Raw genomic sequence first — 57,671 nt, 5'->3', positions numbered from 1 at the left:
TCTGAAGGTTGTTCATTTCCTTTTCCGCTTCGTTGGAGTTGTAGTCTTTAAGTTCTATTTGTAGCCTTAGCCGTTTATAGTTGTAGTCCATCCAGTATTCCGACTCCGTTCCTCCAGCGTTTTCGTATAGTAACAGCAGTTGCGCTACCATATCGGCATTGTTGGGAATGGTGTAAAATTGTTGCTTGTTTCCGTTTAGAGTGCAATTCATGTCTTTCACAATGTCAGTGATGGAGTTGTGGCGTTTAGTTAGCTTGTAACCATCAGCAATTTTTGATAATAGGTCGAGCTTCTGTAAATTTTCTGGTTTCTTGGCATCGTTGTCGTGCGGCAGCGTAATCATCAAATCGTAGGCATACATGGAGCCGAGTTCCGTTTCGCAAAGATTGAGGAATTTGTTGACGTAAGGCACTTTTCTACCCATTGTCTTCTCAATGTCGAACGCTGGTTCTATGAAGAATAGCCCGATACCACAGAAAATAGTCAGCACCACCGACAAAGCGACAATGCATCGATGATTGCGTATGACAAAGCTCCCGAATCGCTCAAACCGATTGCCAATATAGCCCTCAAAACTTTTCGACATGTTGGCGGCTGGTCTTCTATCCTTGCCAAACGATAGCAGAATGGGAGTGATGAAGAGGCAGGTAATTAATACAGCGAGCAGACAGATTGATGTATTGAGGCCAATAGCCTGCATGGGTACGATGTTCATAGAAAGGAAAGTCATCATGGCAGCTACGGTGGTGAGTGCCGAGAGCGATACGCCCCAACCAGTCTCTCCCATAGCATCGATGATGGATAGCCTGCGCTTACCTGTTTCTACGAAGCGAGTCTTGAAGAAGTTGTATAGGTGTATGTTGTATGCAATGGAGCAAGCAAAGGTGAGAATGACGGCTATCATCATGGTTGTCATGTCTATGTAGATGCCTGTCCAGCCGATGATGCCAAAGCTGATGAGCAGTCCTAAGATAGATGTTAGCAATGGTGCTATTACTCCGCGTAGCGAACGAGTTACGATGAGCATTACCACAATAGAGATGATAAATGCGAAGAGGAACAATCGTCCCATTTCGCCCTTGAGATAGACCACCTTTTCATAGCTCAGATAAGGCATTCCTGCGGCAGCGGGCGATAGTTCTGCATATTTTTCCTTGCCTATGATATGTCCAGTTTCCCTGCCAGTAACCATGTCGGGAGCCATGTCGCTTGTCTTTTTCCAAACACTGTCTGCTGGAAAGGGACGCAGCTTTACCATTATCCATGTCATTGTTCCATCTGTCGATACCATTTTCTTCGCCAGATAGGGTTTGCTGTAAGCCTTTTGCTTGATTTTTTTCAGTCCAGCTGCATCCGATGGAATCTGCTCTGGTACAATCTGCTCTATGGTCATACCTTCTTCTGTACCAGAGGCAAACTCAATATCGGTGAGCGATGTTACCTTGTCGGCATACGATAAGCTATCTTTCAGTTCGTTGCTCAGCTCACGAATGAGTGTTAGACTGTGTTTGGAGAAGATATCCTTGTTCTTCACAAGCACTGCTACATAGTAGTCGTTACCAAAAATAGACTTGAACTCGTTGGTCTTTAGCAGCATGGGGTCGTCGCTTAGGAAATAGTCGTCGAACGAGGTTTTCATTACGATGCGCTTCGCTCCAACGAGCGAAAAGGCGATGACCACTACAGACAGCGCACCCACAACAAGCCGATGGCTCAAAATCCAGCTGGCCAACAGCCTGAAAAGGTTGTTGATTTTTTCTATTTTCATGATTTATTCCTTTTACGTTGTTTCTACTTTTGTTTATGATTAGATGTTTGTAGAAGTAGTATCTTGTTGCATTTTTACCATTTTGCAGAATACTCCACTTTGTGCCATTAGTTCGTCGGGTGTGCCCTGTTCTACGACTTTTCCGCCAGATAGCACTACTACATGATCGGCATTTCTGACGGTGCGCATACGGTGGGCAATGATGATGACGGTCTTGTTACGTACAAGTTCGGATATTCCTGCTTGTATTTTTGTTTCGTTTTCGGCATCTAAACTTGCAGTTGCTTCGTCTAAAAGTATTATAGGAGCGTTTTTCAGTAAGGCTCGTGCTATTGATATGCGTTGCCGTTCACCTCCAGAGAGCGTTTCTCCGTTTTCGCCTATTATGGTGTTATAACCTTGTGGCATACGACTTATAAATTCATCGCACTGTGCTAACTGAGCGGCGTGCTTTATTTCTTCATCTGTGGCGTTGCGTTTTCCTATGCGTATGTTGTCGGCAACGGAGGCATTAAATAGCATAACGTCTTGAAACACTACGGCATAGTTTTTAAGCAACGTCTCTGGTTCAATACCAGAGATGTCGTGTCCGCCCAGTGTTATCTTACCACTATTTGTGTCCCAAAAGCGTGCAGCGAGCTTGGCAGCAGTGCTTTTTCCTCCTCCAGATGATCCTACAAGTGCTGTTATTTCTCCTTGTCGTGCTGTGAACGAAACGTTTTGTAATACTTGTTTGTTACTTTCGTATGCAAAACATACATTGTGAAACTCAATGTCATAATTGGTAATGCTTACATCTTTCTTTCCCTCTTGTGTGGGCATAGCATTTATTTCTTTCATGCGTTTGATGCGAACATCTAAAAAGTTGAGTGTAACAATATTGGTACATACCTCCATTATGGGGTTGTACACCATAGCCGAGGCGATGAGGAAAGCAAAGTAGTGGAATATAGATACTTCTCCATGTTGTAAAAGCCATGCTCCCACAAGTATAACTGATGGCATACCTAACTTTATTAGTACAAAAGAAAAGTTTACTATAACACCTGCTATCGACTCATGTTTAATTAAATTTTTCTCATATTCTTTCAGTCTTTCGTCAAAACTATTGTTATATGCTTCCTCTCCATTGTATGATTTTATTTCTTGTACACATTCTAAGCCCTCTTGTATTTGTTCTGTTACACCTCTTTTAATATGATATAACTTGTCATAGGCTTTCTCTAATCTTTGGCGTGCAAAAAATAATGTTACAATACTTAACGGAACTACATAGAATAGGGTAATGGCTAATCGCCAGTCGTAACAGAATAAGCCTATAGCTATGAGTGTTATGCTCGCCACGGAAGCAAATATCTGTGGAATGGAGTGTGAAAAGATTTGTTCCAGCATGGTGCAGTCTTCCATTACCGTAGAGGTTAGATCTGACAAGTTACGTTCTCCAAAGAAGGCCAAAGGTAGGCGGCGTAGCTTTTCAGCCATGCTTATGCGTCTTCGTGCGCTTTCAGCATAAATGGTGGTGTAGGTACTATCGTATTGCCATCTTGTAATAATAAACATTATTACAGCTAAGACAATAGCTAATATCAGGTAGAATACCAGTTGATGATGTTGTGATAGCGAATTATTGTCGATGCGTTCTGTTAGGAAGAAAAACAAGTAGCATGGTGGCAGCATTAAAGCAAAGTTGAGCAATGTAGAAAATATGATGCCTCGTATCATGTCTTTTGCTCCTTTATTGGTAAGAGCAAAGCGTTGTTGAAGATATTTTATCATAGTGATATATGTTTTTTAGTGATGGGTTATAATTTCCAAGTAACTGACTTTTTGTATTCATTCCACATGTTGTAATATAGCGTTTTTTTAGCTATAAGGTCGCTGTGTGTACCTTGCTCGGCTATTTTTCCGTTATCTATTACGACAATGTTGTCGGCTTCTTGCACGGTGGTTAGTCTATGTGCTATCATTAATACTGTTTTGCCATGTGTAAGATGTGATAGTGCTTTACGAATGAGATGTTCGTTTTCAGGGTCGGCAAAGGCAGTAGCCTCGTCGAGCACTATGATAGGTGCGTCTTTAAGTATGGCTCGGGCAAGTGTTATGCGCTGTTGTTCTCCTCCTGAGAGATAAGTACCCTCGCTACCTATTATAGTGTTTATGCCTTGTGGCAGATTGTTAATAATTTCGCGGCTCTGTGATAAGTCAATGGCTCGGTTAATATCATCTGTTGTAGCATTTGGATTACCGTATCGTATGTTTTCTAATATAGATGTTTTGAATAGTCGTATGTTTTGGAATACGAACGACACGTTGCGCATAAGCTCGTCCTTGCTCATATTTCTTACATCTATGCCGCCTATGGTAACGCTGCCATGACATACGTCCCAAAAGCGGGGTATCAATCTTGCTATGGTGGTCTTTCCGCTACCCGACGCTCCTACAAGCGCAACGGTTTTTCCTTCGGGAATGGTAAGATTGATGTGGCTCACTGCGTCTTTGTTAGCTCCTTCATAACGGAAAGATACATCGTGCAGACTAATGTCAAACTTTTTAGATTTTTGTGCTTTTGTGCTTTCTGAAAGTGGTTTTACACATACAAGCCCTTCCAGTCTGCTTAATGCTTCTTTAGCCATAAAGAGATGTTGTCCGAGATACATTGCTCGCATTATGTTTAACGCTATGACAGGTGATATGAGGACATATAATATAATATCCGATATTACTATCCCTGCTTGTTTTCCATGCCCTATGAGTATGATTCCAATGGGTATAAGAAAGAATGCCAAAGCGTTTATAATGGTGGTGTAAGCAGACATTGGTGTGCGCCACATAAGAACAAATTTGGTGCTAAGGTCGCGGTAGCTAATAATGCTGTTGTAGAATTTTTTGAAAGAGAATACGGTTTGTTGAAATACTTTTACTACAGGAATACCTCTTACATATTCCACAGCCTCTGCACTCATCTTTTCTTGTGCGTCGAGATATTGTCGCTGGAATTGGTAGTTTTTGCCGCCCATCATAAATCCCATTATGCCAAATGCGCATACTATGGGCACCATTGACGCTAATCCAAGTTGCCAGTCTATTACGAGAAGAAGTATTATTACTCCAATGGGGGCTACTATGGAGCTTGCTACGTCTGGCAATATGTGTGCTACAAACTGGTGGGTCTGTGCAGAATCTTCATCTATGATTTTGCGCATACGCCCCGTGTTTTGAGTATCGAAGAAGCCTATAGGAGCTTTTAAAAGCTGTTCCATGCCCTTACGTCTCATGTTGGTTTCCACACGAAAGGCAGCTAAGTGTGAGAACATCAGGGCAATGAAATATAGCAACACGTTTGCCACCGATATGAGGAAAGCCCATAAGGCATAGTCTACAAGAGGTGTGCTTGAGAGGTTGCCTTTAGCTGTTAGTAGTGTGCGTACTATTATCCATAACAGGATAAATGGAATTAGGGATAGCAGTCCGTTTACTGCTGATAGTCCTACGGAGCATGGCAGCAAGTATTTGCGCCCTCCCATGTAAGCTCCTAAACGTTTTAGTGTTGTTATCATATATACTTGTTTAAAAAAAATAGTTTTATGGTTTCAGTAATGCTTTCCACCCTGCCATGCTAAAGTCCATGTACTGCTCCATGGCAACTTTGATATCCTCGTCGCTGTAATCTTCGTGTTCTACTATCTCGCAGAAAACTGTTATCCACGTAGAACAAGTGATGTGAATTAGCAGCGGTGATATGTTGCTGTTAAGATGTGGATAGCGTTCCTTCATTAAGCGTATGTATTCTATACCCCCTTGCATTTGTTTATCTATCATTTTTTCTTTATACCCTTGTAATGATGTTCCTTCCGATTTGAATAGAAGTAGGCGTAGCTCTGGACGAAAATCCTTTATAATGGATAACATGTTTAAGATATAATCTATTTGTCGTTGCCTCATACTGAAAACATCTATTGAGAGGAATTTTTCATCATTATGTGATAGTATGTGTTTGTTAAGTACTTTTATAAGAGGAGAAAGCACTTCACAAAACAATTTGTCTTTACTACGAAAGTAATTGTATATGTTGCCAACGGCAATACCTGCCTTTCGTGCCACTGTGCGAATGGAAGTATCTCTTACGCCGTGTGCAAGAAACTCTTCTCGAGCAATGTTTAAAATGCGTTGCTTTATGTCGTTTTTTAATATCTGCATAATCTATAATAAAAGCTATGAGTAGTATTGGGAAAGTAATTGTTTGTTAATAATGAACAATGTTTCGTTATGTTCATAAAAAAAGCGCACCGTTTTTTTGAACGGTGCGCCTGGTTTAAAGAGATTCTATTTTCCAGTGATATGTAATGTTTACTTTTTATCATCAGCATGGATAATTAATTCGATGCAAAGATAATAATGGATTTATAATGTAACAATACCAAAAAATAGGTATTTTGCTGTTTTTGAGAAATAACTTTTTATAAGTGAATTGTAAATATTAAAAGTCTTATTTTTTATTCTGTCTTTATTTCATAACTTTTACTTTCATAAAAAATAACATAATATTAGCTAAACTGTTGATGTATAATAAGTTTATTAGTGCTTAAAGAATAGTTTTGTAGACAAAAAAATGGTGTTTGTAGAGATAAAAGACAATGTATAAGAATGAAAAATAAGTTATTTTTTGAGTGTTTTTAATTTATTTTTCCATTAAAAATAACCTATTTTTGTTTTTCAAATATATCTTGTTTTTACATTAAATATTACTTATTATTGTGTAATAGCTTAGTTTTAGTAAGTTGAAACCGTGTTTTCTTCCTTGTTTAAATATCATTATTATAAGGTATATGATTATAATTTGTTTTTTTTGATGGAGAAAATATCTTTAAAAATAAATAGTTTGTCGGAAATTATTTGTATTTTTGCCATACGAGTTGTTGAGTTTGCTGTTATTTTTTTTAGATACTACGCTAAGTAAAATTCACGACTTGTTAAGATTATGAGCAATTATATAGTTGTTCAGGCACTTATTCTGCTGAAAATTAATTTATTACGGTATACAAAATAACTTATGTATTAAAATGAAACATAATTTTGATTTTCTTGTTATCGGTAGTGGAATAGCAGGAATGAGTTTTGCACTTAAAGCTGCAAACAGTGGTAAAGGGAAAGTTGCCTTAATATGTAAGACATCACTTGAAGAATCTAACACGTCTAAAGCGCAAGGAGGTATAGCTTCTGTAACAAATTTTAAGGTGGACGACTTTGAAAAGCATATAGAAGATACCATGATAGCTGGCGACTTTATTTCAGACAGAAAGGCCGTAGAGAACGTTGTTCGTAATGCTCCTGAAGCTATAAAAGATTTAGTAGAGTGGGGAGTAAATTTCGACAAAACTCCTCAAGGAAACTATGATTTGCATAAAGAAGGTGGTCATAGCGAGTTTCGTATTCTTCATCATGCTGATGATACAGGTAACGAAATTCAGAAAAAACTATTGGAAGCAGTAAAGCAAAATAAGAATATAACAGTTTTTGAACACTATTATGCTGTAGAAATAATTACTCAACACCATTTAGGAGTAAAAGTAACTCGTAAGACACCAGACATAGAATGTTTTGGAGCGTATGTGCTAAATCCTGAAACAAATAAGGTGGACACATTCCTTAGTAAAGTAACGGTTATGGCTACAGGAGGAGTAGGTGCTATATATGCTACAACATCTAATCCTAATATAGCCACAGGTGATGGTATCGCTATGGTTTATAGAGCTAAAGGCACAGTTAAAGATATGGAGTTTGTGCAATTTCACCCAACAGTATTATTTAATCCAGCAGAAACTCACCCCGCATATCTTATTACAGAAGCAATGAGAGGCTATGGGGCTATTTTACGTTTACCTACGGGAGAGGAGTTTATGCATAAATACGACCCACGTTTATCGTTAGCACCAAGAGATATCGTTGCAAGAGCCATTGATAGAGAGATGAAAATACATGGGCTTAATCATGTATGTTTAGATGTAACGCATAAAGATGCAAATGAAACACGTAAGCATTTCCCTAATATATATGAAAAATGTTTATCAATAGGTATTGATATTACAAAACAATATATTCCTGTTTGTCCAAGTGCACATTATATGTGCGGAGGAATTAAGGTAGATTTAAACGGGGAAAGCTCTATAAAGAGATTATATGCCATTGGAGAATGTTCTTGCACAGGGTTACATGGCGGTAACAGATTGGCGAGCAACTCTTTAATAGAGGCTGTAGTATATGCTAAGTCAGCCTTTAACCATGTTATGAAAGTAATAGACGGTTATAGTATAAACGATTCTGTTCCTCTTTGGAATGATGATGGTACTATGACTAATGAGGAGAAAGTTTTGATAGCTCAAGATGAGCGAGAGGTGGGGCAAATAATGTCGAACTATGTAGGTATAGTGCGTAGCAACCTTCGTTTGCAAAGAGCTTTAAAACGTCTTGATTTGTTATATGAAGAAACGGAAGAATTGTTTAAGCGTGTAAAACCAACAAAAGACATTTGTGAATTAAGAAATATGATAAATGTTGGTTATCTTATAGCACGTCAAGCTATAGAGCGTAAAGAGAGTAGAGGGCTTCATTATACAATAGATTATCCGAGGCATGATTAAAATAAAATAACGCCGTAAGAATAAGAAAAAAGTTATGATAAAACAGGAATGGATAGATAAAGGTTTTATCGATGAGCCTATACCTGATAAAGCAAACATTAAAAGCGAAATACGCAAGCTGTGTAAAGAAAAAGATGCTATCATCATGGCTCATTATTATACGGAGAGTATAATACAAGAAGTAGCTGATTTTGTAGGAGATAGTCTTGCTTTGGCTCAAAAAGCAGCAGCTACTGACGCTAAAATAATAGTTATGTGTGGTGTGCATTTTATGGGAGAAACAAATAAAATACTTTGTCCGGACAAAGTAGTTCTTGTTCCAGATTTGAATGCATCTTGCTCTTTGGCAGAAAGCTGCCCAGCTGATGAATTTAAAAAGTTTGTAAAAGCCCATCCTCATCATGTTGTTATTAGTTATGTTAATACTACTGCAGCAACTAAAGCTGTTACTGATGTTGTTGTAACAAGTAGTAATGCAAGGCAAATAGTAGAGTCGTTTCCTAAAGATACACCTATAATCTTTGGGCCTGATGAAAACTTGGGCAGTTATATTAACAAGCTAACAGGTAGAAATATGTTACTTTGGAACGGAGCATGTCATGTACATGAAAAATTTTCTGTAGAGAGAATATTAGAATTAAAAAAGGATTTTCCAAAGGCTAAGATACTGGCACACCCGGAATGTAAAGGTCCTATATTAAGATTAGCTGATAAAGTTGGTAGTACAGCAGCATTATTGAAGTTTAGTATTACTGATAGTGCTAAAGAATTTATTGTTGCAACAGAAAGTGGAATATTACATGAAATGCAGAAATCGGCACCGCAAAAAACATTTATACCAGCCCCGCCAGATGATAGTACTTGTGCATGTAATGAGTGTAATTTTATGAAATTGATAACTATAGAAAAGTTATATAATTGCTTGAAGTACGAGTGGCCTAATATAGAGGTAGATAAAGATATAGCCGAAAAAGCTATAAGACCTATAAATAAGATGTTAGAAATATCAAAAAGATTAAGATTATAAGAATATAGGAGTATAATATATGTTTTCAAAAAAAGAATGTAATAGGAGATTATTAGAACTTGCTTTTAACGAGGATATAGGTGATGGAGATCATACCACCCTTTGTTGTATAGACAAAGATGCTATAGGTGAAAGCAAGTTGTTAATAAAAGAAGAAGGAATATTTGCAGGTATAAACATTGCAAAAGAAATATTTCACATGTTTGATCCAGAGCTTGAGGTAGTAGTCTTTATTAACGATGGCGAAAAAGTTAAGCCGGGCGATATTGTACTATCTGTAAAAGGTAAAGTTCAAAGTATATTGCAAACGGAAAGACTTCTTTTAAATGTTCTTCAAAGAATGAGTGGTATTGCAACAATGACGCATAAGTATCAACAAGCTTTGATAGATGCAGGAACAAAGACACGAGTTCTGGATACAAGGAAGACTACACCGGGCATGAGAATGTTAGAGAAGGAAGCTGTAAAAATAGGTGGAGGAATGAATCACCGAATAGGCTTATTTGATATGATCTTATTAAAAGACAATCATATAGACTTCTGTGGAGGTGTACATAACGCTATATCAAAAGCAAAGAAATATTGCAAAGATAAAGGGAAAGACTTAAAGATAGAGTGTGAAGTTCGTGATTTTAAAGAATTAGAAGAGGCTCTATTGGAAGGGTGTGATAGGATAATGTTTGACAATTTCACACCAGAAGAAACTGCAAAAGCGGTAAAGATAGTAAATGGAAGATGTGAAACAGAGTCGAGTGGAGGTATAACTTATGAAAATATGATACCATATGCTAAGGCTGGAGTTGATTTCATTTCCTTTGGAGCATTAACGCATAGCGTAAAGTGCTTAGACATGAGCCTGAAAGCAACAGGAAGCAGTAAGCTGAAAATATAGAAACAATAAGAGCTTTATTAAAAGATCATTATGAAAGCTATGTTTATATGATAGTCTTAATGTAAGTAAGCATATTATTATATTATAGTTATAATAGTATAGCTTACTTTCTAATGAATACTATTTCTTTAGGTATTTTTAGCCATTTATTGTTTACTACTATCTTTATAGTACTGCCAGAAAGCTGCTTTAGAGAGTATGTGCCATTCTTGTTAATACGTAATTCGGCTGTTAAATCTTCTGAACCATAATCGTTTATGATGATAAGTTTGGCTGTATTTCCCTTTATTGTGGCTTCTGAAATTATCCATTTGCGTGTATCACGCTTTGCACCAAAATATCCAGGTAGGTTTCCTAATATCTCCTGACCAGGTATTTTGATGCTGTTTTTTATAAAATCAATATCCAGCCATACCTGATATTCATCGTTTACCAAATGAGCTTTAAAAGGATTTACTCCAGTAGTAAGTGCTGATGATTGGTTGTTTTGTTTATTATCTACCGTTTGTGCTTTTATCGTTAATGATAAAGAGATGAGTGTTATTATAGATATTATTTTTGCTTTTTTCATAACTTTTTCGCTTATTTTTTGCAAAGATACTATTTTAAATCAAGTAATTATATAAGGTTTCACAAAATAAAAGGTTTAAAATTGCGCTTTCTTTTTATTTATGGTATCTTTGTACCCCAAAGTATTTAGTAATAATATAGGTTATAAAAATGTTATTTCCGGATTTTATCTTTGAAACTAGTTGGGAAGTATGTAATAAAGTAGGCGGTATTTATACTGTTCTTTCAACACGTTCTAAGACGTTGCAAGAAAGATTAAAAGATAATTTGATATTTATAGGTCCTGATTTTAGTGGAGGAGATAATTCATTATATTTTAAAGAAGATAATACTCTTTATGGTTCTTGGCAGAAGAAAGCTAAGGAAGAAGGGCTTAAAGTAAAGGTTGGACGTTGGGATATTCCAGGTCGTCCAGTTGCTTTTTTGGTAGCTTATAATCATTTAAATAGTATAAAAAACGATTTTTTTACCCAGTTATGGAATACATATCAGGTAGATAGTCTGCATGCTTATGGCGATTATGACGAATCGGCACTGTTTTCTTTGGCAGTATCTCAGGTAGTAGAAAGCTTCTATCGTTTTTATTTATCTAAAGAAAATAAGGTGGTTTTTCATGCTAATGAGTGGCAAACGGGTTTTGCTGCTCTATTACTTCAGCAGTCTCTACCCGAAGTAGCGACCATCTTTACAACTCATGCTACTTGTATTGGGCGTAGTATTGCAGGTAATAATAAGCCTCTTTATGATTATCTTTGGGCTTATAATGGCGACCAAATGGCTCGTGAATTGAATATGGAAAGTAAGCATTCCATTGAAAAAAGTACAGCTCATAATGTAGATTGTTTTACAACAGTGAGCGATATTACTGCAAAGGAATGTGCAGAGTTGCTTGATAAACCTGTAGATGTGGTACTACCAAATGGGTTTGAAGATGGGTTTGTACCAAAGGGAAGTGCTTTTTTAAAGCATCGTTCTTTAGCACGGAAGAGGTTATTGGAAGTTGCAAATGCTCTTTTAGGAACTCGTCTTGGAAATGATACGCTTATAATATCTACATCGGGTAGGTATGAGTTTCGTAATAAAGGAATAGATGTTTTTATAGATGCTCTCAACAGTCTTAGTAAAGATTCTTATTTCGATAGAGAAGTTGTGGCTTTTATAGAAGTGCCTGCTTGGGTTAATAGTCCTCGACAAGATCTAATAGAAAGGTTGCAAAGTGGAAACAAATATACCAATCCTTTAGATGCTCCTTATATTACCCATTGGCTGAATAATGGAGAAGAAGATAGTATATTAAACAAGTTTCGTTCTCTGAATATATCTAATGGAGGAGATAGTAAGGTAAAGATTATCTTTATACCGTGTTATCTAACAGGTAATGATGGCGTATTTAATATGGATTATTACGACCTTATTATAGGCAATGATCTTTGTGTATATCCATCTTATTATGAGCCGTGGGGATATACACCGTTAGAGTCTGTTGCTTTTAAAGTGCCTTGTATAACCACTAATCTCGCAGGTTTTGGCTTATGGGCAAATAAGGAGAATAATGGTAAAAGTACGATAGAAGACGGTGTAGAGGTAGTGTATCGTACTGATTATAACTATAATGAAGTTATAGAGGAGATTAAATCAGCGATAGTTAAATATGCTGCAATGGATAGTAAAGAGGCTAATAAATGCAGAACTGCAGCTTATAAATTGTCGAAAAAAGCTCTTTGGAGCAAATTTATAAAGTATTACGATGTAGCTTATGATTATGCTTTGCGTAAGGCACACGATCGTTTGGCAGCATTAGAAATAATAGAATAATAAAATAATAAACAAAAACTAAAATGAAGATTAAGTCAGATTACACTAACGAACCTCAGTGGACTGAGTTAAACGTTAAATCAACTCTTCCCAAAGAGTTAGTATGTCTTAATGAAATTGCTCATAATATGTGGTGGGCATGGACATATCAGGCACGTAATTTATTTAAGAGTCTTGATGAGGACTTGTATGAGCAGGTTGGACATAATCCTGTTTTGCTCCTTGAACGTTTAAGTCTTGAGCGTTTGGAAGCTATTGTTAAGGATAAGACATTGATGAAACACGTAGATGAAGTGTATAAGATGTTTCGTGCATATATGGATGTTAAGCCTAATGCTAAGCGTGCTTCAGTGGCTTATTTCTCTATGGAATATGGGCTTAATCAGGTGTTGAAAATTTATTCTGGTGGTCTTGGAATGTTAGCAGGTGATTACTTAAAGGAAGCATCTGATTCTAATGTAGACCTCTGCGCTGTAGGTTTTCTTTATCGTTATGGATATTTCCGTCAGAGCTTATCTATGGATGGTCAGCAGATAGCTAAGTATGATGCTCAGCAGTTCAATTCTTTACCTATAGAGCGAGAGTACGATAAGGATGGAAATCAGCTTGTAGTAGAGGTTCCTTATCGTGATTATATAGTAAAAGCTCTTGTTTGGCGTGTTAATGTAGGTCGTATAAAGCTTTATCTTTTAGATACAGATAATGATTATAATTCGGAGTATGATCGTCCTATAACTCATGCATTATATGGTGGTGATTGGGAAAATCGTCTAAAACAGGAGATTCTTCTTGGTATAGGTGGTATGCTTACATTGAAGAAATTAGGTATAAAGAAAGATGTTTACCATTGTAATGAAGGTCATGCCGCACTTTGTAATTTGCAACGTTTATGTGATTATCGTGAAGAAGGTTTGAGCTTTAATGAAGCAATGGAGCTTGTACGTGCATCAGGTTTATACACAGTTCACACTCCAGTACCAGCAGGTCACGACTATTTCGATGAAGAACTTTTTGGAAAGTATATGGGTTCATATGCTAATAAGTTAGGTATATCATGGGACGAGTTTATAGGAATGGGACGTACCAATCCTGATGATCACTCAGAACGTTTTTGTATGAGTACTTTTGCATGTAACACTTGCCAGGAAATAAATGGTGTATCTAAACTGCATGGCTGGGTAAGTCAGAAAATGTTTGCCCCACTTTGGAAGGGTTATTTTGCTGAAGAGAACAGTGTAGGTTATGTTACTAATGGTGTACATCTTCCTACATGGACGGCTACAGAGTGGCGTAAGCTATATGATAAGTATTATGATAAGAGCTTTATGAGCGACCAAAGTAACGAAGACATTTGGCATGCTATATATAATGTGCCAGATGCAGAGATTTGGGAAACACGTATGGCTTTGAAAGTAAAGCTTATAAAGTATATAAAAGATAAGTTTACTCAACAATGGTTGCGTAACCAAGGCGATCCAGCAAAGGTGGTACAGGTATTAGAAAAGATTAATCCTAATGCTTTGATGATAGGTTTCTGTCGCCGTTTTGCTACTTATAAGCGTGCTCATTTATTATTTACAGACTTAGAGCGTCTTGACAAGATAGTTAATAACCCTGAACGTCCTGTGTTATTTTTCTTCTCAGGTAAAGCTCATCCAGCTGATGGTGCTGGTCAAGGACTTATTAAGAAGATTTTTGAAATATCAAGAATGCCACAATTCTTGGGTAAGATAATCTTCTTGGAAGATTACGATATGCAGTTGGCTCGTCGTTTGGTTTCGGGTGTAGATATATGGATGAATACTCCTACACGTCCACTTGAGGCAAGTGGAACATCAGGTGAAAAGGCAGAGCTGAATGGTGTAGTTAATCTTTCTGTGCTTGATGGCTGGTATGTAGAGGGTTATCGTAAAGGTGCAGGTTGGGCTTTACCAGAGAAGCGCACCTATAAAGATCAGAATTATCAGGATCAGCTTGATGCTGCTACAATATATAGTTTGCTTGAAAACGAGATAGCTCCACTTTTCTTTAATAAGGACGCTAAGACAGGTTATTCAAAGGAGTGGATACAAGTAGTAAAGAATTCTATAGCAACAATAGCTCCTCATTATACTATGAAGCGTCAATTAGACGATTACTTTGATAAGTTTTATAACCGTCAGGCTAAACGTTTTGCAGAGTTATGCTCTAAGGATAATAAACTTGCAAAGGAGCTTGCTGCATGGAAAGAGCAGGTAGCTGAGAAGTGGGACGCAATAAATGTTGTAGCTAAGAATGTTGATGCTCTACATGATGTTACTACAGGAAAGAAGGCAAAGTTAAGCTTTACTATTGATGAGCAAGGCTTAAAGAACGCTGTTGGGTTAGAGTTAGTTATATTATATAACACTCCTGTTGATGATGTTAATGTATTCGAGGTAGTACCATTTAAGATGGTGAAGTCAGAAGGGAATTGTTATACCTTTGAAGTGGAATATAATCCTAACGTTGCAGGGTCTTATAAGTATGGTGTTCGTATGTATCCTAAGAATAGTAAATTACCACATCGTCAAGACTTTGCGTATGTTAAATGGATAGGATAATATCTATAAACTGAAATAAGAAGAATTATTTACATAAGAAAGCCCCTTTCTTTATGCTTTTATGTATAAAGGAAGGGGCTTACTTTTATGATAAAACAAAATTTAATATTTACGAGATTAAATTTTAGTTATGTCTGTATAACAAAGTAAGATTAACTATTCTTTGATAAGTTTCTTGCTCATGTGTCTTACAGGATACCATACTGCTACCCACCCAACTATAATAACAGTAAAGAAAATGATAACTATATCAGTGGGGTGTACACTGACAGGGTAAGCATTAACAACGAAGTTGCTATTTGCATCACCTAACTTTACTATTCCATAAACTTGTTGTAGCCAGCATAGTAATAGCCCTATAGATATACCTATTATAGCTCCAAAGAGTGAAATCATACGTCCTTCAAAAAGGAAAATACGAACTATAAGCTTTTCAGAAGCTCCCAGACATCGAAGTGTTTGCACATCATTTTTCTTATCTATCATTAACATAGACAGTGAACCGATGATGTTAAAACAAGCTACCATTAATATGAAACTTAAGAAAATATATGCAAATAGCTTTTCTATCTTCATGATATTAAAGGTATCAGCTTGTTGTTCATATCTGTTTTTTACTGTGTATTTTGACCCAACAATAGATTTAATTTTTTCTTGTATTTTATTGATGTCTACCCCCTCTTTCATTCTAAGCTCTAGTGATGTTATTTGTCCTTGTCTATTGAACAATCGTCTAGCAAAGTTAAGTGAGGTTATAATGTATCCACCATCATATTTATTTTGTTTTACTTGGAAAACTAATCCAGGTGATATCAGAGAGTCTTTTACAAAACTTTGTGTGGGGTCAGTAGGATCGTATTGTCCTTCACGTTGTGGGGCATATATATATAGGTAGTCGCGCCAAAACACTCCAGTACCTAAGTCTTGAGCTACACGAACACCCAAGAGCCCATATTGCAGATTGGCTGTTTCTAAGTTTAGGTCGCCATCACCATAGCATATATTGCTAATGTGTGTTAGCGAGTCGAGGTTAGCTTCCATTCCTTTTATCATTATCATTTTTTGATTACCGTGATAGACAGCTAAAGCCTGATCTTCTACACATTCTGTGGATACAGCAACTTCTTTAAGATGCTTTACTTTCTTTAGCAAAGGATCGTCTGCAGGCATGGCTTTACCTGTGGCTGCCTCTATTTTTATTTGAGGATCAAACCCTGTAAAGAAAGAAGCTACTAAGTCTGCAAAACCATTAAAGCCACTCATGACTACTACCAAAGCCATTGTTGCCACTGCTACACCAATTACAGAGATAAGGCTGATGACGTTAATAGCATGAGTACTCTTTTTAGAGAATATATAACGGCGTGCTATGTAAAAGGAAAAATTCATTTTTTATCTTTCAATAGATGCTCAATGTGTTCAAGATAATCTAAAGAATCATCTACAAAGAATCTCAATTCTGGAATGATACGTAGCTGGTTATGTGTACGTTTACCTAATTCATATCGGATTGTTTTCTCATTTTTATTGATATTTTTAATTAGTTCTTCTGTTTTCTCAGATGGGAAAATACTTAAATAAGCAGTACATATACTAAGGTCTGGACTTATTCTTACACGTGTAACACTAACCAAAACGCCATGCAAAAGGCGTGTTTGCGACTGGAATATGCTTGCCAACTCCTTTTGGAGCAAGCGTGATATGCGGTTTTGTCTTGTTTCTTGCATTTTTTAAAAGGTTGTTTATAATAAAGATGTTCCTTTTCTATTATTTATATTAGTGTGGAACTCATTATTGCAAAGTTACTTAATTATTATTTATTTTAGAAATTATTTCTTTCTTATCACTGTTAATCCATCTCTTATTGGTAGGATAACCTTTTCTATACGTTCATCTTTTGCTATCATATCGTTAAATTCTCGTATACCTATAGTTTGCTTATCGTGATCGTAGGCATGGTCAATGACATGTCCATTCCATAGAGTATTATCAGCAATGATATATCCACCACTATTTATTATAGGGAATAGTGCACGATATGTTTCTATATAAGTGCGTTTATCTCCATCAATAAAAGCCATATCAAACATTACGCCTAATAGAGGAGCTTCTGCTATTGCATTTCCTATTCTGAAGTCTATTTTATCAGCATAGGCAGAATTTTCTATCCATGGACGCGTAAAATCCTCCATTTCGTCGTTTATTTCAAATGTTATAATCTTGCTTCCTTCTTCTAAACCTTCTGCCATGCAGAGGGCAGAGTAGCCGCTGAAAGTTCCCACTTCTATGATTCTCTTAGGGCGAATCATGCGTACAAGTAGCTTTAATAGTCTTCCTTGCAGATGCCCGCTTGCCATACGTCCATGCAGTGTGTGTATGTTTGTAGCACGGTAAAGACGATGTAGGTAATCGCCCTCAGCGTCTATATGCCTATTAATGTATTTGTCTAAAGCGTCTATCATCTTTATTTTAATAATGCTTCTATGGCTAATCGGTAACTATCTAAGCCAAATCCTTGTATAGTGCCTTTACACGATGGTGCTATCATAGATAATCTGCGATACTCTTCTCGGCTGTTTATATTACTTATATGCACTTCTATTACAGGGGTGGTAATGGCTTTAATACAGTCGGATAGAGCTATACTTGTATGTGTATAAGCTCCGGCATTAAGTATTATTCCGTCAAAAGAAAAGCCTACTTCTTGTAATTTGTCAATAAGTTTGCCCTCTATATTGCTTTGATAATAGTATAGATCCACTTCTGGAAACCTCTTCTGTAGTCGTGGAAGGAAATCTTCCATCGACTCTTTGCCATATATATCAGGCTCGCGTTTGCTTAGTAAGTTAAGGTTAGGACCGTTTATTATAATTATTTGCATATTGTTTTATATAAATCTTTCTTATTGATAATAGTTTTATAAAAGTATTTTTTCTTCTTATACATATATATATGAGTAATCTCTTTAGTAGATATTATTGAGAAAGGACAGATATAAGTTGTGTTAAGAAATAGAAGAAACCTTTATTTAAAGTAGTTTTTGGCATTTTAATAGTATCTTTGTATGTACTAATAATTAGCATCTTTTGCAAAAATAGTAATTAAAATGGATATCAACAAAAAAAAGATAAGCAATATTGCCAGCAAGTTTCGTCGCTATTTAAAATTGGAAAAGGGATATTCTGAACATACTATTGATGCTTATATGCGAGATATTGAAAAGCTATCTTCTTTCCTTGAAGCAGAAAAAATAGACGTATTAGATGTAAGGTTAGAAGACTTGGAGCGTTTTACAGCATGTATGTCTGAGTTAGGTATAGGGGCAAGGTCGTTATCACGTGTGCTTAGTGGAATACGCCACTTCTATCGTTTCCTTATTTTAGATGGATATTTAGAGATAGATCCTACAGAATTGCTTGAGTCTCCCAAACAGCCAAAACATCTTCCTGAGGTGCTTTCTACGGCGGAAGTAGATATTATTCTAAATAGTATAGATTTAACTAAGTGGGAAGGGCAGCGTAATAAAGCTATTATAGAAGTGTTGTTTTCGTGCGGATTGCGTGTATCGGAACTAACATCTTTAAAAATCTCTAATTTATATTTTCAAGAGCAGTATGTCAGGATAATGGGAAAGGGCTCTAAAGAGCGGTTGGTTCCAATATCTCCTCGTGCAATAGAAGAACTTAATTATTGGTTTTTAGACCGAAGTCAGATGAAAATAAAGGAAGGAGAAGATGATTATGTTTTTCTAAATAGGCGCGGTAGCCACCTTACACGCACAATGATTCTTATAATGTTAAAGCGTTATGCTTGTGCTGCTGGCATAAAAAAAACAATATCTCCTCACACTCTTCGTCATTCTTTCGCTACTGCATTACTGGAAGGAGGGGCAGATCTTCGTTCTATTCAAGCCATGTTAGGTCATGAAAGTATTGTTACTACAGAGCTTTATACTCACCTTGATACTACTTCCTTACGACAAGAAATACTTAATCATCACCCGCGTAATATCCGCTATAGAGAGGAGCATGGCTTATAGCTGGGTTATCTTTTTTTTAAGTAAAGCTATGCTTTATAGTAGGAGTGGGTTATTGTTTATATATAAATAAGTAACAGAATAGTTTGAAAAATAGTCTATTTTTATAGCAAAAATAGATTAAAAATAAAACAAAAATAATCTATTTTTTAAAACAAGAACTTATGTATAAATGTATAAATTGCTATGTTATACTGTGTTAGATGTCGTTTTTTGCTATTAAACAAGCAGTGTTTAGTCTTGTAACAGTTTTCTTAATTTTATATATTTATTTATCTGTGGCAATAGTGTTTGTGGCGGTGTTAAGGTAAGAAAATGGTAGTTTTTTATATACTAAGTGTTGTAGAGTTTTAAGACTAATAGTTAATTAATTATAAAAAATAGGAGGATTGGTGCTGTAGTTGTGTTTTCACATCATTTAAATTAGTACCTTTGTAGTCCGATTATTATGGGGATTTTCTTAGAATCCCGTACGTAACATGTTAATAGCATGGTTTTTGGCCGAGCTGTGTGGTTAGGTAAAGCATGTGCGTGAGTTAATAAAAACGTTTTTTAGTAGTAAATTTAATTAAAAAAATGAACACTTTAAGTTACAAGACTATTTCCGTGAATAAGGAAACAGCTAAGAAAGAGTGGGTTGTAGTAGATGCTACCGATCAGGTAGTAGGTCGCCTTTGCTCTAAGGTAGCTAAATTGCTTCGCGGTAAGTACAAGCCCACTTTTACTCCTCATGTAGATTGTGGAGACAATGTTATTATCATTAATGCAGAGAAGGTGGTTTTCACTGGTAAGAAGGAAACCGACAAGGTTTACACACGTTACACTGGTTATCCAGGTGGTCAGCGTTTTAATACTCCTGAGCAGCTTCGTAAGCGTGATAACGGTATTGATAAGATTCTCCGTCATGCAGTGAAGGGTATGCTTCCTAAGGGTATTTTAGGTCGCCACTTGCTTAACAATCTTTATGTTATCAAGGGTACTGAATTAAACGGTTTAGAGGCTCAGAAGCCTAAGGCTATCGATATTAACCAGTATAAATAATATAGGAGAAAGATGGACGTAATAAACGCAATTGGTCGCCGTAAGAGTGCAGTAGCTCGAGTTTACCTTTCAGAAGGTACCGGTAAGATCACAATTAATAAGAAAGATATAACAGAGTTCTTCCCATCAGCTATTTTGCAGTATGTAGTAAAGCAGCCATTGGCATTGCTTGGTGTTGAGGGGCAGTATGATATTAAAGTAAACCTTAACGGTGGTGGCTTTACAGGTCAGAGTCAAGCTCTTCGCCTTGCTATTGCTCGTGCTTTAGTAAAGGTAAATGCAGAGGATAAGAAGGCATTGAAAGATCAGGGCTTCCTAACTCGTGATAGCCGTGAGGTAGAACGTAAGAAGCCAGGTCAGCCAAAGGCTCGTGCTCACTTCCAGTTCAGCAAGCGTTAATATTTTACAGGCTTTTAGTCTGTTAATAAAAACGTTTAGGTTTAGTATCTAAATCGATGCGATTCCTTTTTTAAGCGACTACCCATCGATTGATTCTAACAAAGCTTGGTAAAGCTTATTTACCACGAAAGAATTAAACAGAATGTAAACAAAGAAATAAAAAGAAACATGTCAAGAACAAATTTTGACCAACTATTGCAGGCAGGTTGTCATTTCGGGCACCTTCGTCGTAAGTGGAATCCAGCTATGGCTCCTTATATATTTATGGAGCGTAACGGTATTCATATTATAGATCTTCATAAGACTGTAGCTAAAATAGATGAAGCTGCAGAAGCTCTAAAAGGTATTGCTAAGAGCGGTAAGAAGATTTTATTCGTCGCTACTAAAAAACAATCTAAAGAGGTAGTAGCAGATAAAGCAGCATCTGTTAATATGCCATACGTTAATGAGCGTTGGGCTGGCGGTATGCTAACTAATTTCCCTACTATTCGTAAGGCCGTAAAGAAAATGACGAATATCGACAAGTTGATGAACGATGGAACCTTCTCTAATTTGTCAAAACGCGAGCTTTTGCAGATTTCACGTCAGCGTGCTAAGCTTGAAAAGAACTTAGGTTCTATATCAGATTTAACTCGTTTACCTGCTGCATTATTCGTTATTGATGTAATGAAAGAGCACATTGCTGTTAAGGAAGCTAATCGTCTTGGTATCCCTGTGTTTGCTATTGTAGACACAAATTCTGATCCTAAGAACATCGATTATGTTATCCCTGCTAATGATGACGCTAAAGATTCTGTAGACGTTATCTTAACAGCTTGCTGTAGCGCTATAGCAGAAGGGCTTGAAGAGCGTAAGGCTGAGAAGGCTGATGAGAAAGCTGCTGCAGAGCAAGCTGAGCTTGCTGCAGAGGCAAAGCCAAAACGTGCTGCTCGTAAGATAAAAGAAGAAGAAGCACCAGCTGCAGAATAATAATAATATATATATGGGTACTGGTGAGTGCTTTACAGTAAGTATTATAGCTGTATTATCATTCACCAATGCCCATTTTTGTAAAATATAAAAAAGGAGAAAATACAAAATGGCAGTATCTATTGATGATATTAAGAAGCTCCGTGCAATGACAGGAGCTGGTCTTGCTGATGTAAAAAAGGCATTAACAGAGGCAGAAGGCGATTTTGATAAGGCTAAGGAGTTACTTCGTGAGCGTGGTTTAGCTATAGCAGCTAAGCGTTCTGATCGCGAAACATCTAACGGTTGTGTGCTTGTTAAGCAAGATGGCGATTTCGCAGCAATGGTAGCCGTTAAGTGTGAAACTGATTTTGTTGCTAATGGAGCTGACTTTGTAGCACTTGTACAAGAAATACTTGATGCTGCAGTAGCTGCAAAAGCTAAGAGCCTTGATGAAGTGAAAGCTCTAAAACTTGCTAATGGCGAAGATGCAGCAACTGCTGTTCAGCAGCGTTCTGGTGTAACAGGAGAGAAGATGGAGCTTGATGGTTATAACTATATGGAAGGTGCTAATGTGTCTATTTATGACCATATGAACAAGCATACTCTTGCCACTATGGTACAGCTAAATGACGCTAATGAAGAGGCTGGGCACAAGGTTGCTATGCAGGTAGCTGCAATGAAACCAGTAGCACTTGATGAGGCTTCTGTTTCGCAGGCACAAAAAGACGAGGAATATCGTATTGCTGTAGAGAAAACTAAGGAAGAGCAGGTAGAAAAAGCTGTAGTAGCTGCTATTAAGAAAGCTGGTATTAATGCTAACTTGGTAGATAGTGATGATCACATTGAGTCAAATATAAATAAAGGCTGGTTAACACGTGAAGAGGCTGACAAGGCAATAGAAATTCGTAAGACAGTAGGAGCAGAAAAAGCAGCTAACCTTAATGCTACGATGATAGAAAATATTGCTAAGGGGCGTTTAGCTAAGTTCTTTAAAGAAAACTGTTTGGTAGATCAGGAGTTTCAGTTTGCTGAAGGTGATAAGATCAGCGTAGGCAATTGGCTTGAAGCACAAGCTAAGGGCTTGAAGATCTTAGGATATAAACGTTTCTCTCTTGCTGCTGATTAATTTTTAATATAGCATAAATAACGTAACAGAATCTCTGTTGAGATTGAAAAATACGGAGTTATAGGACGTTATCGAAGGTTCCTATAGCTCCTTTTTTGTTTATTATTACTTTAAGGTATGAAGATTTTTGCAGTCGAAGATAATTATTTACATAATAATAATATATCGCATGATGATATAATAAAGGTAGATAGTCCTGTTATTTTTTTTAAAGCCGACTCGTCTTTATTAAAGGATAATAAGCCTTTTTTTATCCCAGATAATCTTGGAAGCATAGAATATGAGGCTGAATTGGTTGTACGAATAAATAAGTTAGGTAAGACTATACCTGAACGTTTTTCACCTCGCTATTATGATGCGGTAACTCTTGGTGTTGATTTTACAGCCAGAGAACTGCACGAAAAATTAAAGAGCAAAGGATTACCATGGGAGCTTTCTAAGAGTTTTGATGGTGCTACAGTAATAGGTGAATGGATACCAAAGGATAAGTTTCTTGATGTTCAACGACTTCATTTCCATTTAGATGTTAATGGTAAAACTATTTATGAAGGAAGTACTAATGAAATGTTATATAAAATAGATGCATTAATAAGTTATATTAGTAGGTATTTTACACTTAAAACGGGAGATATTCTCTTTACAGGTAGTCCGTCAACAGGAAGAGTAGCTATTATTAATGACCATTTAGAAGGGTATATAGAAGATAATAAGGTATTAGATTTCAATTGTAAATAAATAATCTTTTTTGGTATTTATAACTAATAAAAAATATTATAATATTACTGTATATGATAAGGGTAGGAATGGGATATGATGTCCATCGTTTAGTAGAGGGACGCAAACTTTTCTTAGGAGGAATACAAATAGACCATAGCTTAGGTTTATTAGGTCATAGCGATGCTGATGTTTTAATACATGCTATCTGTGATGCTTTGCTTGGTGCTGCCAATTTACGTGACATAGGATATCATTTTCCAGATACATCTGATGCAACTCTTGATATGGATTCAAAGATTATCCTTAATAAAACCATTAGTTTACTTCATCAACATGGATACCGTTTGGGTAATATAGATGCTACTATTTGTGCTGAGCGACCTAAGATTAATCCGTATATTCCTGCAATGAAAGAATGTATGGCTTCTGTAATAGGTTGCGATATTGATGTTATATCCATTAAAGCTACTACTTCAGAAAAGATGGGTTTTGTAGGAAGAGAAGAAGGTATTGCTGCTTATGCTGTGTGCTTAATAGAGAAGTAAAGCTGTAAGAATATTTAAGAAGTTATTCTTTATATAAGCAGTTATCAGTATTTATCCCTAAGAATAATATGTCTTTAGTAAAAAAAGAACTTCTTTTTCATATAATGAAGGTTGTCTTTATAATATCAAAAGACAACCTTATTATGTTTTTATTTATATTAAGTGGTTTAAGTTTTATATGCAACCAAAACTTAATGTAACAGTTTGACTTGTTTGAACAGGTCTTCCTCCTATAGTCGCTGGTTCCCAATTAGGCATTTGAGAAAGTGGTTTTTGCTTTATATTGATATATAATTGTGATTTTGTACTCATAAATCTAACAGCTTCAGCCTTATATTTCGCTATCTTTTTTTGTATAAATTCCTGCTGTTTTGCTATCGACATTTTTTCGTATTTTGGACCGTTTGCTTTAATATTATTTACTTCTATAACATGCGCACCTATTACTTGACCGTCAAACATCACTGTAAATTGTACCACAACATCAGCCCTTACATTTGCATTTTTATTGCTATGCACGCCTATAAGATTTTTCTTTATAAAGTCTTCAAAGGCTTTTTGCCCACCTTTAAATTGTGCTTTTGGTGTGTTAGTGTTAAGTCTTTTAGAGGGATTGATACTTTCTAATGCTTCTTTTAGATGGTTTATATCAGTAGTAGCGAAAACAATCTTCCCATGAGGGTCAATTAGGTACATTGTCGGGATCCACTTTACATTATAAAGTTTATCAATATGTGTATTCTTTTTCCATTTCTTTAGTTCGCTTACTTGTGTCCATGGCATCTGGTAAGTGTTCCAATATGTCTTTGCCCACTGCTCTTTATCAGTATCAAAAGATATTCCAAGAAAGTCTACTCCTTGCGTGGAATATTTATTGTAAAGCTCTTTTATAGCAGCTATATCTTTCCTACAGTCAGAACACCAGCTAGCCCAAAAGTCTATAACAAGGTATCTTCCTCTAAAGTCGCTTAATCTTATAGTGCGATTATCGTATGTTTTTAAGCTAAAATTTGGAGCCATTGTGCCTACTTTAAGTAGGTCTTTTGTATAAATAGCATCAGTTTTTGTATGTTGTATATTAGTATTGGTTTGTGCATTTGTTCTCCCAAAACATAATATAAGAATACTTACTATGGCTAATAAACTTTGTTTCATATTGTTAAATCTTTGTTTTCGTTTTATAATATGTATATAATAATTTGAAAATCATATTGTTTGCAAATATACTATCTTATTCCCAATAAAACAAGAGGCGTCTTTATATTTTCTCAATAGTAAGTGTTTGATCACAATAATCTACTACTGCAAGTCGGTGAGTAATAAAAATTATCGTTTTATTGTGATTAGTTAGAATGTTTTTAAGTAGCTGTTGTTCGGTTTCTGGGTCAAGAGCTGATGTTGCTTCATCAAAAATCATAATGCTTTTGTTCCTTAATAATGACCTTGCTATAGCTATTCGTTGTGCTTGTCCTTCACTTAATCCACCACCATGTTCGGAGCATACGGTGTCAATACCTTTAGGTAGATCGAAAACAAAGTCTGCGCAACTTGTTTTTAATGCATATATAATTTCTTCTTCTGTTGCATTTTCTTTGCCCAATTTAAGGTTTTCACGAATTGTTCCGCTCATAAGTGTGTTGCCTTGAGGCACATATACAAAATTAGTGCGCATTAATGGGCTAAGTTGTAAGCATTCTTTTTTATTATATAGTTCTATTGAGCCTTCGGTAGGGGTTAGTAGAGCTAAAAGCATTCTTGTGAGTGTAGTCTTTCCTGCTCCTGTTTCTCCTAATATGGCAGTACAAGAACATGGTTTAAAATCGAAAGAAAGTTCTTTTATAACAGGTGTATCAGCATCGAAGAATTGATATGAGATATTGTTAAGTCTTATACCGCAAGGGGCTTTTAGCTCAATACTATTACCTTGTTTTTCAAGAGGTACTTCTTCTAACTCTATTAAACGTTCAGCAGCAGTTAGCACAGAAACAAAAGAAGGTATAAGGCGCATAAGTTGTCTTGCAGGAGATTGTATTTTGTTTACTAACTGTAAGAATGCTGTCATGCCACCAAAAGTGAGTGTACCTTCATACAAACGTAAGGCTGCACATGCAAAAGCAAAGAGATAACCTAATACAAAACCAAATTGTAGAATTGTGCTAGAGAATATTGAAAACTTTGTTTTTTTTATAACTTTATTGCGTAATTCGCTTTGTGTAGTTTCTAAGCGATTGATAATAAAATCATCTCCTTCTAATGTTTTTATCAATATTCGATTTTGAACACTTTCTTGTAAAACGCTTTGAACCTTAGAGTCGGATATTCTAACATCGCTCACTAAGAGTCGCATCTGTCTTACATATATCCTACTAAGTAAAACAAATAATGGTATCATAAACACTATAGTGCTTGCTAAACGCCAGTCCATAAGTGCTAAATATATAAAAGCTCCGATAAAAAGTGTTAGTGTGGATAAAGAATTAGGTATAGTTTCAGTAAGAAATGTAACGACGTTAGTTACATCAAATTCTAACCTATTTAGCACATCTCCACTATGATGACAGTCTTTTCCTTTCCATTCTGATCGCAACATTCTATCTAATAACTGTTGCTGCATTTTGTTTTGTGCTTTTATACCTAATAGGTTTCTTACCCAAAGTGATGCTATGTTTAATCCGAAATTAGATAAAAAGAGTAGTCCTAAGGTAATAACAGCTAAAGCTATGCTACCTTTTTTTACATGCGAAGATACGTCTATAGCGTGTTGCATAGCCCAAACTATAGATAGTGATATTATAACTTCTGATAATCCTATTGCTGCATTTATAATAGCTTGCTTGCGGTTTCCTTTCCAAGCAACCCACAACCATGCGTAAATATCTTTGGTAGAATATTTTGTTTTTGGTATTTTAAACAAACTTTTTATCTTTTCTTTCATCTTGGAGGAATATGTGCGATACTATTTTAGTTAATGAAACGTAGTTCAATCATTAATATTTTTTTCTTTTAAAGATTTACTGTATAATTGTCTTGTATCAGCTCCCCACATTAGTTTTTCACGTAAAGTATTAAAGAAAGTATTGTTTTCGGTCTTAATTATTTTTACTTTATGGTTAGCTTTCTGTATGGTTAGCGTTGTTCCTTCTTTCATTTTAACAGATCGTCCATCAATAGCTACCAAAAAGTTATGACTTCTGCTTTCTACATCTAATCTTATTTTCGATTCATCACTAACTACTATAGGACGCATATTTAAGCTATGTGGTGCTACGGGAGTTATGCTTAGCGTGTTAGTTTGTGGTACCATGATAGGTCCACCTATAGATAGTGAGTAAGCTGTAGATCCTGTAGGGGTGCTAATTACTAATCCATCAGCGAGGTAAGATGTAAGAAATTCTCCATTTATTTCTACATGAATAGATATCATAGAAGCTATATCGCGTTTTAATATAGCTATGTCGTTTAATGCAAAAGGATTAAAGATGACGTCTTTTTCATTGCATTTTAGTCTTATTACAGACCGTTCTTCTATTATAAAGTTGTTAGCGTAAATACTGTCAATAGTGCTGTTTAGCTTTTCTTGTGATATGTTAGCAAGAAACCCTAAGCGTCCCATATTTACTCCAATTATAGGTATTTGAAGGTTTCCTACGCGTCCAGCAGCTTTTAAGAAGGTTCCGTCACCACCTAAAGATATTATAAAATCAGCTTTAAAGTTAATTAAGTCGAAAGGTGTAACCTTATTCTTTATTTTTGTATTTAAGCTGTAATCAATGAAGTTAAGGTATTGCTTTTCAATGTATATGATAGCATTATAGGAAATGAGCTTCTCTATCAACTGATTTATCCTTGTAGGATTAGAAGCTCCAGACTTGCTGCCGAATATAGCGAAAGTAAGTTTTTTATCTGTCATAAAAAGCTGTTATTTTATAAATCTTTAGACTTGCTAATACCCCTAAATCATGAATATTTAGTATATTTGCAAGAGATATTACATACAAAAGTATAATTTTTTATTGAAAGTTTAATATTAAAAAATAAATATTATGGCAAAAGTTTATGAGTTTTTAGCAACAGGCTTCGAAGAAATGGAAGCTATTGTGCCTGTAGATGTTTTCCGTCGTAGTGGTGTTGAGATATCTATGGTAAGTGTTACAGGTAGTAAGGTGGTAAAATCTGCACGTGGTGTAGGTATTGAGGCAGATGTTTTGTTAGAGGAAATAGCGAGCTTTGATGATGCTGACATGTTGCTTTTGCCTGGTGGTGTTTTAGGTGCTAACAACTTAAAAGAGCATAAGGAGGTACGTAAAATATTGCTTAAGCAGTTTGAAAGTGGAAGATTTTTAGGTGCAGTATGTGCAGCTCCTTTAGTATTTGCTTCTATTGGCATATTAAAAGGTAAGAAGGCAACAATCTTCCCAGGTATGGAAGATAGTCTTATTAATGGTGCAGAGCCAACGAGAACATTGGTTCAGGTAGATGGAAATGTTATAACAGGGGCTGGTCCTGTAGCTGTTTTACCTTATACTTATGAGCTGTTGAGCCATCTTTTACCAAAAGAAGAGGTGGAAAAGGTTAAGAAAGCTATGTTATACGACAGAGTGTTAGCTGGCACAAAATAGCTTTTATGGAAAAATATGCTATTATAGTAGCAGGTGGGAAAGGTCTGCGCATGGGTATGGAAGTGCCAAAGCAATTTCTGCCCGTGGCAGGTTTACCTGTTTTAATGCGTACTATACGGTGTTTTCGCGAATATGATCCACAAATAAAGGTAATCCTTGTCTTGCCCAAAGAGCAGCAAGAATATTGGCATGACTTATGTTTGAAATATAATTTTTCAGATTATTACGAATTAGCTACAGGTGGATCTACTCGTTTTCAGTCGTCTAAGAATGGTTTAGATCTTATCCCTGATGCTGCTAAAGGCTATGTAGCTATTCATGATGGGGTGCGTCCTTTTGTTTCTAAAGAAACTATTTTGAGATGTTTTAAAGCAGCCCTTACTTATAAAGCAGTTATTCCTGTGTTGAAAGTTACAGATACTTTACGATATGTTTCGGTAGATGGTAGTTCGGAAACAGTGCCAAGAAGTAGCTATTGTTTGGTGCAGACACCACAGGTTTTTGATATATCTGTTATTAAGAAAGCCTATTGTCAAGATGAAGATAGCAGGTTTACTGACGATGCAAGCGTAGTGGAAAGTATTGGGCAAAGGGTTAAAATGGTAGAAGGAAATAGGGAGAATATTAAGCTAACTACACCTTTTGATCTTAAGATTGCTGAAAAGCTTTGCTGCGATAAATAATATATATATAAAAGTAGTATAAATATTTTGTTAGACATACTCGATCAAGACATTATGTATTTGCCCGGTGTAGGGCCTCGGCGAAAGGATATACTAAGTAAAGAACTTGGTATAAATACTTATCGTGATTTGTTAGAATATTACCCATATAAGTATATTGACCGTACAAAGGTATATCTTACTTCGGAGTTGTCGTTAGATATGCCTTTTGTGCAGCTTAGAGGTAAGATTCTTAGTTTTGAAGAGTATGATATGGGAAAACGAAAGAAACGCATAGTAGCACACTTTTCTGATGGTCATGGTGTTTGCGATTTGGTATGGTTTAATGGCATACAGTATATATATAAAAATTATAAAATAGGCAAAGAGTATGTAGTTTTTGGTAAGCCAGGGTTTTATAATGGTCGTTTTCAGTTTACACATCCTGACATTGATGATGCATCACAATTGCAGTTAAACGATATGGGTATGCAGCCTTTTTATGTTACAACAGAGAAAATGAAGAATGCTTCGCTTAGTTCGCGAGCTATAGAAAAGCTAACCAAAACACTTATTTCTAAGCTTGTTTCTCCGTTAGAAGAAACCTTACCTCCTTTTATTATAAGCCATCTTAACCTTATATCTCGTGATGAGGCTTTTAGAAAAATACATTATCCAAAGACAGTAAACGATACGCAACGTGCAAGAATGCGTCTTAAGTTTGAAGAGTTGTTTTATGTACAGCTTAATATTATGCGCTATGCCAGTGAGCATCGTCGTAAATATAGGGGATATGAATTTAGGCGAATAGGCGAGCAGTTTAATTGGTTTTATCATAACAACTTACCCTTTGCATTAACCAATGCACAAAAAAGAGTTATTAAAGAGATTCGTTCCGATATGGGAAGTGGTAGGCAGATGAATCGTCTTCTACAGGGAGATGTTGGCTCTGGTAAAACGCTTGTAGCTTTTATGTCAATGCTTATAGGTATAGATAATGGTTTTCAGGCTTGTTTTGTGGCTCCTACAGAGATATTAGCAGAGCAACATTTACAGACTATACGTGAGTTTTTACATGATATGAATCTTAATGTGGAGCTGCTCACAGGTATTGTAAAGGGTAAGAGGCGTAAGTCGGTCTTAGAGGGGTTAGTAAACGGAACTATAAATATACTTGTAGGAACGCATGCTATCTTTGAGGATAATGTACATTTTCAGAAATTAGGAATAGCTGTTATTGATGAGCAGCACCGCTTTGGAGTGGCACAGCGTGCGCAGCTTTGGGCAAAGAGCAAACAGCCTCCTCACATATTAGTGATGACAGCTACCCCTATACCACGTACATTGGCTATGACTATTTATGGAGATTTAGATGTTAGTGTTATTGACGAATTACCCCCTGGACGTAAACCTATAGAAACTATTCATAGATATGATGACCAAATGACAAGTCTTTATCATGGCATAAGGCAGCAGGTTAGTAAAGGCAGGCAGGTGTATATAGTGTTTCCTCTTATTAAGGAAAGTGAGAAGAGCGATCTTAAAAACTTAGAAGAAGGCTTTAATACTTTGCTTGAAGTGTTTCCTGATTACCACCTAAGCAAGATACATGGCAAGATGAAAGATAAAGAGAAGGAGGAGGAGATGCAAAAGTTTGTTCTTGGACAGACTCAGATTCTTGTAGCAACTACCGTGATAGAAGTGGGTGTAAATGTGCCTAATGCAAGTGTTATGATAATCCTTGATGCGCAGCGTTTTGGGCTTTCACAGTTACATCAGTTGCGTGGAAGAGTAGGGCGTGGTGCCGATCAAAGCTATTGTGTTCTTGTTACTAATCGTAAGCTGACTAAGGAAACCAAGAAGCGCATTAATGTTATTTGCGATACTAATGATGGGTTTGCTATATCTGAAGCCGATTTAAAGCTCAGAGGACCTGGCGATTTGGAAGGTACTCAGCAAAGTGGCATTGCCTTTGATCTCAAAATAGCTGACATTGCTCGTGATGGACAGCTTGTGCAGCTGGCACGTGATGAGGCGCAGAAAATAATAGAATCAGACCCTGAATGCTCTAAAGAAGAGTATAAGATGTTGTGGGATAGATTAAAAATGTTAAGGAAAAATAATATCAACTGGGCTGCAATATCTTAGTAAATATAGGTTCTTTTCTTGTGAAATGCTTTTAATACCTATGTTTGTATATGTTTTTAAGATGTTTATAATGTGTTGGTAGTGTGTTAAAAGCATCATAAAAACTGTTAAGCTGTAAGAGAATCCACTCATTTTTTTTATCTTTGCAAAGCTGACTTTTACAAGGTAATGTCTTATATAGGTGTGTTTTTTATATTAACCTTATAACTTTACTGAATGATCAGTACCCTTTGATAAATAAAAATAGTATTTTAACTAAGCAATTTTTATGAAGATAAAGAATATTATCAAGTCCACATCCTTGTGCTTTTTATTGGTTTTTTCGAGCCAATCAATAAAGGCACAAGATAAATTAGCAATGCAAGCACCTATAGATCGTCGCGTAAACCCACTTGACACACTTGTTATAAACCGTTTAAAGGAAACAGAAGAATTTGATGCACCAGCTTCTGATCTTTATGATAGTTGGAATAATACCTATGCACATCGTCCTACTACTCTGCCTGAAGTCTATAAGATAGATCTTAGAGGTTTTGTAATGCCTACTCCAAGCCGTGTTATTACAAGTAACTTTGGTCGTCGATGGGGTCGTAATCATAGAGGTTTAGATATAAAGGTCTATATTGGCGATACTATCCGTTCTGCTTTTTCTGGGCGTGTTCGTATGGTAAAATATAATGCTAATGGTTATGGTAAGTATGTAGTTATTCGTCATAATAACGGTTTAGAAACTATTTATGGACACCTTTCGCGCCAGTTGGTACGTGAAGACCAGTATGTGCAAGCTGGTCAGCCTATTGGTTTAGGAGGGAATACGGGGCGTTCCACAGGTTCTCATTTACACTTTGAAACACGTCTTTGTGGTGTAGCTTTAAACCCAGCTTTGTTTTTCGATTTTGCAAATCAAGATGTAACGGGAGATTATTATGTGTTCCGTCGTGGCAACATGTCAAGTGAGTCTGCTCGTGCCACTGCTTTACGTGGTACTAATTCCAGCTTACCTTATAGCAGACAGAACATTCAAGGCAATGGTAATTATCGCACTCGTCCAAAGGCTTATGCCAAAACGAAAGCAGAGGAGTATAATACAGATTATGCCAGCAGAACCCCGCAGGCTACTTATAGCAACGCAAGCGAGCGCTTGTTTTATCATAAGGTAGCAGAAGGAGAAACTTTAGCTTCTATAGCTGAGCTACATGGAGTTTCAGTGGAGCAGATTCGCCGTGCTAATGGTTTGAAAAAGTTTACTCATATCGCTGTAGGTGAGTTGCTAAAGATTAGTAAATAAGAAGCCTTATTTATATAAGAGAGATAGTGTGTAAAGCTTTTTGTTATGCTATTTACCCACTCTCCATTTAGTGATACTTTTTTAATATAGCCTGTAATAGTAGTTGGTAAGAATTTAAAAGTATAGCTTTTTATTGTTTGAAGAAGGTATTTTGTTTAGTAAAAGATAAGACATAAGGACTAAAAATAAGTTATTTTTAGTCCTTTTTTAATCTATTTTTATATCAAAAATAAGTTATTTTTAGTATGTTGGCACTATATATTTTCACCTAAAATATTATTTTTTTATATAGTGTAGTGTGCTTTTTATAGTATAGAAGATTATTCTTATTTGTGTAAATAGGTTACTAACAATTGTATTGTTTTCGTTAAGTTTGGTGTCATTTATAATAAAAAAATGTGGGATAACCTGTTTTAAAGGCTATCCCACAAGGTGTTTTCTCTATTTTAATTTTAGTTGATAGTGATAGTAAAATATTTTATTTTGTTTTGATACTATCTTCCTTAAAGGAGTCTGAAATGCTTTTTCCTAATTTTTTAAAGAACATTTTCCCTCCTTTTTTTATTTCTTTCCCAGCTTTGCTTGCATCTTTCCACTCGCTTTTAGCTATTTTACCTATACCTTTCCCAAACTCTTTTAGTCCGCGTTTTATTTGTTGCTTTCCTGTATTAATATCTTTATACTTAGCTGTTTTTGCCGACTTTGGTGTAGATAATCTTTTTGTGCATACTGTTTTGTATGTAGTAGTAGTTGTGTTTGTTACTTTTTTTGCAGATTTTGTAGTACTGTTATTGTTTTTTGCTATTTGTGTGGCATTGCTTTTAGCACTATTGTTTTGGCTTTGTGCATAAGTATACATACTTATGGTAGTTAGAGCTATGATGAGGGAAGTCTTTAATATGTTCATGTTTTTTTTATTATTTTATTGTGTATATTTTTTATATTTATGTGTATCTATTTGTTTTTATTTATTTTATAAAATGATGTATTAAGAATCTAAGATGGTGTAATGATGTTTTAAAAGTGCCATAGTGTTTGCACATTATTTTATATCGTTCTATTAATGATGCTCTATGGTGTAATGTTGTTTGTCCTTCTTTTAGATAATTAGCTACCACAGTATGTACGTTTTTTATCAATAAGCCGCGGCGCTCTCCTTCTTTCATAACATTAATACACCAATCAATATCTGCAGAATAATGATATTTAGTATTATAGGGCAGGGCTTTGGCAATATCTGTTCGTGCATAAAAGGCTTGATGACAAACAAGCATACCTTCTTTAAACGATTTCCATGTAAGGTTTTCTGGTGGTTCTTTCTGACGATGATACAGAAAGATGCCATCTTTATCAATGATGTCCGTATTGCCATATAATACTGCAGGCATCTCTTCACCATCTCCCGGCTCAGCAATTATAGCCACTTTTTTAAGTGTCTCCACTTTAGGAAATCTATCGCCAGCGTTTAGGAATATGATATAATCGCCTGTAGCTTTTTGCAGTCCTTTATTCATAGCATCATAAAGTCCTTTATCTGGTTCGCTCTGTATTATTATGGTGTGTCCATTGTCGGCCTTGTTAGAAAGTTTTTGATAGTTGAGTGCTATTTGTAAGGTATTATCCTTAGAAGCACCATCTATGATGATATGTTCTATGTGTGAATAGTTTTGCATAAGAACACTGTCTAAAGTAGGTTGCAAAACTTTCTCAGCATTATATGTTATGGTTACAACAGAGAATGTTATCATAATTTATAATTTTTATAAGCTAAAGCTTCGTAATATAGGTTGATATACTGTTCTGCTACATTACGTTCCGAATAGGTATGTATAACCTTTTCTATTGCAGCAGTAGAGAGATGTGTGTAATTAGCATTGTTAAGCACCCACTTAATGCCTTGTGCAAGATCTTGAGGGTTATGTTCCTTTGCTACATAACCATTATGTAAATGGTCTATCATTTCAGGTATTCCACCCACTTTAAAGCTTACACATGGCACACCACACGCCATAGCTTCCATTATAGTGTTAGGCAGGTTGTCTTCTCGTGTAGGTAGCACAAAGACACTTGCAGCATTGTAAACGTCTCTAATATTTTCTTTGTCTGATACATACCCAAGCGGATATGTTGGCAAGCTAAGTTGGCTGGCTATCTCTTCAGCGTGTCCACCAAGTATAGCTATGCAGCTGTTTTTTTTAATTTCCGGATACTCTTTAGCTATGTGGTTTATAGCTTCTATAAAAAGATCCATGCCTTTTCTGTTATCAGTAACACGTTGTGATACAAATAGAATAATATTTTTGTCGTTAGGCAGGTTTAGTTTCTTTCGTGCTTCATGCTTATCTAATGGTTTGAAAAAATGGGTGTCAATGGGGTTAGGTATGCTTTGTATAGTATGTTCTTTTAGCAGACTGCTATGCTTAGCCTCTTTACATAGCCACTTGCTACAGGTTACAAAGTATATGTGCCCTGAATTGTACACTTTGTTTTTTTTTGCCCAAATCTTTGCAGAAAGATCCTTTTCCGACCCGTTAGCTGGCAGTATAGGGCAATGTTGGCAGCTACTTTCGTAGCGTTTACACCTCTTAGGGTAGTGGCAAATAGAGGTAGCAGGCCAGAGGTCGTGCATTGTCCATACGACAGCTTTATCCGAAGTTATGATTTTTTTTATGCTATTTAGCGATAACATTCCCTGATTTATCCAAGCCAAGTGTATTACATCGGATTTTTTAAATATAGAAAGGGAAGTAATATCATTACCTGAATTGGCTATATCTATTTCGAAAAGATGTTTTTTTCTAAAATGTAGGTTAAAGAAGATACAAAGTCGTTCAAAAAGAAAGTAGATTTTTTGTAGGTAGTGTTTGTGAAGTTTTATCACGTATGCATTATCGGTTTCTTTTTCTCTTACAAGCATTTTTGCTTCCACACCCATCTTGTTTAAGGCTTTGAGAAGGCGGTTAGATGCTACAGCGGCACCACCTGTTTGTTCGCTTGTGTTTACAATAAGAATGCGCATAATGCTATATAGTTTTAATTGATGTAGCTATTGTCTGTTAATATGTTTTTATAATTAGGTGCAAACTTACATAAAAAGAGCGAACCTAACAAAGTTATTATATGTGTTTAATGTAAAAAAGACATTTTTGTTAGGCTGTTTATCTTAATTTTTAGAAAGAATAGAGGAGGTAGTGCTTACAATGTTTAAAGATAATAATCATAAAAAAGAGGCAGCATAGGGTAAAAAGCTCTTAAAAACGTTAATAATCGTTTCCAAAACAATGAATATAGTTAAAAAAAAAAAAAAAAACAATACTATAAAAATGTTTTCTTTATATTGGTTGTTTTAAATTTGCAAAAGAAACAAATTTATTTAAATATTACTTAATAAAACCCTATAGTAATGAAAGTAAAGGATATTTTATTTTTGATACTTTTTGTAGTATTTTTTAATGCCTGTACACCCAAAAATATTTATTATAGTACATTTTCCACTACAGCCATAGCTAATAGGGGAATGGGGAAGTATGTTTTACGTGTGCAAGGTATTGGGCAAACATATTATCAAGCTAAGGAAGACGCCATGCGCAAGGCTGTGTACGACGTCATTTTCAAGAACGTCAGCAGCTCGTATGGTGAACATAAAATGATACACCCCATTATTTCTAATCCATTGATAGAGCAGCAGTATTCTGACTTTTTTGATGCTTTTTTCTCTACTGGTGGCGATTATTTGAAATTTGTACACAGGTTACGGTTAGAAAAAGACAAGTTTAAGCCACAAGCGCGACGCGGGGTTATTATGAATGTTATGGTAGATAGAGCTGCATTAGCTAAATATCTTAAAGAAAATCAAATATTTTAAATATAATAGTATTAATCAAATTTCTGTAAAAATGAGAAAAAAGTTACTTTTTGTAGCACTTCTTTTTGGAAGTGTTGTTTCTTATGCACAAGAAGCGTCAAAGGTGCCTACACAGGAAACATTTGACTATAACCGTTGTGCCATCTCTGTAATCTCTATGGGTGGTGGAGCTTTTACACAAGGTATTGACAGCTGTGAGTTTATGTCGGGCAAATTCGACATTAACAAAATACCATGTACGCAAATCGGCGTGGTAGGCAATGAGATTGTTGGCAAGAAGAAGCAGGTGCTTAAAGAAAAAGCAGAAGAGATACGTAAAGAGCTGTTGGCACAGAATGTGGGTAAGCAAGTGTTGGATTATTGGTTGCAATACGATGGCAACGTGTTTAACTCGTCTTTGCTCGCAAAGCGTACACGTTACAACAAAACAGACGCTGATGTGTTGAATGCTAACGTAGATAAGGTAAATACCTTAAATGCAGCAGACAAAAAACTGATAGGCAACTCTTATGTTGTCGTTTTGAGTGATAATGCTGATGGTAAAAGTGTAGATACATATGTGTTTAAGGCTGTTCTTAATGACACTGTTTTAATAGAGGTATGGAATAACTGGCTCGACAAAGATGCTTCTGCCGCAAATAAGAGCTTTTATGATAACCTAAAGGTGGATTTAGAGTTTGTGTATGCTGTAAACAACGCATACGAATCAAAGGATGACAATAAAGCCACTAAGCTTAAAGGTTTGTTCTCTAAAGGAAACAAGGAAGTTTCTCCTGATGACATAGACCCAGTGGCTACATTGAACAGTGCATTAGATGCTTTGGAGCGTAAGATAGACAAGTGGCAGGTAACCAGCACTATATTTGAGGTTAATCCTGTTGCGGCAAAAATAGGATATAAGGAAGGTTTGCGCAACTCTGACCGTTACCGTGTGTTCAAGGTGGTTGAGGACGAGAATGGTAACTTAGAATATAAGAAGGTAGGTTTCGTACGTGCTACTGAAGTCTTTGATAACAGAACCAACGCAATGGGCGAGACCGATTGCAGTAAGTTTTATAAGATATCTGGCAAGACGATGAAAGAGGGTATGTTCTTGAAAGAGAAGAAAGACTTGAAACTCTCTGTCAGCGTGTCAGGTGTGCTTGGAGGATATAACTATGCTCAAGTGGATATAGACTATCTTTTAAAAACTAAGAATACACTTGGCATGATGTATTTTACAGGTATATCTATAGGTTACCATATGGGAAAAAAGATTGTAGAAACAGGTTCTAAAACAGCTGATGAGTTGTTGCGTCCTCATTACATTCCGTTCTCATTGAATGGTGCTGTGGCTATTCACCCAATTCGTATTCTTGAGATTATGCCTAATGTTGGTATAGGTGGCGATTATTGCAGATTGTTGGGCGACACAAAGTCAGACAATGACAATTCTTATAGTAAGCGTATAGCATATTTCGCACATGGTGGCGTGAAAGTAGGCTTGCAGGTGTTCTATCCTATACAGTTGTTCGTGCGTGCTGACTATTCATACAAGTTTAGCCAAGGTGAATGGTATATTGACACGCCTAACCGATTTGGAAAATTGTCTATAGGTGCAGGTGTTAAGGTTAATTTATAAACGTAGATGAGTAAAGTAAAAAAAATATTATTACTCTCTCTTGTAGTATTACTATTTATACCTATAGAAGGGAGATGTAAAAAAATAGATAAGAAAAAATATCTTGTAGAATGGGCAAACTATGAGGTTTCTACTGTTGCAGTGGGACAGAATGGCACCAAGCACCTCAAGGTGTGGGGATTTGGCAAGAATGTCGACAAGGCAATAGAGCAAGCCAAGAAGAATGCGGTGCATGCTTGTTTGTTCAGAGGAATACCTGGTTCAGCCAATGCTCGGGCTACTCCTGCAATATTCTCAAACCAAGGTAACGGACAGGTAGCGATAGATAACTTTGAGTATTTCTACAATTTCTTTGAGGATGCGAAAGAGTATTTGTCTTTTATCAATATTACTACAGATGGTGTTCCTTCAGGCCGAGATCGTAGAGAAGTAAAAAAAGGATATAAGGTAGGTCTGTATGTGCAAGTAATGTACGATAATCTAAGAGAAAAAATGAAAAGAGATGGCATTTTAAAGCAAGGCTCTTCAGGATTCTCTTATTAATATTCTTTCATATAAAGCAATCTATCGCATACGAAAGTTGCGGTAGGTTGCTTTTTCTTTTTATATATAAATATAGGTGTTAATAAAATAATTATTAAGTAATAATGAAAAAGTATTATGTTTTATTTTTAATGTGCTTTGTTTCTATAATAAGCTATGGTCAAGCTAAAAAGCCTAAACTAATGATTATACCTTCAAGATCATGGTGTACTCAGAATAAATTTATGAAGACTTACACTAATTTTGAAGGACAGCAAATAACAGAGCCAGACTATCAAAAGGCATTTGATGAGAATCCTGACATTAGTATGGTGATCAGTGCTATGCAAGACTTTATGATTAAAGAGAATTATAAGGTTGCGGATTTAAAGACTATATTAGCAAAGATAAAGTCTCGATCAGCACGCGACAACATGACTACTGCTGGTGGTGGCTTGCAACAGTCAGCTCTTGATTTGCTCAATAAAACAGCAAAAGCTGATATCAATGTAGAGCTGTATTATACTATTAAGAAAGATGGTCCATATAAATATGTAGAGTTTAATGTAGGTGCCACAGATGCTTATAGTGATGAACCTATATCGCAAGGTAATATAGGTAGAGGTACTTCTGCTAATAGCACAGAGCTTGTTAATCAGTTAGAAGAAGCAGTATTGAGCTTTAAAGACAAGTTTATTGCTGATATGGATAGCTATTATCAAAGATTGTTTGAGTCTGGTAGGCATATTGTTGTACGTTTGACATTAGCCAACAATTGCGATATTAATTATGAGAAGGAATATCAAGATAAGGAACTTAGCAAACTGATAGAAGATTGGGTTGCAGCGCATGCCATGAAAGGAAATTACAATATAGATAATAAAACCGAGAACGAAGTATTCTTTGATGAGGTTCGTATACCAATGATTTATACTACTAATACAGGTCAAACAAGAGGTTCTACTGCAGATTGGTTTGGTACGGAGTTGAAAAAATACATAGAAGGAATTACTGGTGTAAAGTGTAAAATTGACGTAGTAGGATTAGGTGAGATAAATATCATTTTAGGAGGGAAGTCATGAATATAATAAAAGGTGTTGGGTTAATGATACTTGGCGTATTTACTTTAGTAAGTCGTGCACAGAATACGCAACAGATAAGTATATCTCCATATATAGATGAAGCAAGTGGCATACCAAATTCTGTTGAAAGTGTAGTGTATAGTAGGTTAGGAAGTATAATTACGTCCTGCGGCTTTGCAAATGCATTCAACCAGCGTTTTGTACTTGTTCCAAAAGTAAGTGTAGTAACAGAGGATATAACTGATACGGCTCCAGTGATGTTTGCTTATACTTTAAATATCAATTTGTGTATTGGTGATGGAGTTGCTGGCACACTTTTTTCATCTAAAAATGTAGAGGTTAAAGGTGTTGGAGTATCAAAAAGTAAAGCTTTTATACAGGCTTTTAGTATGCTAAATGGTCGCAATGCAGAGCTGAAAGATTTTGTTGAGAAAGCTAAAGCAAAGATTTTATTGTACTATCAATTAAAGGGTGCATCTATATTGCAACATGCTAAAATGCTGGCTGATAGACAAGAATTTGAAGCTGCAATATGCGAATTAGAAACTATTCCTTCAGTATGTGAAGATTTATATACACAAGCTAATAATTTTATGCAGAGTATATATAAAAAGATGCTGAATCAAGAAGGTGAAAGAATGTTGGCAAAAGCAACTGCAATATGGAATGCTTCTCAAGACAAAGAAGCTGCTATGCAAGCTGGAGAACTACTTTCTCAAATTAATCCTCAATCGGCTGCATATGAAAAAGCTAAAATACTTTTTGCTTCTATAAAGAAAAGGATAGCTGCCATTGACGCAAGAGAATGGAAATATACCTTGCAAGAACAGCGTAATGAATATGCGTTAGAAAAGTATCGTATCTCTGCTATAAGAGCTATTGGTACGGCATGGGCAAAGAATCAGCCTAAGGTGATTTATCATGTAAACAACTGGTGGTAATATGAGTAGATTTATAAAGAAAAGGAACTAAGTGTGTTGTATTTAGTAAAAACATAACAGAAATAAAGTAATTGCATAGAGATAATTGTTTCTATGCAATTTCTTTTTTATAGATAAAGGTTGTTGGTATTTTATTTTAAGAGTTATAGTATAAAAAGAATTTTATAGAAAATGGAATTAGCTTATTAATATTATATGTTTAATATAATATAGAGTTGGGATATGAGAGTGTAACTGTTTAGTGTTTTCGCACACAAAGGTATTTGACTTGTATCAAGAAAGTATGGCTTTTCGATAAAAAACTTTGTAATTTCTTTGTTGTACTATAAACTTCTGCATACCTTTGCATCATCAAAAGGTTAATAGATTGTTTAGGTTAGTAATAATAAATTTAGGTTTTTAGTTATTTTATTTAGGTAAATGTTTAATGGATTGTTCAGGAATAACAAAGGCAACCGTGAGGCTCCCTTTTTAAAAAAGAACTTTTAAAGTATTAAACATACGCAAAACGCCAAAACTCGATAGAGAGCTTTGGTGTTTTTTTTTAGGTGCTTTTAGTACAAGTGTTTTAATATTTAAAAGTATAGGATAAGATCTTTAAAGACTGTAGCAGCATAGCTAAAAGGAAGATGTGTTTATGGTGAGGTTAAAATAAAAATTTGTAGCATGTTAATGTTATGTGAAAGATATAACATAAGAATAAAGGTATAATGATAGAAATTATATTTAAAAACAAAGCAAACATAAAAAAATAGATATAAAATGTATGTATAATATCAAAAAATAGTATATTTGCATTCTTATAATCTATATTTATTATGTTTTATATATTGAAGCGATGTTTTGTTTGGTTACGCCGTATGCGTTACTCACGTGGCTTTGGGGTGCAATCTCCATGGGCATATAAGTTTGTTCGTGAGGTAATCAATAATCATACACACTATAACAAATATGACACATTGAAGCAACAAGTATTTGGTTTAGATAAGCGTAAACGCAAATTGTGTAGATTTTATTATAGAATGGCAAGGTTTATTAACCCAAACCATATAATAGATTTTTATCCAGATAGTACAGCTTATAAGGCTTATTTTATGGCAAGTTCTCATAAAAAACCTTATTTATTAGTGAGTAACCGAACAAGTAAGGAGCAGCTCCACTTATTTATAAAAGAGCTAACAGCCAAAACAGTTCTTGTGCGTATTACTTTAGAGGGTTATTATGAAGAGTTTATAAATAATATTTTATCCAGTTTATCAGCAACTTCTGTAATTATACTTGAGCATATTCATAAAGATAAATATACTACACATTACTGGGAACAGATTATAGCTGACAGTAGGATAGGAGTATCGTTCGATCTTTATTACTGTGGTGTGCTTTTTCTGAATACAAAAATGTATAAGCAAAATTATATTATCAACTTTTAATCGTAAAGTTAAAAAGAAGATATAAGATTATTTGTGAAAGTAAAAACCTTGATTTTATCTGAAATTCTAAAGTTAGTAATAATTACTTTTTCTGTAAGAAAGATAGTTATATAAATAATAGAAAAAGTATATAAAAAAAGTGGCAAATAACTTGTAAATAGAAATAAAAATATTACTTTTGCAGCTATAAAATAATTATTTAACTTATAATATTATGTATTGGACATTAGAGTTAGCCTCTAAATTAGAAGATGCACCATGGCCTGCTACCAAAGATGAGTTGATAGACTATGCTATGCGTTCTGGAGCCCCTTTAGAGGTACTAGAAAATTTACAGGAAATAGAAGATGAAGGCGATGTCTATGATAGTATAGAAGACATTTGGCCAGATTACCCATCAAAAGATGATTTCTTATGGAATGAAGATGAGTATTAATTCTATAAGGTAAAGTAAAATTTAAAATAATATTAGGGGTTGTTTGCATTTCATGCGAGCAACCTTTTTCAATAATTTACTTTTATGAAAAAGTTATTATATTTAGTTTTCACTGTTTTAGCTATATTATATTCAGATAATATAAATGCTCAAAAGGTACAATTTGGAGTGAGAGCAGGTTTAGATGTTAGTGAGATTAGCTTTAGTAGCAATGTTATAGAAGAGAAAAGCTATAAGGGCTGGTTTGTAGGACCTACAGTGAAGTTCTCTTTACCGCCAACAGGTCTTGGTGTTGATATTTCTACATTGTACGACTGCCATTCTGTAAATATAAAAAACAATATCGGCGAAGATATGACAGTAAAGTATCAACAGATAGCTATTCCTATAAATTTAAACTATTCAGTGGGTTTAGGTGATATAGCAAGTATATCTTTTTTTGCAGGTCCACAGTGGAATATTAATATAATAAGTAACGAGTTTGAGTGGAATAAAATTAAAAGTTATTTACTTAATAATAGTACTTTCAGTATAAATGTAGGTTTAGGAATAAATGTCTTTAGTAATCTTCAGATAAGAGGCAGTTACAATATAGCTTGTGGTAAGTCGAGAGATGTTACTTTTGAAAATATAGCTAACAATATAATCAAGGCAAAGAAAAATAATAACTCATGGCAGATAGGTATAGTTTTATTTTTTAATAGGTAATAAAAATACAAGCATAAAAAAGGAAAGTATCTAATGCTATATGCTAATATTATTCTTCCAGTGCCTTTAGAGACACAGTTTTCTTATATTGTTCCAGAATCTCTTTCTGAAAAGATTGCAGTAGGAATGCGTGTATTGGTACCCTTTGGTAAAACAAAGACATACATAGGGATTATAAGTTTGTTTCCTGCCCCTGCTCCTAATGAAATTACTGATAAGAAGGGTGATAAAATATCTTTTAAAGAAATATTATCTATATTTGAACCAACTCCAGTTGTTTTGCCTACCCAACTTGCGTTATGGCAATGGATAGGCAGTTATTATATGGCTCCAATAGGTGATGTATATAAGGCAGCTTTCCCTTTAGGCTTAAAAACGGAAGATAAGTATAAACCACGAGTAGAGCTTTATATAACTCTTACTGATTATTATAAAGACAATAATGCTTTAAGCGAATTGCTACATAATTTTGGAAGAGCAAAGAAGCAAGAGGTAGTATTGTTAAAATATTTGCAGTTAGCCGAAGTAGATAAGGTAAAGCATCTATCTGCGAATACATTATTAAAAGAGGTTACGCGTGAAGAGCTTCTTAATGAAAGCCATTGTAATATATCTATTATTCATGCTCTTGTAGAGCGAAAGGTGTTATGTACATATGAAAAAGAGGTGGGGCGTTTGCAGAGCGGTCTTGCTACACACTATGAAAAGATAAAAACATTAAATGAAGCACAAAGTAATGCGTATAATAATATTTTACTTCAGATGATGACGCATAGGGTAACTTTATTACATGGAGTTACCTCTTCTGGGAAGACAGAAATATATATACATCTTATTCAGAAAGCTATAGAGGAACATAAGCAGGTACTCTATTTAGTACCAGAGATAGCTTTGACGGTGCAAATAACGAGTAGACTGCAGACTGTTTTTGGAAACAGATTAGGTATTTATCATAGCAAATACAGTGATGCAGAGCGTGTAGAAATATGGAAAAAGCAGCTTTCTAATAGTCCATATAGCGTGATATTAGGAGTGAGGAGTGCTATATTTTTACCATTTCAGCAATTAGGATTAGTAATTGTAGATGAAGAGCATGAGCAAAGCTTTAAGCAGCAAGACCCTTCTCCTCGTTATCATGCACGTTCAGCAGCTATTATTTTAGCCAGTATACATAAGGCAAAAGTACTTTTAGGAACAGCTACTCCATCAATAGAAACTTATTATAATGCGCAAAAAGGGAAGTTTGGTTTTGTAGAATTGTCACGAAGATATAAGGATATACAGCTTCCTCAAGTGGAAATAGTTAATATAAAAGATTTGCGCAGACGTAAAATGTTATGTGGACCTTTCTCTCCTCGATTACTTAGAGTAGTGCAAGATTCATTAGAACGAGGCGAGCAGGTTATTCTTTTTCAGAATCGTCGTGGATTTGCACCTATGTTAGAGTGTCGGGAGTGTGGTTGGATACCTAAGTGTCCAAATTGTGATGTATCGCTAACACTACATAAGAAAATGAATATACTTACTTGCCATTATTGTGGATATGCTAATAAAATTCCTATAGAGTGTCCATCTTGCCATGCAAAAGATATTCGTAGCCATGGGTATGGTACAGAGAAAGTAGAAGATGAAATTAGTAAAATATTACCTAACGCTAAGATAGCACGAATGGATTTAGATACTACGCGAACACATAACGCATATAACCGTATTATTACCGATTTCTCTTTAGGTAAGACTAATTTGCTTATTGGTACGCAAATGGTGACAAAAGGACTCGACTTTGACAATGTTTCCGTTGTAGGGATATTAGACGCCGACTCTATGTTAAACTATCCTGACTTCAGAGCCTATGAAGAAGCTTTTACGATGATGTGTCAAGTAAGTGGACGCGCGGGGCGAAGAGGTAAGCAAGGATTGGTTATTTTGCAAACAGGAAGTGAAGATTTAAGTGTTATTCAGCAAGTGGTGCATAACGATTATAAAAGTTTTTATCGTGATGTTTTAGAAGAGAGAAGAGCTTTCCATTATCCTCCTTTTTATCGCTTAATTTATGTATACTTAAAGCATCGTGAAGAAAGTATTGTAGAAACAGCAGGATATGAGCTTGGAGCACGCTTACGAGAAATTTTTGGAGATCGTGTTTTAGGTCCGGATAAACCAACAGTATCACGCATAAAAACGCTTAGTATTCGTAAAATAGTGCTTAAACTTGAAAATGGAATAGACTTTATTAGAGTGAAGCAAGCACTTAGGGAAGTGCAAACTTCTATGTTACATGATAAACGTTATGGTGCTTTGATAATATATTATGATGTAGATCCTCAGTAAAAAGTAAATGGAAATAATATTTTATTAGGCTTTATTTGTAATAGTAGAAATATAGATTAAAGATATATAAAACAAAAAAAGCGACTTTATCTGCTTCACAGCAGTGTAAGTCGCATACTTGTTTATAAGAAATGTATAAATATTTTTATTAATTATTTGTTTGATTAAAAGTTAATATCTAATCCTAAACCGAATACTTTATTAGAACGAGTAAAGTCGTCAGTATTATTCACCTGTACTTTTTGTTCGCCTACATTGATAGTTTCTTCTGAGTTCTTTTTGAAATGACTGTATTTTGTTAGGAAGTAAGCTATGTTTAAACTGGCATTTTTAGCTACTTTTATCTTAGCACCAAACCCAAAGCTTACACTACTTGTTACAAAACTCATATCTTGTAGATACTCACCATTGCCAAGAGAGTAGTGGGTAAATTGTGCTCCAGCACTAACTGTAACAGCCTTTGTTATATCCCATTCAGTACCACCAAGAAGCTCAAAGGTATTACCTGCAAGTAGTTTCTGCTTGTCCTTATCCATCTTAGCGTCCTTATCAAAGTAGTAATTTACACTTCCTAATAAACGAACTTTCTTTGTTGCTTCAAATTGTGCTCCTGCAGAAAGCAAACCAGGAAGATCGTTAGGTGTGTTTACTCCATTTTTAAACTTTCCTGTATCGTCTACTTTTGTTTCGTTTTCTAAATTTATTTTGGTAGGAAGCTCATAGCGTGCAGCAAGATTCCATTTCCCAGATTTGAAGTCAATGCCAATAATAGGAGTTATACCCCATCCACGCTGAGTGCAGTCAAGTTGTTTATCAGATACCATTTCCTGACCTTTTCTGAAAGTAGCAGATGCTATTTCTGCCTTTTTTGCCATTTCGGTATATGTCTTCTTTTTATCAGGCTCTGTAGCTGTAGCAGATAAATTGTTAAGCTGTGTAGCTTTGTAGCTATATTTATCTGCTTGTGCTTTAAAATAATTATGAAGATTTTCATCAGTGCCATTGATGTTAGCTGTGATATTTTTGATGTGACCTTGGTACTCATTGTAGATATAATTAAAACGTGTACCACCGTAAACAGCTAACTTATTGTTTATCTTATAAGATGTTCCTAATTGTAAACCAAAGACATATTGCTGCCCTTGCATAAACAAATCGGCATTATATCTTGGGGTCTTTGAGCCTAACCCCTTACTTTTAAGATATATTGGTAGCAATGATATAGTGCGCTCAAAGCTACCTAAGCCATTATTAAATGTAGCTTTTCCGCCTCCACCGGTTAAGCCAAACCCCACTTGGAAGCCCCATTTGCCTTTATTATAAGCAGCCTGAAAAGTTGGGAAAATAGGTACAGAAGCCTTGGCAATATATTCTTTTGCACCATTTTTATCTCCACCATTAAGTTTGAAAGGCTGATAAAAAGGAGTGTTTTCTAAGCCTTTTATATTTATACCTGATAGTACTGTACGAGTTTGGTATATATTCTGAATACCTAAACTAAGATGAAATCCATCGGATAAAAATGCTACACCAGCAGGATTAAAATAAACTCCATCTACACCAATAGCACCAGTTCTTGCCAAAGAACGTAAGTAAGGAATGCTTTGATTGGTATTCGTTAGAAGCCCACCTGCATTAGCAGTAAGCGTTGTTGCTAATAAACCAATCGTTGCAAAAACTTTAGTCTTCATAATTTTTTTAACTTTTTTAATTAAGTTGTTACCTAAAATACAGGTGCAAAGGTATTCTGTTTGTCCTAAATATCCAAACTTTTCTATTGTTTTATAACATTTTCTTTATTAAGATGTTATTTCTTTTTCTCTTAAAACCTTTATAAACAACTTATTTATAAATAATTAAAAAGACCGTTTTTTATATTTACTTGCTTTGTAAAATTTCACTTTTAAGTTTAGGATATTGTATTCGTGTATGATAAATAGCTTTTAATCGCTCTATTAAAACACTTTTTGCAGTAGTAATATCAAGAAAGGTTATAGGCGCGTCATTAAAACTTCCTTGTTCTACTTGTCCATCTATAATCCTATTAACAAGGTTACTTATAGACTCTTCAGAGTATTCTGTTAGCGAATGAGAGGCAGCTTCTACACTATCGCTCATCATTAAAATAGCTTGTTCACGTGTAAAAGGGTTAGGACCAGGATAGCGAAAAGGTGTAACATCAACCTCTTCATCAGGGTGCTCATTTTGATAATGAATATAGAAATATTTAACTATTCCTGCGCCATGATGTGTAGATATAAAATCTTTTATCATAGCGGGTAGTCTGTTTTGTTCTGCAAGTTTTAATCCATATGTAACATGACTTATAATGATACGTGCACTTTCAAGGTCTGTTAGCTTGTCGTGTGGATTAACGCCTGCTTGATTTTCTGTAAAGAACACAGGATTTATCATTTTTCCAATGTCATGATATAAAGCACCAGTACGTAATAGCTGTGCTTTTGCACCTATTTTATTAGCTATTTCTACTGCAAGGTTTCCTACAGTTATAGAATGCTGAAAGGTGCCCGGAGCTGTCTCGCTAAGCTGTCTAAGAAGCTGGTTGTTAGTGTTAGAAAGCTCAAACATTGTAACGGTGGATATGAAGCCGAAAGTTTTTTCTATAATTAACATTAATGGATATGTAAACAAAAGGAAAATACCATTTATGATAAGGTAAAGATAAATGGAATGATTGAGTTGAGAGAAGTTGCTTATTTGTGTAAGTTGTAGTGCTAAATACATAGCCCCAGAGCCGAGAGTAACGACTATAGCAGTAACAAAAATCTGACTTCTCTTAGCCAATTCGCGCAAAGAGTAAATGGCTATTAACCCAGCTGTAAGCTGTAGAGCAATAAATTCGTATTGATATTTTACGGCAGCAGCAGATATTAATATCATAGTAACGTAGGTGATAAAGGCTGTACGTGAATCGGTAAAAACGCGCGTAAATATTGCTGCCATAGCAAAAGGTATTATATATATACTAAGCATAGCATGCTCTATCATTATTGAGGTAATGATAGAAAAAAGGGTAATAGTAGCATAAAGCAGTCCTAAAGTACGAGGTTTTTTAAGGTAATCTTTCCTAAAAAGGTTTAGATAAAAAGTGAAAAGTACCATTAAAATGAAGACATAAAGTGTTTGTCCTATAATGGTTGATAATACTTCATTTTGTGAAGCATTACGTTTTTCCATAGCTTGTTCAAAAGAATTAAGTATTCTATAGGTTTTGGCATCTATAATATCACCTCTGTCTATTATGCTTTGTCCCTCTAAAACCATGCCCGAAGCTTGTGGTAAAAGGCTTAACATATCATTTGCTTCTGCATCACTTCTGTCTTTATCGTATATAAGATTTGGCTCTATATAGTCATTTAGGTTACATTGTTGTAGTGTTGCCCTGTAAGGAGATAGCTGTGGATCCATGAAAATCTGTTCATAAGCCGCAGCTGTTGAGTATACATTTTTCAAAGGTGTGCTTACAGCTTGTTTATCTGTTACTATTCTGATAAGTGCATTTGTATCTTTTGCAATATTATTATATTGCTGCGGATCCATTATACCTACGGAGTAAATTTTATGAAAACGTTTTATAATAATATTATTATAATAGGTAGGTAGACCAGGAATACCAGCTTTGTAGGCATCTTCAAATGCCTTTATATTTTTTGTTTCTACATTTTTTTGTTTATGATAATAAGGCTGAAAATTGTTTAAGATAGAGTCGCGTTCCTGTTTTATAGTTTCTTCTGTTTTAAAGATAGGAAAGTCGAATTTAGCTATTAATTGCCCATAAAGCCATGGTTTTCCCTCTTCGTAGTGAAAGAACTTGCCTTTATTTTTAGGTAAAAAGAAAGAAATAATAGCAGTAACTACTATGATTAGTAGTATCATTACAATTAGGTTACGCCAATGGTTATTCTTTTTATAGTTGAATTGAATCATATATTTTTGTGTTTGCTGTTATTCTAATAATATGCGAAAATACGAAAAAAATAGTGTATCATCGAAAAAAAACACTAATTTTGCACAAACTATTAATAGAAAAACAATGTCTGAAAGAAAAGTAAGAGTACGTTTTGCACCTAGTCCAACAGGTGCTTTGCACATTGGTGGTGTGCGTACTGCTTTGTTTAATTATCTTTTTGCAAAACAAAATGGCGGAAAGTTAGTGTTCCGTATAGAAGATACTGATTCACATCGTTTTGTAAATGGTGCAGAAGAATATATTATAGAGTCGTTTAAATGGCTTGGAATACAGTTTGATGAGGGCGTTAGTTTTGGAGGAGATAAAGGTCCTTATCGTCAGAGCGAGCGTCGTGATATATATAAAAAATATGTTGATGAATTGCTCTCTAATGGTAAAGCGTATATAGCTTTTGATACTCCAGAGGAGTTAGAGGCAAAGCGTGCTGAGATAGAAAATTTCCAGTATGATGCGCATACTCGTGGAAAGATGCGCAATTCTCTCACCCTTTCAGAGGCAGAAGTAAAGGCTTTAATAGATGACGGTAAACAGTATGTGGTACGTTTTAAGGTAGATCCAGGTGAAGAGGTTCATGTTAAAGATATGATTCGTGGTGATGTCTGCATTAAAACAGACATCTTAGATGATAAGGTTCTTTATAAAAGTGCAGATGAATTACCTACTTACCATCTTGCAAATATTGTAGATGATCATTTGATGGATATCTCTCATGTTATTCGTGGTGAAGAGTGGTTGCCCAGTGCGCCATTGCATGTGCTTCTTTATCGTGCATTTGGCTGGGAAGATACTATGCCAAGTTTTGCTCATTTACCATTATTGTTAAAGCCAGAAGGTAAGGGTAAGCTAAGCAAGCGTGATGGTGATAGGTTAGGGTTCCCTGTTTTTCCTTTAGAATGGGTTGATCCTAAAACTCATGAAGTTAGTTCAGGATACCGTGAAAGTGGTTATTTCCCAGAGGCAGTTGTCAATTTCCTTGCCCTTTTAGGTTGGAATCCTGGCACTGAACAAGAAATATTTTCACTTGATGAGCTTGTTAAAGCCTTTGATATATCTAAATGTTCTAAGAGTGGAGCTAAATTTGATTATAAGAAAGGTATATGGTTTAACCATGAATATATACTAAAAAAGACCGATAAAGAAATAGCTCAGTTGTTTGCCCCTATAGTAGCAAACAATGGTGTAAATGCTTCTATGGAGCAGATTACGCAAGTTGTTCACATGATGAAGGATCGTGTAAATTTTGTAAAAGATCTTTGGAGTCTTTGTTCATTCTTTTTTATTCCTCCTATTACCTATGATGAAAAGACTGTTAGAAAGCGTTGGAAAGAATATTCTTCTAAGCAGATGAGTGAGCTTGCTGAGGTATTGAAAGGCATAGACGATTTTACTATATCAGGGCAAGAGGCTATAGTAATGAAGTGGGTAGAGGATAAGGGCTATAAGCTTGGCGATGTTATGAATGCTTTTCGTCTTACCCTTGTTGGCGAGGGAAAAGGTCCTGGTATGTTTGATATTTCAGCATTTTTAGGTAAGGAAGAGACCCTTGATCGTATATATAAGGCTATAAAGATATTAGGTTAATTATCTAGCAATATATAAAGTATAATAGCAGATGTATAACATAATCATGTATCTTACTCAGTTTTGTATAGCAGTGGGTAGCTGCTTTAGTAAGAAGCTGCGAAAGATGTGGCGTGGTGAGCGTGTTGCTATTAAAGTAATACGAGAGAAAATAGATCCTAACGCTAAATATGTTTGGTTTCATGCTGCTTCGTTAGGAGAGTTTGAGCAAGGGCGTCCACTTATAGAGAGGGTACGTAAGGAATATCCAGAGTACAAGATACTCTTAACTTTCTTTTCACCTTCAGGCTATGAGGTATGTAAGAATTATGCTGTAGCAGATATTGTTACTTATCTCCCAATAGATACTATTATTAATGCTCGTGCTTTTCTTCGTGCCATTCGTCCTGTTATGGCATTTTTTATAAAATATGAGTTTTGGTATAATTATCTTCATATACTTCAGCATCGTGGTATACCTACTTACAGTGTTTCTAGTATATTTCGTCCTGAACAGGTTTTCTTTAAATGGTATGGAGGTGGTTATAGTAGGGTGCTTCATTGTTTTACTCATTTGTTTGTGCAAAATGAAGAGAGTAAGCAGCTATTAAATAGTATAGGCGTAAAAAACAGTACAGTAGTAGGTGATACACGTTTTGATCGTGTTTTAAATATAAAAGAATATTGTAAGCAGTTACCTATTATAGAAAGTTTTATCCATCTTTCAGAAGATAATAAGCCTAAGGTCTTTGTAGCTGGTTCTTCTTGGCAGCCAGATGAGAGTGTTTTTTTGAAATATTTTAATACTCGTTCTGATTGGAAACTTATTATAGCTCCACATGTTATTAACGAAAATCATATTAAGAGCATAAAGTCTTTATTACAAAATAAGAAGGTAGTATGTTACACGCAGACTACTGAAGATGCTGTTTATGATGCTGATGTATTAATAATAGATTGTTTTGGTTTGCTCTCTTCTGTTTATCGTTATGGCGATATAACGTATGTTGGGGGAGGTTTTGGTGTAGGTATTCATAATGTTCTTGAGGCAGCAGTGTGGGGGAAACCTGTAGTTTTTGGTCCTAATAATAAGCATTTTATAGAGGCTCAGGGGTTGAAACGTAGTGGTGGTGGATTTGAAATTAGCGATATTTCTACCTTTAGCACTCTTATGGAACGTTTGGAGAAAGATACTAATTTCCGTTTAAAAAGTGGTGCTTCTGGAGAAGAATATGTAGCTTCGCTTGCAGGAGCTTCAGATAAAGTACTAAGTAAGGTAAAGCTATGAAGTATCAGATAACTTGTGATAACTGTGGTTCTAAGTTTATAATAGATGCCGAAGAAGGCTCTACGGTAGAGTGTAAATGTTTTCATTGTGGAGGAATTATGGATATAACTTTGCCAATAGTAGGCAAAGATCAAGAATATATTCCTCATAAAGAGCCTTCTTATGACAAGCCTTATAAACCAGAAAAGGCAAAGAAAAGTCATTCTGCTATTATGCTTTGGAGCATATTAGGAGTGTTAGTGTTTATATGTGTTTGTGCTGGAGCTTATTTTTATCTGCAGCCTTCAGGCACAGAGCAACCTGTTCAGCCACAAACAACAGTAATGGATACTATTCCGTATGAGCAGCCAGAGCCAGAGCCGACAACACCTCCTGTGCCAGATACGGTAGAGACTGCACCACAAGTAAAACAAGAGGAAAAGGTTTCTACAGAAAGAAAAGAGCAGTATTTACCTACAGACTCCACACAAACAGAAAATTCTTCAGATCAAGAATAAGTGCGCCTGCAAGGGAAGTTTTATAGAAAACAGGATTCTATTTTAGATATATAAAATAAAAAATATACAATGAGAAAAATTATTCTAACAGGCGATCGTCCTACCGGAAAACTTCATCTTGGTCATTATATAGGTTCGTTACGCCGTCGAGTTGAGCTACAAAACATTGGGGATTACGATAAAATGTTTGTTTTTATGGCAGATGTGCAGGCACTAACAGATAATGCTGATAATCCTGAAAAGATTAGACAAAACATTATAGAAGTAGCATTAGACTATTTATCTGTTGGCTTAGATCCTTCTAAATGTGTGCTTTATATTCAGAGTATGATACCGGAGCTTGCCGAGCTTACCACTTATTTTATGAATCTCATCACTGTTAGTCGTGTACAGCGTAACCCTACTGTGAAGACAGAGATTAAGATGCGCAATTTTGAGGCTAATATTCCTATGGGATTCTTTGCTTATCCTGTTTCGCAAGCTGCAGATATAGCAGCATTTAAAGGTACAACAGTGCCTGCTGGTGAAGATCAAGAGCCTATGATAGAGGTTACTCGTGAGATAGTAAGACGCTTTAATCAGATATATGCACCAGTATTAGTTGAGCCTAATATAATGCTGCCACAGAATGCTACTGCACGCCGTTTGCCCGGTACTGATGGTAAAGAGAAGATGAGTAAGAGCTTAGGAAACTGTATTTATCTATCTGACAGTGCTGATACTGTTTGGCAAAAGGTACGTGGAATGTATACTGATCCTGCTCATATTAATGTATCTGATCCTGGACATGTAGAAGGTAACGCTGTGTTTACCTATCTTGATGCGTTTTCTACCGATGAGGATTTTGCTGAGTTTTGGCCAGAATTTGCTAATATAGAAGAGCTAAAGGCAGCCTATACAGCAGGTGGAGTGGGCGATATGAAATGTAAAAAGCTTTTGAATAGTGTTCTTAATAAGATACTTGAGCCTATACGTGCTAGGCGTCATACCTTTGAGCAAGATATTCCAGAGGTGTATAATATTCTTAAAAAAGGTAGTGAAGTGGCACGTGCAGAAGCTGCTAAAACTATGGACGAGGTGCGTGCTGCCATGCAGATAAATTACTTTGATGATGCAGAGCTTATACGTTCGCAAGCAGAACGCTTTAGAGCAAAATAAATAACATAAATGATAGTACCCTTTGCAGGGCAGATTTGTCTACCTTGATAACGATGTTATAGTAGCATATATATAGAATATTGTGCTGTTTATAGCAGCTTTGCATAGTTTACAAAAGCGTTTTATTTGATTGAGTATAGATAATATCCTATTCTAAAAAGATAATCAAATCTTTTTAGAATAGGATAAAAAAGAATTATTTGTAATGTAAAAAAGAGTACCGATTTGTGATCGATACTCTTTTATATTTTTAATGAAAACTAATAATTTCTGTTTTTTTTTGAAGCTTGATTTATGGTTCACACCTCACGGTGCTCCCCAAAATCTTGCATCAATTGTTATCCTAAATCTTAAATCAATCTTTATTACTTTGACTAAAACCTGTATTGAACTTGTTAATCCTGAACAATCGCCTTTGTTCTTACCTTAAACTAAATAACTAAAAACCTAAATCTATTACTACTAACCTAAACAATCTATTTTTGTTTTTTGATGATGCAAAGTTAGTACTGTTTTCGCACACACACAAGAAAAATGGAATAAAAATATATAGAAACGCTGCTGTTTTTGATACATATCAAGCATTCGTACTTTTTTATAGTTAATGGACATTTTTATATAAGGTGATATACTAATTTATATAAGGTGATATACTAAGTAAGGCTTACTTGTAGAATGTAAGTGTTATAGCATTATACTTTTAGTAATCTATATCCTATGAAGCCACCAATTATGGAAGCTACAAATATGCCTATTTTGGCTTGTATGTGGAAATTAGGGTCGGCAAAAGCTAACGATGCTACAAAAATGGACATAGTAAAACCTATAGAAGCTAAGAAGCCTATACCAAAGATGCGTCGCCATGACATATCTTGTGATAATTTGCCTAACCCTACTTTTGTTAATACCCATACGGCAACCACAATGCCAAGTGGTTTTCCTATTAACAATCCCATCAGAACCCCTATGCTGATGTTATTAGAAAAGATGCTTGTAATGTCCATATCTATAAAGTTGACCCCGGCATTTGCTAAGGCAAAAATAGGCATTATAACGAAAGAGACAAAGGAGTGCATACCATGTTCGAGGCGTTGTAGTGGTGGAAGGGCATTTATGGCTTCAGCTTTTACCTGAGTAATAATTTCCACCTGTTCGTGTTCTAAGGTTCTTACATCATTACCTTCAGCCTGAGCGAAGAGCCTTATCTGGCGGCGTAGCCGAGCCATGAAGGTGGCTTCAGGTATTTTTGCATCAGCAGGTATCATAAAAGCTGCTAACACAGCGGCTATTGTAGCATGAATACCCGACATTAAAAAGGCTGTCCACACCCCACAAACTCCCAGCAGTCCGTAAAATAACACACTTTTTACCCCCATTTTATTAGCTATCATCATTATTAGCAGAAACGCTACTCCTATAACAATATTTATAAAAGATATATTAGAAGTATAGAAGAGGGCTATCACTATAACTGATCCAAGGTCGTCTACTATGGCTAAAGTTGTTAAGAATACTTTTATAGATAGTGGCACTTTGTCGCCTAACATATATACTAAAGCAAGTGCAAAGGCTATATCTGTAGCCATAGGTATTCCCCAGCCGTTAGATACTTCAGTACCGAAATTGAGTGATAGAAAGATGCTTGCAGGTACTATCATACCCATAATGGCTGCTCCTATAGGTAAGGTTACTTTTCTTATGTCGCGTAGCTCACCACCAATAAACTCACGTTTGAGCTCTAAGCCTACTACAAAGAAAAATAGCGACATAAGCCCGTCATTAATCCAGTGCTCAATAGAAAAGTTAAAATACTGCTTGCCGTTTACAATAAAACCTAAATGGTATTCAAAGAAATGAGCAAAAGCGGTACGCCAAGGTGAGTTAGCCATGATAAGAGCTATTACTACGGCGACTGCTAATACTATTCCGCCAGACTTTTCTTGTCGCATAAATTGTGTTATGGGAAAGAATACTTTTTTATTTAAAGTGTTCATGAGATAGTTAATGTTTTGATGTTTTAAATTATATTATTAATAAAAAATATCCTGAAAATATTGTTTAATAAAATAGTTTTGGATTGGCAAAGTTAATAAAAACATTAGGTTTGGCAAGAGCGAAAGATAGGGAAAAATATCTTATAAAGATTCTTTTATAACTTTTTACAGTCATATCAAGCTAAAAAAGTAGTAACTTTGTACCCTCGTATGCTTATCGCGTAGCTTGTCCCATGTATATTGTTCTTATGTAAGGGTGTTAGCTATAAAATAATAAAAAAGAAATGTCGTATCATTTATCAACTTACACAACACATTATAAAAATCTTATTTTTTTAGGTGTACCTATCATAGTAGGACAGTTAGGTAATATTATTTTGTCCTTTGCCGATACTCTTATGGTGGGTCATCATAGCACATACGAGCTGGCTGCTGCGGCTTTTGTAAATAATGTTTTTGCGCTGGCTATACTTATGTCGTTGGGTTTTTCGTATGCAATTACGCCTATCGTGGGCAAGCTTTTTGGGCAAGGTAGACCTTCGCGTATAGGCGAAGTAATGAAAAATGCTTTTGTTGCTAATACTGTTACTGCCATAATACTGATGATAGCAATGGGGATATTATATCTTAATGTAGAGCATTTAGGACAGCCAAAAGAGTTGTTACCTCTTATAAAGGATTATTACCTTATACAGTATGTATCATTGCCATTTATCTCATGGTTTAACACTTTTAAGCAGTTTTTTGATGGTATCACAGACACGCTTACAGCTATGTGTGTTATCGTAGTGGGTAACGTGATGAACATCTTTGGTAACTGGGTGCTGATATTTGGGCATTTTGGTTTCCCTGATATGGGGCTTAATGGGTCAGGACTTTCTACTTTGTTTGCACGTGTTGTAATGGCTTTAATCCTTTTTACTCTTTTTAGAGGGCATAGACGTTATAAGGTGTATGCTGAAGGTTGGTGTAAAGGAAAGCTTTCATGGACAGATTTTAAAGAACAAAACTCTTTAGGCTGGCCTCTCTCTTTCCAAATGGGATTAGAGGCAGCTGCTTTTGGAGCTTCGAGCATTATGGTAGGGTGGATAGGAACTATAGCTCTTGCAGCTCATCAGGTTATGCTTACCATATCCCAGCTTGGCTATATGATATATTATGGTTTAGCCGCTGCGGTAGCTGTGCGCACAAGTAACTTTGCCGGGCGTAAAGACTGGGGTGCAGTATGGATAACCTCGAGAGCAGGGCTTCATCTCATTTTGCTTTTAGCCTTTACCACCTGTATACCCATCTTTTGTTGTAGGCATATCATAGGGGGGCTTTTTACGGATAATGTGCAGGTGCAGCAGCTTGTTGCTATGCTGGTAGTGCCTTTTATGATATACCAGTTTGGCGATGGTATGCAGGTAAATTATGCTAATTC

48 protein-coding genes (2 of these 48 running past the window's edge) are annotated in these 57,671 nt (G+C 35.5%); 30 read left to right on the top strand and 18 right to left on the bottom strand.

The annotated features are described in order from the left end of the window. The 4 genes in view from AC1DCD_RS01560 to AC1DCD_RS01545 are tightly spaced (at most 39 nt apart) and all read right to left on the bottom strand, a layout consistent with a single transcriptional unit that may run on beyond the window. Positions 1-1,768, bottom strand: the 5' portion of a protein-coding gene (locus AC1DCD_RS01560; protein ID WP_464639487.1) for an efflux RND transporter permease subunit. Its footprint begins 605 nt before the window's first position; 1,768 of the gene's 2,373 nt are visible here — the first part of the coding sequence; its start codon is at positions 1,766-1,768; its stop codon lies off the left edge, out of view. A gap of 39 nt (positions 1,769-1,807) precedes the next feature. Next, positions 1,808-3,544 (bottom strand): ABC transporter ATP-binding protein, encoded by a 1,737-nt coding sequence (locus AC1DCD_RS01555; RefSeq protein WP_464639485.1) that lies wholly within the window; start codon positions 3,542-3,544, stop codon positions 1,808-1,810. A 26-nt stretch (positions 3,545-3,570) separates the two neighbouring features. Beyond that, positions 3,571-5,325 carry an ABC transporter ATP-binding protein gene (locus AC1DCD_RS01550; RefSeq protein WP_464639483.1) on the bottom strand — a complete coding sequence of 585 codons (1,755 nt, stop codon included), beginning with the start codon at positions 5,323-5,325 and terminating at the stop codon, positions 3,571-3,573. A 25-nt stretch (positions 5,326-5,350) separates the two neighbouring features. Then, complete coding sequence (locus tag AC1DCD_RS01545; RefSeq protein WP_060932599.1) at positions 5,351-5,965, bottom strand: TetR/AcrR family transcriptional regulator; 615 nt, start codon at positions 5,963-5,965, stop codon at positions 5,351-5,353. Between the two features lie 863 nt (positions 5,966-6,828). On the opposite strand from AC1DCD_RS01545, the gene nadB reads away from it, so the two are divergent. From nadB to nadC, 3 genes are read left to right on the top strand one after another with little or no spacing between them, the layout of a single operon-like run. Next, positions 6,829-8,406, top strand: coding sequence for an L-aspartate oxidase (nadB, locus tag AC1DCD_RS01540; protein WP_008448044.1), 1,578 nt, complete (start codon positions 6,829-6,831; stop codon positions 8,404-8,406). Positions 8,407-8,440: 34 nt separating this feature from the next. Then, complete coding sequence (gene nadA, locus AC1DCD_RS01535; protein WP_008447992.1) at positions 8,441-9,433, top strand: quinolinate synthase NadA; 993 nt, start codon at positions 8,441-8,443, stop codon at positions 9,431-9,433. Positions 9,434-9,452: 19 nt separating this feature from the next. Next, on the top strand, positions 9,453-10,325 hold the full coding sequence (gene nadC, locus AC1DCD_RS01530; RefSeq protein ID WP_036855114.1) for a carboxylating nicotinate-nucleotide diphosphorylase: 873 nt from the start codon (positions 9,453-9,455) through the stop codon (positions 10,323-10,325). Between the two features lie 103 nt (positions 10,326-10,428). Here nadC and AC1DCD_RS01525 read toward each other — a convergent pair whose 3' ends face one another. After that, positions 10,429-10,896: a hypothetical protein gene (locus AC1DCD_RS01525; protein WP_039864164.1), complete on the bottom strand. Its 468-nt coding sequence runs from the start codon at positions 10,894-10,896 to the stop codon at positions 10,429-10,431. A 149-nt stretch (positions 10,897-11,045) separates the two neighbouring features. Here AC1DCD_RS01525 and AC1DCD_RS01520 point away from each other — a divergent pair, with 149 nt between their 5' ends. Further along, positions 11,046-12,710: a glycogen/starch synthase gene (locus AC1DCD_RS01520; protein ID WP_464639479.1), complete on the top strand. Its 1,665-nt coding sequence runs from the start codon at positions 11,046-11,048 to the stop codon at positions 12,708-12,710. 23 nt (positions 12,711-12,733) lie between these two features. Further along, positions 12,734-15,292, top strand: coding sequence for an alpha-glucan family phosphorylase (gene glgP, locus AC1DCD_RS01515; RefSeq protein WP_464639477.1), 2,559 nt, complete (start codon positions 12,734-12,736; stop codon positions 15,290-15,292). Between the two features lie 156 nt (positions 15,293-15,448). Here glgP and AC1DCD_RS01510 read toward each other — a convergent pair whose 3' ends face one another. The 4 genes from AC1DCD_RS01510 to AC1DCD_RS01495 all read right to left on the bottom strand — a co-directional run bounded on the left by AC1DCD_RS01510 (position 15,449) and on the right by AC1DCD_RS01495 (position 18,173). Continuing rightward, positions 15,449-16,681: an FtsX-like permease family protein gene (locus AC1DCD_RS01510; RefSeq protein ID WP_008448033.1), complete on the bottom strand. Its 1,233-nt coding sequence runs from the start codon at positions 16,679-16,681 to the stop codon at positions 15,449-15,451. Then, positions 16,678-17,019 (bottom strand): 30S ribosome-binding factor RbfA, encoded by a 342-nt coding sequence (rbfA, locus tag AC1DCD_RS01505; protein WP_308532588.1) that lies wholly within the window; start codon positions 17,017-17,019, stop codon positions 16,678-16,680. Before rbfA ends, AC1DCD_RS01510 begins: the two co-directional genes overlap by 4 nt. Before the next feature lie 102 nt (positions 17,020-17,121). Then, a complete protein-coding gene (locus AC1DCD_RS01500; RefSeq protein ID WP_019035828.1) occupies positions 17,122-17,754 on the bottom strand; it encodes an O-methyltransferase in 633 nt (210 codons plus the stop codon). Positions 17,755-17,756: 2 nt separating this feature from the next. Continuing rightward, the gene (locus AC1DCD_RS01495) at positions 17,757-18,173 is read right to left on the bottom strand and encodes a type II 3-dehydroquinate dehydratase (protein WP_308532586.1); all 417 of its coding nucleotides are present in this window, start codon (positions 18,171-18,173) and stop codon (positions 17,757-17,759) included. A 225-nt stretch (positions 18,174-18,398) separates the two neighbouring features. Between AC1DCD_RS01495 and xerA the strand changes: the two genes are divergently transcribed. The 7 genes from xerA (at position 18,399) to ispF (ending at position 24,107) form a co-directional block, all read left to right on the top strand. Then, positions 18,399-19,331 carry a site-specific tyrosine recombinase/integron integrase gene (xerA, locus tag AC1DCD_RS01490; RefSeq protein ID WP_464639473.1) on the top strand — a complete coding sequence of 311 codons (933 nt, stop codon included), beginning with the start codon at positions 18,399-18,401 and terminating at the stop codon, positions 19,329-19,331. A gap of 573 nt (positions 19,332-19,904) precedes the next feature. Then, complete coding sequence (rplM, locus tag AC1DCD_RS01485; RefSeq protein ID WP_008447915.1) at positions 19,905-20,369, top strand: 50S ribosomal protein L13; 465 nt, start codon at positions 19,905-19,907, stop codon at positions 20,367-20,369. Between the two features lie 12 nt (positions 20,370-20,381). Beyond that, on the top strand, positions 20,382-20,768 hold the full coding sequence (rpsI, locus tag AC1DCD_RS01480; RefSeq protein WP_008447953.1) for a 30S ribosomal protein S9: 387 nt from the start codon (positions 20,382-20,384) through the stop codon (positions 20,766-20,768). A gap of 168 nt (positions 20,769-20,936) precedes the next feature. Continuing rightward, positions 20,937-21,737, top strand: coding sequence for a 30S ribosomal protein S2 (rpsB, locus tag AC1DCD_RS01475; protein WP_464639470.1), 801 nt, complete (start codon positions 20,937-20,939; stop codon positions 21,735-21,737). 109 nt (positions 21,738-21,846) lie between these two features. Then, positions 21,847-22,845, top strand: a complete 999-nt coding sequence (gene tsf / locus AC1DCD_RS01470) for a translation elongation factor Ts (protein ID WP_008447944.1) — start codon at positions 21,847-21,849, stop codon at positions 22,843-22,845. Between the two features lie 117 nt (positions 22,846-22,962). Next, positions 22,963-23,580 carry a fumarylacetoacetate hydrolase family protein gene (locus AC1DCD_RS01465; RefSeq protein ID WP_464639468.1) on the top strand — a complete coding sequence of 206 codons (618 nt, stop codon included), beginning with the start codon at positions 22,963-22,965 and terminating at the stop codon, positions 23,578-23,580. Positions 23,581-23,633: 53 nt separating this feature from the next. Continuing rightward, entirely contained in the window at positions 23,634-24,107 is a 474-nt protein-coding gene (gene ispF / locus AC1DCD_RS01460; protein ID WP_008448038.1) for a 2-C-methyl-D-erythritol 2,4-cyclodiphosphate synthase, read from the top strand. A gap of 174 nt (positions 24,108-24,281) precedes the next feature. Here the strand turns inward: ispF and AC1DCD_RS01455 are convergent, their stop codons facing one another. From AC1DCD_RS01455 to AC1DCD_RS01445, 3 genes are all read right to left on the bottom strand, one after another. Further along, the gene (locus tag AC1DCD_RS01455; RefSeq protein WP_464639465.1) at positions 24,282-25,262 is read right to left on the bottom strand and encodes a peroxiredoxin family protein; all 981 of its coding nucleotides are present in this window, start codon (positions 25,260-25,262) and stop codon (positions 24,282-24,284) included. A 103-nt stretch (positions 25,263-25,365) separates the two neighbouring features. Beyond that, positions 25,366-27,042, bottom strand: coding sequence for an ABC transporter ATP-binding protein (locus AC1DCD_RS01450; protein ID WP_464639463.1), 1,677 nt, complete (start codon positions 27,040-27,042; stop codon positions 25,366-25,368). Positions 27,043-27,087: 45 nt separating this feature from the next. Further along, on the bottom strand, positions 27,088-28,017 hold the full coding sequence (locus AC1DCD_RS01445) for an NAD kinase (protein ID WP_464639461.1): 930 nt from the start codon (positions 28,015-28,017) through the stop codon (positions 27,088-27,090). Positions 28,018-28,150: 133 nt separating this feature from the next. On the opposite strand from AC1DCD_RS01445, the gene AC1DCD_RS01440 reads away from it, so the two are divergent. The 4 genes from AC1DCD_RS01440 (at position 28,151) to AC1DCD_RS01425 (ending at position 32,824) form a co-directional block, all read left to right on the top strand. After that, positions 28,151-28,726, top strand: coding sequence for a DJ-1 family glyoxalase III (locus AC1DCD_RS01440; protein WP_019035835.1), 576 nt, complete (start codon positions 28,151-28,153; stop codon positions 28,724-28,726). A 5-nt stretch (positions 28,727-28,731) separates the two neighbouring features. Beyond that, on the top strand, positions 28,732-29,409 hold the full coding sequence (locus AC1DCD_RS01435) for a 2-C-methyl-D-erythritol 4-phosphate cytidylyltransferase (protein WP_464639459.1): 678 nt from the start codon (positions 28,732-28,734) through the stop codon (positions 29,407-29,409). A gap of 27 nt (positions 29,410-29,436) precedes the next feature. Then, positions 29,437-31,536, top strand: coding sequence for an ATP-dependent DNA helicase RecG (gene recG, locus AC1DCD_RS01430; protein WP_464639457.1), 2,100 nt, complete (start codon positions 29,437-29,439; stop codon positions 31,534-31,536). Positions 31,537-31,804: 268 nt separating this feature from the next. Continuing rightward, positions 31,805-32,824 carry a peptidoglycan DD-metalloendopeptidase family protein gene (locus AC1DCD_RS01425; protein WP_464639455.1) on the top strand — a complete coding sequence of 340 codons (1,020 nt, stop codon included), beginning with the start codon at positions 31,805-31,807 and terminating at the stop codon, positions 32,822-32,824. A 478-nt stretch (positions 32,825-33,302) separates the two neighbouring features. On the opposite strand, the gene AC1DCD_RS01420 is transcribed toward AC1DCD_RS01425, so the two are convergent. From AC1DCD_RS01420 to AC1DCD_RS01410, 3 genes are all read right to left on the bottom strand, one after another. Beyond that, complete coding sequence (locus AC1DCD_RS01420) at positions 33,303-33,731, bottom strand: hypothetical protein (protein WP_464639453.1); 429 nt, start codon at positions 33,729-33,731, stop codon at positions 33,303-33,305. 61 nt (positions 33,732-33,792) lie between these two features. Continuing rightward, positions 33,793-34,572, bottom strand: coding sequence for a glycosyltransferase family 2 protein (locus tag AC1DCD_RS01415; RefSeq protein WP_060932441.1), 780 nt, complete (start codon positions 34,570-34,572; stop codon positions 33,793-33,795). Continuing rightward, positions 34,569-35,843: a glycosyltransferase family 4 protein gene (locus AC1DCD_RS01410; RefSeq protein ID WP_464639451.1), complete on the bottom strand. Its 1,275-nt coding sequence runs from the start codon at positions 35,841-35,843 to the stop codon at positions 34,569-34,571. The genes AC1DCD_RS01415 and AC1DCD_RS01410 overlap by 4 nt, the downstream gene beginning before the upstream one ends. Before the next feature lie 384 nt (positions 35,844-36,227). Here AC1DCD_RS01410 and AC1DCD_RS01405 point away from each other — a divergent pair, with 384 nt between their 5' ends. The 9 genes from AC1DCD_RS01405 (at position 36,228) to priA (ending at position 45,760) form a co-directional block, all read left to right on the top strand. Next, a complete protein-coding gene (locus AC1DCD_RS01405) occupies positions 36,228-36,689 on the top strand; it encodes a hypothetical protein (protein ID WP_464639449.1) in 462 nt (153 codons plus the stop codon). 31 nt (positions 36,690-36,720) lie between these two features. After that, the gene (locus AC1DCD_RS01400; RefSeq protein ID WP_464639448.1) at positions 36,721-38,310 is read left to right on the top strand and encodes a hypothetical protein; all 1,590 of its coding nucleotides are present in this window, start codon (positions 36,721-36,723) and stop codon (positions 38,308-38,310) included. 6 nt (positions 38,311-38,316) lie between these two features. Continuing rightward, a complete protein-coding gene (locus tag AC1DCD_RS01395) occupies positions 38,317-38,853 on the top strand; it encodes a hypothetical protein (RefSeq protein ID WP_464639446.1) in 537 nt (178 codons plus the stop codon). Between the two features lie 104 nt (positions 38,854-38,957). Then, entirely contained in the window at positions 38,958-39,914 is a 957-nt protein-coding gene (locus AC1DCD_RS01390; RefSeq protein WP_464639444.1) for a DUF6175 family protein, read from the top strand. After that, entirely contained in the window at positions 39,911-40,855 is a 945-nt protein-coding gene (locus AC1DCD_RS01385) for a hypothetical protein (RefSeq protein WP_464639442.1), read from the top strand. The genes AC1DCD_RS01390 and AC1DCD_RS01385 overlap by 4 nt, the downstream gene beginning before the upstream one ends. 818 nt (positions 40,856-41,673) lie before the next feature. Then, complete coding sequence (locus AC1DCD_RS01380) at positions 41,674-42,285, top strand: hypothetical protein (protein ID WP_008448019.1); 612 nt, start codon at positions 41,674-41,676, stop codon at positions 42,283-42,285. 214 nt (positions 42,286-42,499) lie between these two features. Continuing rightward, positions 42,500-42,721 (top strand): DUF2795 domain-containing protein, encoded by a 222-nt coding sequence (locus tag AC1DCD_RS01375; protein ID WP_004337463.1) that lies wholly within the window; start codon positions 42,500-42,502, stop codon positions 42,719-42,721. An 84-nt stretch (positions 42,722-42,805) separates the two neighbouring features. Next, positions 42,806-43,429 carry an outer membrane beta-barrel protein gene (locus AC1DCD_RS01370; protein ID WP_464639440.1) on the top strand — a complete coding sequence of 208 codons (624 nt, stop codon included), beginning with the start codon at positions 42,806-42,808 and terminating at the stop codon, positions 43,427-43,429. 33 nt (positions 43,430-43,462) lie between these two features. Further along, positions 43,463-45,760, top strand: a complete 2,298-nt coding sequence (priA, locus tag AC1DCD_RS01365; RefSeq protein ID WP_464639438.1) for a replication restart helicase PriA — start codon at positions 43,463-43,465, stop codon at positions 45,758-45,760. Positions 45,761-45,924: 164 nt separating this feature from the next. On the opposite strand, the gene AC1DCD_RS01360 is transcribed toward priA, so the two are convergent. Together AC1DCD_RS01360 and AC1DCD_RS01355 are read right to left on the bottom strand one after the other, a co-directional pair. Beyond that, the gene (locus AC1DCD_RS01360; RefSeq protein WP_464639436.1) at positions 45,925-47,451 is read right to left on the bottom strand and encodes a hypothetical protein; all 1,527 of its coding nucleotides are present in this window, start codon (positions 47,449-47,451) and stop codon (positions 45,925-45,927) included. Between the two features lie 187 nt (positions 47,452-47,638). Continuing rightward, positions 47,639-49,708 carry an HD family phosphohydrolase gene (locus AC1DCD_RS01355; protein WP_464639434.1) on the bottom strand — a complete coding sequence of 690 codons (2,070 nt, stop codon included), beginning with the start codon at positions 49,706-49,708 and terminating at the stop codon, positions 47,639-47,641. Between the two features lie 106 nt (positions 49,709-49,814). On the opposite strand from AC1DCD_RS01355, the gene gltX reads away from it, so the two are divergent. From gltX to trpS, 4 genes are all read left to right on the top strand, one after another. Continuing rightward, entirely contained in the window at positions 49,815-51,332 is a 1,518-nt protein-coding gene (gene gltX / locus AC1DCD_RS01350) for a glutamate--tRNA ligase (protein WP_039864180.1), read from the top strand. Positions 51,333-51,363: 31 nt separating this feature from the next. Continuing rightward, on the top strand, positions 51,364-52,599 hold the full coding sequence (locus AC1DCD_RS01345; protein ID WP_060932453.1) for a 3-deoxy-D-manno-octulosonic acid transferase: 1,236 nt from the start codon (positions 51,364-51,366) through the stop codon (positions 52,597-52,599). Continuing rightward, positions 52,596-53,096, top strand: a complete 501-nt coding sequence (locus AC1DCD_RS01340; protein WP_464639431.1) for a hypothetical protein — start codon at positions 52,596-52,598, stop codon at positions 53,094-53,096. Before AC1DCD_RS01345 ends, AC1DCD_RS01340 begins: the two co-directional genes overlap by 4 nt. Before the next feature lie 69 nt (positions 53,097-53,165). Further along, positions 53,166-54,254, top strand: coding sequence for a tryptophan--tRNA ligase (gene trpS / locus AC1DCD_RS01335; RefSeq protein ID WP_008448028.1), 1,089 nt, complete (start codon positions 53,166-53,168; stop codon positions 54,252-54,254). A 692-nt stretch (positions 54,255-54,946) separates the two neighbouring features. Here trpS and nhaA read toward each other — a convergent pair. Continuing rightward, positions 54,947-56,248 (bottom strand): Na+/H+ antiporter NhaA, encoded by a 1,302-nt coding sequence (gene nhaA / locus AC1DCD_RS01330; RefSeq protein ID WP_308532505.1) that lies wholly within the window; start codon positions 56,246-56,248, stop codon positions 54,947-54,949. Between the two features lie 284 nt (positions 56,249-56,532). Here nhaA and AC1DCD_RS01325 point away from each other — a divergent pair, with 284 nt between their 5' ends. Then, on the top strand, positions 56,533-57,671 hold the 5' portion of the coding sequence (locus AC1DCD_RS01325; RefSeq protein ID WP_464639429.1) for an MATE family efflux transporter. 214 nt of this gene lie beyond the right edge of the window; the window shows 1,139 of its 1,353 coding nt (coding positions 1-1,139); its start codon is at positions 56,533-56,535; its stop codon lies beyond the right edge, outside the window.

It is taken from the genome of Prevotella sp. C0209C1 (assembly GCF_056583855.1).
This window is presented reverse-complemented; position numbering and strand designations above follow the sequence as displayed.

Bases quoted from the DNA above. Each gene is read 5' to 3' on its own strand.
- AC1DCD_RS01555 (WP_464639485.1), bottom strand. From the start codon at position 3,544: ATGATAAAATATCTTCAACAACGCTTTGCTCTTACCAATAAAGGAGCA.
- AC1DCD_RS01550 (WP_464639483.1), bottom strand. From the start codon at position 5,325: ATGATAACAACACTAAAACGTTTAGGAGCTTACATGGGAGGGCGCAAA.
- AC1DCD_RS01545 (WP_060932599.1), bottom strand. From the start codon at position 5,965: ATGCAGATATTAAAAAACGACATAAAGCAACGCATTTTAAACATTGCT.
- nadB (WP_008448044.1), top strand. From the start codon at position 6,829: ATGAAACATAATTTTGATTTTCTTGTTATCGGTAGTGGAATAGCAGGA.
- nadA (WP_008447992.1), top strand. From the start codon at position 8,441: ATGATAAAACAGGAATGGATAGATAAAGGTTTTATCGATGAGCCTATA.
- nadC (WP_036855114.1), top strand. From the start codon at position 9,453: ATGTTTTCAAAAAAAGAATGTAATAGGAGATTATTAGAACTTGCTTTT.
- AC1DCD_RS01525 (WP_039864164.1), bottom strand. From the start codon at position 10,896: ATGAAAAAAGCAAAAATAATATCTATAATAACACTCATCTCTTTATCA.
- AC1DCD_RS01520 (WP_464639479.1), top strand. From the start codon at position 11,046: ATGTTATTTCCGGATTTTATCTTTGAAACTAGTTGGGAAGTATGTAAT.
- glgP (WP_464639477.1), top strand. From the start codon at position 12,734: ATGAAGATTAAGTCAGATTACACTAACGAACCTCAGTGGACTGAGTTA.
- AC1DCD_RS01510 (WP_008448033.1), bottom strand. From the start codon at position 16,681: ATGAATTTTTCCTTTTACATAGCACGCCGTTATATATTCTCTAAAAAG.
- rbfA (WP_308532588.1), bottom strand. From the start codon at position 17,019: ATGCAAGAAACAAGACAAAACCGCATATCACGCTTGCTCCAAAAGGAG.
- AC1DCD_RS01500 (WP_019035828.1), bottom strand. From the start codon at position 17,754: ATGATAGACGCTTTAGACAAATACATTAATAGGCATATAGACGCTGAG.
- AC1DCD_RS01495 (WP_308532586.1), bottom strand. From the start codon at position 18,173: ATGCAAATAATTATAATAAACGGTCCTAACCTTAACTTACTAAGCAAA.
- xerA (WP_464639473.1), top strand. From the start codon at position 18,399: ATGGATATCAACAAAAAAAAGATAAGCAATATTGCCAGCAAGTTTCGT.
- rplM (WP_008447915.1), top strand. From the start codon at position 19,905: ATGAACACTTTAAGTTACAAGACTATTTCCGTGAATAAGGAAACAGCT.
- rpsI (WP_008447953.1), top strand. From the start codon at position 20,382: ATGGACGTAATAAACGCAATTGGTCGCCGTAAGAGTGCAGTAGCTCGA.
- rpsB (WP_464639470.1), top strand. From the start codon at position 20,937: ATGTCAAGAACAAATTTTGACCAACTATTGCAGGCAGGTTGTCATTTC.
- tsf (WP_008447944.1), top strand. From the start codon at position 21,847: ATGGCAGTATCTATTGATGATATTAAGAAGCTCCGTGCAATGACAGGA.
- AC1DCD_RS01465 (WP_464639468.1), top strand. From the start codon at position 22,963: ATGAAGATTTTTGCAGTCGAAGATAATTATTTACATAATAATAATATA.
- ispF (WP_008448038.1), top strand. From the start codon at position 23,634: ATGATAAGGGTAGGAATGGGATATGATGTCCATCGTTTAGTAGAGGGA.
- AC1DCD_RS01455 (WP_464639465.1), bottom strand. From the start codon at position 25,262: ATGAAACAAAGTTTATTAGCCATAGTAAGTATTCTTATATTATGTTTT.
- AC1DCD_RS01450 (WP_464639463.1), bottom strand. From the start codon at position 27,042: ATGAAAGAAAAGATAAAAAGTTTGTTTAAAATACCAAAAACAAAATAT.
- AC1DCD_RS01445 (WP_464639461.1), bottom strand. From the start codon at position 28,017: ATGACAGATAAAAAACTTACTTTCGCTATATTCGGCAGCAAGTCTGGA.
- AC1DCD_RS01440 (WP_019035835.1), top strand. From the start codon at position 28,151: ATGGCAAAAGTTTATGAGTTTTTAGCAACAGGCTTCGAAGAAATGGAA.
- AC1DCD_RS01435 (WP_464639459.1), top strand. From the start codon at position 28,732: ATGGAAAAATATGCTATTATAGTAGCAGGTGGGAAAGGTCTGCGCATG.
- AC1DCD_RS01425 (WP_464639455.1), top strand. From the start codon at position 31,805: ATGAAGATAAAGAATATTATCAAGTCCACATCCTTGTGCTTTTTATTG.
- AC1DCD_RS01420 (WP_464639453.1), bottom strand. From the start codon at position 33,731: ATGAACATATTAAAGACTTCCCTCATCATAGCTCTAACTACCATAAGT.
- AC1DCD_RS01415 (WP_060932441.1), bottom strand. From the start codon at position 34,572: ATGATAACATTCTCTGTTGTAACCATAACATATAATGCTGAGAAAGTT.
- AC1DCD_RS01410 (WP_464639451.1), bottom strand. From the start codon at position 35,843: ATGCGCATTCTTATTGTAAACACAAGCGAACAAACAGGTGGTGCCGCT.
- AC1DCD_RS01405 (WP_464639449.1), top strand. From the start codon at position 36,228: ATGAAAGTAAAGGATATTTTATTTTTGATACTTTTTGTAGTATTTTTT.
- AC1DCD_RS01400 (WP_464639448.1), top strand. From the start codon at position 36,721: ATGAGAAAAAAGTTACTTTTTGTAGCACTTCTTTTTGGAAGTGTTGTT.
- AC1DCD_RS01395 (WP_464639446.1), top strand. From the start codon at position 38,317: ATGAGTAAAGTAAAAAAAATATTATTACTCTCTCTTGTAGTATTACTA.
- AC1DCD_RS01390 (WP_464639444.1), top strand. From the start codon at position 38,958: ATGAAAAAGTATTATGTTTTATTTTTAATGTGCTTTGTTTCTATAATA.
- AC1DCD_RS01385 (WP_464639442.1), top strand. From the start codon at position 39,911: ATGAATATAATAAAAGGTGTTGGGTTAATGATACTTGGCGTATTTACT.
- AC1DCD_RS01380 (WP_008448019.1), top strand. From the start codon at position 41,674: ATGTTTTATATATTGAAGCGATGTTTTGTTTGGTTACGCCGTATGCGT.
- AC1DCD_RS01375 (WP_004337463.1), top strand. From the start codon at position 42,500: ATGTATTGGACATTAGAGTTAGCCTCTAAATTAGAAGATGCACCATGG.
- AC1DCD_RS01370 (WP_464639440.1), top strand. From the start codon at position 42,806: ATGAAAAAGTTATTATATTTAGTTTTCACTGTTTTAGCTATATTATAT.
- priA (WP_464639438.1), top strand. From the start codon at position 43,463: ATGCTATATGCTAATATTATTCTTCCAGTGCCTTTAGAGACACAGTTT.
- AC1DCD_RS01360 (WP_464639436.1), bottom strand. From the start codon at position 47,451: ATGAAGACTAAAGTTTTTGCAACGATTGGTTTATTAGCAACAACGCTT.
- AC1DCD_RS01355 (WP_464639434.1), bottom strand. From the start codon at position 49,708: ATGATTCAATTCAACTATAAAAAGAATAACCATTGGCGTAACCTAATT.
- gltX (WP_039864180.1), top strand. From the start codon at position 49,815: ATGTCTGAAAGAAAAGTAAGAGTACGTTTTGCACCTAGTCCAACAGGT.
- AC1DCD_RS01345 (WP_060932453.1), top strand. From the start codon at position 51,364: ATGTATAACATAATCATGTATCTTACTCAGTTTTGTATAGCAGTGGGT.
- AC1DCD_RS01340 (WP_464639431.1), top strand. From the start codon at position 52,596: ATGAAGTATCAGATAACTTGTGATAACTGTGGTTCTAAGTTTATAATA.
- trpS (WP_008448028.1), top strand. From the start codon at position 53,166: ATGAGAAAAATTATTCTAACAGGCGATCGTCCTACCGGAAAACTTCAT.
- nhaA (WP_308532505.1), bottom strand. From the start codon at position 56,248: ATGAACACTTTAAATAAAAAAGTATTCTTTCCCATAACACAATTTATG.